At 71.0% G+C, this 54,718-nt stretch carries 55 protein-coding genes (1 of these 55 only partly in view); 32 read left to right on the top strand and 23 right to left on the bottom strand.

Annotated features, from left to right (window positions below):
- The 11 genes from ACFY9I_RS33835 to ACFY9I_RS33785 all read left to right on the top strand — a co-directional run.
- Positions 1 to 58, top strand: partial view of a DUF6284 family protein gene (locus ACFY9I_RS33835; RefSeq protein WP_391008554.1) — the final stretch only. The gene continues 212 nt to the left of window position 1, outside the view; the window shows 58 of its 270 coding nt (coding positions 213-270); its start codon lies beyond the left edge, outside the window; its stop codon occupies positions 56 to 58.
- Positions 55 to 507 (top strand): Pycsar system effector family protein, encoded by a 453-nt coding sequence (locus ACFY9I_RS33830; protein ID WP_391008552.1) that lies wholly within the window; start codon positions 55 to 57, stop codon positions 505 to 507. The genes ACFY9I_RS33835 and ACFY9I_RS33830 overlap by 4 nt, the downstream gene beginning before the upstream one ends.
- Positions 508 to 536: 29 nt before the next feature.
- A complete protein-coding gene (locus tag ACFY9I_RS33825) occupies positions 537 to 1,388 on the top strand; it encodes a protein spdB (protein WP_391008585.1) in 852 nt (283 codons plus the stop codon).
- Between the two features lie 55 nt (positions 1,389 to 1,443).
- Positions 1,444 to 1,761: a hypothetical protein gene (locus ACFY9I_RS33820; RefSeq protein ID WP_391008550.1), complete on the top strand. Its 318-nt coding sequence runs from the start codon at positions 1,444 to 1,446 to the stop codon at positions 1,759 to 1,761.
- A gap of 2 nt (positions 1,762 to 1,763) precedes the next feature.
- Entirely contained in the window at positions 1,764 to 2,066 is a 303-nt protein-coding gene (locus tag ACFY9I_RS33815; protein ID WP_391008549.1) for a hypothetical protein, read from the top strand.
- A gap of 86 nt (positions 2,067 to 2,152) precedes the next feature.
- Positions 2,153 to 4,285 (top strand): ATP-binding protein, encoded by a 2,133-nt coding sequence (locus ACFY9I_RS33810; RefSeq protein ID WP_391008547.1) that lies wholly within the window; start codon positions 2,153 to 2,155, stop codon positions 4,283 to 4,285.
- Between the two features lie 204 nt (positions 4,286 to 4,489).
- Positions 4,490 to 4,951, top strand: coding sequence for a hypothetical protein (locus ACFY9I_RS33805; RefSeq protein WP_391008545.1), 462 nt, complete (start codon positions 4,490 to 4,492; stop codon positions 4,949 to 4,951).
- A gap of 87 nt (positions 4,952 to 5,038) precedes the next feature.
- Positions 5,039 to 5,884 (top strand): bifunctional DNA primase/polymerase, encoded by an 846-nt coding sequence (locus ACFY9I_RS33800; protein WP_391008543.1) that lies wholly within the window; start codon positions 5,039 to 5,041, stop codon positions 5,882 to 5,884.
- 2 nt (positions 5,885 to 5,886) lie between these two features.
- Positions 5,887 to 7,359: an ATP-binding protein gene (locus ACFY9I_RS33795; RefSeq protein WP_391008583.1), complete on the top strand. Its 1,473-nt coding sequence runs from the start codon at positions 5,887 to 5,889 to the stop codon at positions 7,357 to 7,359.
- Between the two features lie 438 nt (positions 7,360 to 7,797).
- Positions 7,798 to 8,037 carry a helix-turn-helix domain-containing protein gene (locus ACFY9I_RS33790; protein ID WP_391008541.1) on the top strand — a complete coding sequence of 80 codons (240 nt, stop codon included), beginning with the start codon at positions 7,798 to 7,800 and terminating at the stop codon, positions 8,035 to 8,037.
- 93 nt (positions 8,038 to 8,130) lie between these two features.
- Entirely contained in the window at positions 8,131 to 9,399 is a 1,269-nt protein-coding gene (locus ACFY9I_RS33785) for a tyrosine-type recombinase/integrase (RefSeq protein ID WP_391008540.1), read from the top strand.
- A gap of 75 nt (positions 9,400 to 9,474) precedes the next feature.
- On the opposite strand, the gene ACFY9I_RS33780 is transcribed toward ACFY9I_RS33785, so the two are convergent.
- On the bottom strand, positions 9,475 to 10,836 hold the full coding sequence (locus tag ACFY9I_RS33780; RefSeq protein ID WP_391008538.1) for a glutamine synthetase beta-grasp domain-containing protein: 1,362 nt from the start codon (positions 10,834 to 10,836) through the stop codon (positions 9,475 to 9,477).
- Positions 10,837 to 11,188: 352 nt separating this feature from the next.
- Between ACFY9I_RS33780 and ACFY9I_RS33775 the strand changes: the two genes are divergently transcribed.
- Positions 11,189 to 12,406: a globin domain-containing protein gene (locus ACFY9I_RS33775; protein WP_391008536.1), complete on the top strand. Its 1,218-nt coding sequence runs from the start codon at positions 11,189 to 11,191 to the stop codon at positions 12,404 to 12,406.
- A 37-nt stretch (positions 12,407 to 12,443) separates the two neighbouring features.
- Here the strand turns inward: ACFY9I_RS33775 and ACFY9I_RS33770 are convergent, their stop codons facing one another.
- Positions 12,444 to 12,881 carry an Rrf2 family transcriptional regulator gene (locus ACFY9I_RS33770; protein ID WP_391008534.1) on the bottom strand — a complete coding sequence of 146 codons (438 nt, stop codon included), beginning with the start codon at positions 12,879 to 12,881 and terminating at the stop codon, positions 12,444 to 12,446.
- Positions 12,882 to 13,134: 253 nt separating this feature from the next.
- Between ACFY9I_RS33770 and ACFY9I_RS33765 the strand changes: the two genes are divergently transcribed.
- From ACFY9I_RS33765 to ACFY9I_RS33755, 3 genes are all read left to right on the top strand, one after another.
- Positions 13,135 to 13,797: a DUF3105 domain-containing protein gene (locus tag ACFY9I_RS33765; RefSeq protein ID WP_391008532.1), complete on the top strand. Its 663-nt coding sequence runs from the start codon at positions 13,135 to 13,137 to the stop codon at positions 13,795 to 13,797.
- Positions 13,798 to 13,845: 48 nt separating this feature from the next.
- Positions 13,846 to 14,466 (top strand): DUF305 domain-containing protein, encoded by a 621-nt coding sequence (locus ACFY9I_RS33760; protein ID WP_391008531.1) that lies wholly within the window; start codon positions 13,846 to 13,848, stop codon positions 14,464 to 14,466.
- A 90-nt stretch (positions 14,467 to 14,556) separates the two neighbouring features.
- Positions 14,557 to 16,311 carry an NAD+ synthase gene (locus ACFY9I_RS33755; RefSeq protein ID WP_391008529.1) on the top strand — a complete coding sequence of 585 codons (1,755 nt, stop codon included), beginning with the start codon at positions 14,557 to 14,559 and terminating at the stop codon, positions 16,309 to 16,311.
- A 443-nt stretch (positions 16,312 to 16,754) separates the two neighbouring features.
- Here the strand turns inward: ACFY9I_RS33755 and ACFY9I_RS33750 are convergent, their stop codons facing one another.
- The 4 genes from ACFY9I_RS33750 to ACFY9I_RS33735 form a co-directional block, all read right to left on the bottom strand.
- Entirely contained in the window at positions 16,755 to 17,015 is a 261-nt protein-coding gene (locus tag ACFY9I_RS33750) for a hypothetical protein (RefSeq protein WP_391008527.1), read from the bottom strand.
- A gap of 41 nt (positions 17,016 to 17,056) precedes the next feature.
- Positions 17,057 to 18,106, bottom strand: coding sequence for an endonuclease/exonuclease/phosphatase family protein (locus tag ACFY9I_RS33745; protein ID WP_391008525.1), 1,050 nt, complete (start codon positions 18,104 to 18,106; stop codon positions 17,057 to 17,059).
- Positions 18,107 to 18,292: 186 nt separating this feature from the next.
- Positions 18,293 to 18,928 carry a TetR/AcrR family transcriptional regulator C-terminal ligand-binding domain-containing protein gene (locus ACFY9I_RS33740; RefSeq protein ID WP_391008523.1) on the bottom strand — a complete coding sequence of 212 codons (636 nt, stop codon included), beginning with the start codon at positions 18,926 to 18,928 and terminating at the stop codon, positions 18,293 to 18,295.
- A gap of 59 nt (positions 18,929 to 18,987) precedes the next feature.
- On the bottom strand, positions 18,988 to 20,565 hold the full coding sequence (locus ACFY9I_RS33735; protein ID WP_391008522.1) for a DHA2 family efflux MFS transporter permease subunit: 1,578 nt from the start codon (positions 20,563 to 20,565) through the stop codon (positions 18,988 to 18,990).
- Between the two features lie 208 nt (positions 20,566 to 20,773).
- Here ACFY9I_RS33735 and panB point away from each other — a divergent pair, with 208 nt between their 5' ends.
- The 3 genes from panB to ACFY9I_RS33720 all read left to right on the top strand — a co-directional run bounded on the left by panB (position 20,774) and on the right by ACFY9I_RS33720 (position 23,906).
- Positions 20,774 to 21,661: a 3-methyl-2-oxobutanoate hydroxymethyltransferase gene (gene panB / locus ACFY9I_RS33730; RefSeq protein WP_391008520.1), complete on the top strand. Its 888-nt coding sequence runs from the start codon at positions 20,774 to 20,776 to the stop codon at positions 21,659 to 21,661.
- 404 nt (positions 21,662 to 22,065) lie between these two features.
- Positions 22,066 to 23,091, top strand: a complete 1,026-nt coding sequence (locus ACFY9I_RS33725) for an ATP-binding cassette domain-containing protein (protein ID WP_391008518.1) — start codon at positions 22,066 to 22,068, stop codon at positions 23,089 to 23,091.
- Complete coding sequence (locus ACFY9I_RS33720) at positions 23,088 to 23,906, top strand: ABC transporter permease (RefSeq protein ID WP_391008516.1); 819 nt, start codon at positions 23,088 to 23,090, stop codon at positions 23,904 to 23,906. Before ACFY9I_RS33725 ends, ACFY9I_RS33720 begins: the two co-directional genes overlap by 4 nt.
- Before the next feature lie 6 nt (positions 23,907 to 23,912).
- Here ACFY9I_RS33720 and ACFY9I_RS33715 read toward each other — a convergent pair whose 3' ends face one another.
- Positions 23,913 to 27,386, bottom strand: a complete 3,474-nt coding sequence (locus tag ACFY9I_RS33715; RefSeq protein ID WP_391008514.1) for a BTAD domain-containing putative transcriptional regulator — start codon at positions 27,384 to 27,386, stop codon at positions 23,913 to 23,915.
- 230 nt (positions 27,387 to 27,616) lie between these two features.
- Here ACFY9I_RS33715 and ACFY9I_RS33710 point away from each other — a divergent pair, with 230 nt between their 5' ends.
- Positions 27,617 to 28,417, top strand: a complete 801-nt coding sequence (locus ACFY9I_RS33710; protein ID WP_391008512.1) for a site-2 protease family protein — start codon at positions 27,617 to 27,619, stop codon at positions 28,415 to 28,417.
- Here the strand turns inward: ACFY9I_RS33710 and ACFY9I_RS33705 are convergent.
- The 3 genes from ACFY9I_RS33705 to ACFY9I_RS33695 form a co-directional block, all read right to left on the bottom strand.
- Positions 28,404 to 28,589 carry a hypothetical protein gene (locus ACFY9I_RS33705; protein ID WP_391008510.1) on the bottom strand — a complete coding sequence of 62 codons (186 nt, stop codon included), beginning with the start codon at positions 28,587 to 28,589 and terminating at the stop codon, positions 28,404 to 28,406. The genes ACFY9I_RS33710 and ACFY9I_RS33705 overlap by 14 nt on opposite strands.
- A 72-nt stretch (positions 28,590 to 28,661) precedes the next feature.
- Positions 28,662 to 29,411, bottom strand: a complete 750-nt coding sequence (npdG, locus tag ACFY9I_RS33700) for an NADPH-dependent F420 reductase (protein ID WP_391008508.1) — start codon at positions 29,409 to 29,411, stop codon at positions 28,662 to 28,664.
- 454 nt (positions 29,412 to 29,865) lie between these two features.
- Positions 29,866 to 30,096: a hypothetical protein gene (locus ACFY9I_RS33695; RefSeq protein WP_391008506.1), complete on the bottom strand. Its 231-nt coding sequence runs from the start codon at positions 30,094 to 30,096 to the stop codon at positions 29,866 to 29,868.
- An 88-nt stretch (positions 30,097 to 30,184) separates the two neighbouring features.
- Between ACFY9I_RS33695 and map the strand changes: the two genes are divergently transcribed.
- Both map and ACFY9I_RS33685 read left to right on the top strand, forming a co-directional pair.
- A complete protein-coding gene (map, locus tag ACFY9I_RS33690; protein ID WP_391008504.1) occupies positions 30,185 to 31,042 on the top strand; it encodes a type I methionyl aminopeptidase in 858 nt (285 codons plus the stop codon).
- A gap of 212 nt (positions 31,043 to 31,254) precedes the next feature.
- Positions 31,255 to 31,923 (top strand): biliverdin-producing heme oxygenase, encoded by a 669-nt coding sequence (locus tag ACFY9I_RS33685; protein ID WP_391008502.1) that lies wholly within the window; start codon positions 31,255 to 31,257, stop codon positions 31,921 to 31,923.
- 141 nt (positions 31,924 to 32,064) lie between these two features.
- Here ACFY9I_RS33685 and ACFY9I_RS33680 read toward each other — a convergent pair whose 3' ends face one another.
- The gene (locus ACFY9I_RS33680) at positions 32,065 to 32,709 is read right to left on the bottom strand and encodes a PhzF family phenazine biosynthesis protein (RefSeq protein ID WP_391008500.1); all 645 of its coding nucleotides are present in this window, start codon (positions 32,707 to 32,709) and stop codon (positions 32,065 to 32,067) included.
- 379 nt (positions 32,710 to 33,088) lie between these two features.
- Here ACFY9I_RS33680 and efeO point away from each other — a divergent pair, with 379 nt between their 5' ends.
- The 4 genes from efeO to ACFY9I_RS33660 are packed head-to-tail and all read left to right on the top strand — an operon-like array spanning position 33,089 to position 37,424.
- Positions 33,089 to 34,240, top strand: coding sequence for an iron uptake system protein EfeO (efeO, locus tag ACFY9I_RS33675; protein WP_391008498.1), 1,152 nt, complete (start codon positions 33,089 to 33,091; stop codon positions 34,238 to 34,240).
- A 2-nt stretch (positions 34,241 to 34,242) separates the two neighbouring features.
- Entirely contained in the window at positions 34,243 to 35,529 is a 1,287-nt protein-coding gene (gene efeB / locus ACFY9I_RS33670) for an iron uptake transporter deferrochelatase/peroxidase subunit (RefSeq protein WP_391008496.1), read from the top strand.
- Between the two features lie 4 nt (positions 35,530 to 35,533).
- Positions 35,534 to 36,409 (top strand): iron uptake transporter permease EfeU, encoded by an 876-nt coding sequence (gene efeU, locus ACFY9I_RS33665; RefSeq protein WP_391008495.1) that lies wholly within the window; start codon positions 35,534 to 35,536, stop codon positions 36,407 to 36,409.
- Complete coding sequence (locus tag ACFY9I_RS33660; RefSeq protein ID WP_391008493.1) at positions 36,366 to 37,424, top strand: hypothetical protein; 1,059 nt, start codon at positions 36,366 to 36,368, stop codon at positions 37,422 to 37,424. The genes efeU and ACFY9I_RS33660 overlap by 44 nt, the downstream gene beginning before the upstream one ends.
- An 18-nt stretch (positions 37,425 to 37,442) precedes the next feature.
- On the opposite strand, the gene ACFY9I_RS33655 is transcribed toward ACFY9I_RS33660, so the two are convergent.
- Together ACFY9I_RS33655 and ACFY9I_RS33650 are read right to left on the bottom strand one after the other, a co-directional pair.
- Positions 37,443 to 38,195 carry a bifunctional DNA primase/polymerase gene (locus ACFY9I_RS33655; RefSeq protein WP_391008491.1) on the bottom strand — a complete coding sequence of 251 codons (753 nt, stop codon included), beginning with the start codon at positions 38,193 to 38,195 and terminating at the stop codon, positions 37,443 to 37,445.
- 211 nt (positions 38,196 to 38,406) lie between these two features.
- Positions 38,407 to 39,042 (bottom strand): TetR/AcrR family transcriptional regulator C-terminal ligand-binding domain-containing protein, encoded by a 636-nt coding sequence (locus ACFY9I_RS33650; protein ID WP_391008489.1) that lies wholly within the window; start codon positions 39,040 to 39,042, stop codon positions 38,407 to 38,409.
- A gap of 107 nt (positions 39,043 to 39,149) precedes the next feature.
- On the opposite strand from ACFY9I_RS33650, the gene ACFY9I_RS33645 reads away from it, so the two are divergent.
- Positions 39,150 to 39,368, top strand: a complete 219-nt coding sequence (locus tag ACFY9I_RS33645; RefSeq protein ID WP_391008487.1) for a DUF6243 family protein — start codon at positions 39,150 to 39,152, stop codon at positions 39,366 to 39,368.
- Here ACFY9I_RS33645 and ACFY9I_RS33640 read toward each other — a convergent pair.
- The 7 genes from ACFY9I_RS33640 to ACFY9I_RS33610 form a co-directional block, all read right to left on the bottom strand.
- Entirely contained in the window at positions 39,331 to 40,035 is a 705-nt protein-coding gene (locus ACFY9I_RS33640) for a VOC family protein (RefSeq protein WP_391008485.1), read from the bottom strand. The two genes, ACFY9I_RS33645 and ACFY9I_RS33640, sit on opposite strands and share 38 nt — an antisense overlap.
- A complete protein-coding gene (locus ACFY9I_RS33635) occupies positions 40,032 to 40,505 on the bottom strand; it encodes a GNAT family N-acetyltransferase (RefSeq protein ID WP_391008483.1) in 474 nt (157 codons plus the stop codon). Before ACFY9I_RS33635 ends, ACFY9I_RS33640 begins: the two co-directional genes overlap by 4 nt.
- Positions 40,506 to 40,720: 215 nt before the next feature.
- Positions 40,721 to 41,722, bottom strand: a complete 1,002-nt coding sequence (locus ACFY9I_RS33630; protein WP_391008481.1) for a small ribosomal subunit Rsm22 family protein — start codon at positions 41,720 to 41,722, stop codon at positions 40,721 to 40,723.
- Between the two features lie 34 nt (positions 41,723 to 41,756).
- Complete coding sequence (locus tag ACFY9I_RS33625) at positions 41,757 to 42,155, bottom strand: DNA-binding protein (protein ID WP_391008480.1); 399 nt, start codon at positions 42,153 to 42,155, stop codon at positions 41,757 to 41,759.
- Entirely contained in the window at positions 42,152 to 42,433 is a 282-nt protein-coding gene (locus ACFY9I_RS33620; RefSeq protein ID WP_391008478.1) for a hypothetical protein, read from the bottom strand. Before ACFY9I_RS33620 ends, ACFY9I_RS33625 begins: the two co-directional genes overlap by 4 nt.
- A 43-nt stretch (positions 42,434 to 42,476) precedes the next feature.
- Positions 42,477 to 43,526, bottom strand: coding sequence for a serine hydrolase (locus tag ACFY9I_RS33615; protein ID WP_391008581.1), 1,050 nt, complete (start codon positions 43,524 to 43,526; stop codon positions 42,477 to 42,479).
- Between the two features lie 77 nt (positions 43,527 to 43,603).
- Positions 43,604 to 45,010: a Bcr/CflA family efflux MFS transporter gene (locus ACFY9I_RS33610; protein ID WP_391008476.1), complete on the bottom strand. Its 1,407-nt coding sequence runs from the start codon at positions 45,008 to 45,010 to the stop codon at positions 43,604 to 43,606.
- Positions 45,011 to 45,109: 99 nt separating this feature from the next.
- Between ACFY9I_RS33610 and ACFY9I_RS33605 the strand changes: the two genes are divergently transcribed.
- Entirely contained in the window at positions 45,110 to 46,147 is a 1,038-nt protein-coding gene (locus ACFY9I_RS33605) for a Gfo/Idh/MocA family oxidoreductase (protein ID WP_391008474.1), read from the top strand.
- On the opposite strand, the gene ACFY9I_RS33600 is transcribed toward ACFY9I_RS33605, so the two are convergent.
- Positions 46,134 to 47,795, bottom strand: a complete 1,662-nt coding sequence (locus ACFY9I_RS33600; RefSeq protein ID WP_391008473.1) for an alkaline phosphatase D family protein — start codon at positions 47,793 to 47,795, stop codon at positions 46,134 to 46,136. The genes ACFY9I_RS33605 and ACFY9I_RS33600 overlap by 14 nt on opposite strands.
- Positions 47,796 to 47,953: 158 nt before the next feature.
- Between ACFY9I_RS33600 and ACFY9I_RS33595 the strand changes: the two genes are divergently transcribed.
- Positions 47,954 to 48,790: an SDR family NAD(P)-dependent oxidoreductase gene (locus tag ACFY9I_RS33595; protein WP_391008471.1), complete on the top strand. Its 837-nt coding sequence runs from the start codon at positions 47,954 to 47,956 to the stop codon at positions 48,788 to 48,790.
- 369 nt (positions 48,791 to 49,159) lie between these two features.
- On the opposite strand, the gene ACFY9I_RS33590 is transcribed toward ACFY9I_RS33595, so the two are convergent.
- Positions 49,160 to 50,155, bottom strand: a complete 996-nt coding sequence (locus ACFY9I_RS33590) for an aldo/keto reductase (protein WP_391008469.1) — start codon at positions 50,153 to 50,155, stop codon at positions 49,160 to 49,162.
- 58 nt (positions 50,156 to 50,213) lie between these two features.
- Entirely contained in the window at positions 50,214 to 50,540 is a 327-nt protein-coding gene (locus tag ACFY9I_RS33585) for a nuclear transport factor 2 family protein (RefSeq protein ID WP_391008467.1), read from the bottom strand.
- Between the two features lie 160 nt (positions 50,541 to 50,700).
- Between ACFY9I_RS33585 and ACFY9I_RS33580 the strand changes: the two genes are divergently transcribed.
- From ACFY9I_RS33580 to ACFY9I_RS33565, 4 genes are all read left to right on the top strand, one after another.
- Positions 50,701 to 51,246 (top strand): DoxX family membrane protein, encoded by a 546-nt coding sequence (locus tag ACFY9I_RS33580; RefSeq protein WP_391008465.1) that lies wholly within the window; start codon positions 50,701 to 50,703, stop codon positions 51,244 to 51,246.
- Positions 51,247 to 51,300: 54 nt separating this feature from the next.
- Positions 51,301 to 51,681: a MazG-like family protein gene (locus ACFY9I_RS33575; protein WP_391008463.1), complete on the top strand. Its 381-nt coding sequence runs from the start codon at positions 51,301 to 51,303 to the stop codon at positions 51,679 to 51,681.
- Positions 51,674 to 52,207, top strand: a complete 534-nt coding sequence (locus ACFY9I_RS33570; RefSeq protein ID WP_391008461.1) for a hypothetical protein — start codon at positions 51,674 to 51,676, stop codon at positions 52,205 to 52,207. Before ACFY9I_RS33575 ends, ACFY9I_RS33570 begins: the two co-directional genes overlap by 8 nt.
- A 154-nt stretch (positions 52,208 to 52,361) precedes the next feature.
- A complete protein-coding gene (locus ACFY9I_RS33565; RefSeq protein WP_391008459.1) occupies positions 52,362 to 54,572 on the top strand; it encodes an MMPL family transporter in 2,211 nt (736 codons plus the stop codon).
- Positions 54,573 to 54,718: the final 146 nt, after the last annotated feature.

Genomic DNA, 54,718 nt, shown 5'->3' with positions numbered 1-54,718 from the left:
GCGGCGGACGCTGGCCAACCGCACCGCCGCTGACCGCACGGCGGGCGGTGCCGCGTGAGCGCCGCCGAGCGGAACCTGAGCGCCGCGCACGCCGAGGTGAAGGCGGAGATCGCGCGGACCGACACCAAGACCGGTCTGCTGCTGGCGTTCATCGGCGCGGTGCTGGCCGGTGCGTGGACGGTAGCCAAGGACACCCCGCTGAACCTGCCCGCGTACATCGTGGGCGGGGTCGGCATGGTGTTGCTGGTCGCGGCGGCGGGTCTGCTGCTGCGGTCGGTGCGCCCCAACATCAAGGGACGCCATGGCTTCCCGCTATGGGCGACGCTGACCGCCGAGGAGATCACGGCCACCCTCGCCGAGGACACCCTGAGTGCCGACGTCGCGGGTCTGTCCCGGCTGGCGGTCGCCAAGTTCACCGGTCTGCGCCGCGCGGTCGATCTGACATGCGCCGGCGGTGCCCTGCTCGTCCTGGCGGTCGTGATCGCTGTGGTGGGGGGTGCGGCATGAGCAGGGGTAAGGCCGCATGGTCCGCCGTAGTGAGCGCCCGGACCGTTCTGCCCGCTGTGGCGATGACGGCGGTGTCCATGGTCCTGACTCTGGCCGTGGTCGTGATGTGGCTGGGCACGGCGATGCCGTGGCAGGTCGCTGTGGTCGTCGGTCTGGGGATCGACGGGGGATGGCTGGCCACCCTCGCCTACGAACGCCGTCTCGCCGCACAGGGGGATCACAACTGGTGGGTGACCGGAGTCGGATGGGGGTTCGGCGCCGTGGCGACCGGGGTCCTGGTCGTCCACGCGTTGATGACCGAAGCGTCCCCGGGTGCGTGGCTGGCCGTTGCGTGGCTGCCGCTGGCGGCCAAGGCGTTGTGGCTGGTGCACAGTCTGTGGGAGCGGACCGCGCTCACCCCCGCCGCCCTGGAGGCGATCCAGGGAATCCAGCAAGAGGCCCGCGACGAAGCGGCCGTGGCCCGTGCCCGGCTGCGGGCGGAAGCGGCCACCGAGGAGACCCGGCTGACGGCCGTGACGCAGGCCGGTGCCCGCGTCGCACGCGTCCAGTCCAAGACCGCCGCCACCCTCGCCGAAGCCTGGTCGACGCTGGAGAAAGCACGGACCGGCGAGGACACGGGCAGGGCGCTGACCAGCGTGACGACCCGCGTCACACCCGACGTCACGCCCCGGTGGGAACTGCCCGTATGGGGCCCCACCGAGACCCTTCCCGCGCTGGAGACCGGTCCCGCGCTCACCGATGACGCGCTTGACGTGCTGGTCGACGAGATCCGTCACAGCCAGACGCCCCCGCTGTCCTACCGCGAGATGGCCGTCCGTTTCCGCGCAAACCACTCCGCCTCCGAGGTCCGTCTGCGGGCCGCATGGAAGCGGGTCGCCTGATGGCCGCCCGTGCCGCGTTCGTCGACCCGGACGGGTCGGAAGGGAGTCACTGACCATGGGCAACTCCGAGATACGCCGCCTTGACCGCGAGATCGAGCGGACCGCGAAGAAGCTGGAAGCGGTCCGCCGGGGTGAGTGGTGGCCGCTGACCAGCCGTGAACGCCTGTCCATGACCCGCGCCATGGCCAGCGGCGCGCGCAGCGTCCACAAGGGCCGCAGCACGACCGGCGCCGAGGACCGCATGGACTCCATCGGCTCCGCCGCCGAGACCCGGCTCAACGCCGAACTAATGGCACTGCACGGCGAGCGTCAGCGGCTGATCACCGAGGCCGCCCGCGCCAAGGCCGCCAAGAAGAAGTCGAGCTGGTGGTGAACATGACCCACGACCGTTGCCCGGCCGCGCACCCGGAAGACCCCACCCCCTGCGGCGGCCCGGTCGTGGTGAGCGTGCTGGACGCCGGGGGCGCAGGTGCCGACGGATGCGAGCACCACGGCGCCCGCCTGCTCGCCTCCCTCGACCGGGGCCGCGTCCACGGCCTCCCGCACGCCGCGCCGGGTACGGCCATCCGCGTGTTCAAGGCCGCCGACGGCATCCGCCCCTTCTGCTGGCTGGACGGCCCCCGCACCGAGCCGTCCCAGCTCAGCCACGCCGAGAACCGCACCCGCCACAGCCGCTGAGCCACCCCCGCCCCGCCCGGCCCGGTTGCCGGGCGGGGCGCCCTCGACCTCCCGCCCCTGCCGGGGCAGTCAGGAGCAGTTCCAGCATGTCCGAGAACGTCATCCACCTGCACAAAGACACCACCCCCGCCCCCAGCGCTGAGCCCGTGGCGGACGCGGCACCCACGGTGCTGACCGTCGTCCCGGACGCCCCGCCGACCCGGCCCGTGCCGTTGTGGGTGCGCTCCGGCCGCGCCGTGAAGCGGGTCGCCACCGACGAGCGCACCAAGAACACCGGGCGCGTGGTCGTCCGCCACGGCGCCTATGTCGTGGGCGGGGTGCGGATCGTGGCCCGCCGTACCTGGGACGGCCGTACCGGGTCCCGCTACGAGCGGATGATCCGCACGGCGGAAGCCGCGGGGAACCTGGAAGCGGCCGAGGAGTGGGAGGAGCGGTTGCAGCGCTTCCGCGCCGCCCGTCACCACCGCCGCATGGACCTGTTGCACTCCCCGGTTGAGGCCGCCAAGGGCGTGGCCGTCGGCGCGGGCATGGGCATCGGGGTTCTGGTCGGTCTCGGGGTCGTGATGGCCATCAGCAACGGCGACATCGGCGACGTGATCACCCCGCTGTCGGCCACCATCGACTTCATCGCCCTGCTCATCCGCATCGTTCAGATCGTGTGGGGCCCGCTCATCTCGATCGGCCCGTTCCTCGCCCTGCTCGCCCTCTGGGCCGTCGGCAGCAAGCAGCAAGCCGCCCCGAACTGGGCGCTTCCGGCGAACGTCCGCTCGGGCGAGGGTGAGCCGATCACCCCGTCCATCGTGGTCAAGGCCCTGCGCGACCTCGGGGTGCCCGCGCTGCGCAACGCCATCAAGGAGATGGGCGACGCCGGCGCTTCCATGCTCGGTCCGATCCGGATCGCCGGATGCGGCATCGAGGTCGACGTCACGTTGCCGTCGGGAGTGTCGACCATCGAAGTGCAGAACCGGCGCCGCAAGCTCGCCGAGAACCTCACCCGGCACGAACACGAAGTGTTCATCACCATCCCCACCGCCGCGCGCACGGTGCGGCTGTGGGTCGCCGACTCCGGCGCGCTGGACGAGCCGATCGGCCCGTCCCCGCTGGTCACCGACGACACCATGACCGCCGACTACACCAAGGGCAAGGCGCCGTGGGGGCAGGACCTGCGCGGCGACGCCGCCGCACTCAGCCTCTACCAGCGCCACCTGCTCATCACCGGTCTGTCCAACCAGGGCAAGACCGTGGCCCTGCGCTCTCTGGCGCTGTGGCTGTCGCTGGACAAGTCGGTGCAGTTCCTCATGGGCGACCTCAAGGGCGTAGGCGACTGGGCCATGTTCGACGGACTCGCCACCACCCTGATCCAGGGCCCCACCGATGAGCACGTGATCCAGGTGACCGAGATGGTCGAGGGCGCGGTGGAGGAGATGAACCACCGTATCCAGGCACCGCCCGGCACCACCTTCCCGCCGCTGATCGTGCTGGTCGACGAGGCACAGGTGGCGTTCATGTGCCCGGCCAAGGACGCCGACAAGCGCCCGTACGGCGGGTCAAAGGCCAACTCCCGGTACTTCATGGCCGTCCGCAAGATCCACAATCAAGGGCGGGCGGTGAACGTGCTGATGTGGCAGGGCACCCAGGACCCGACCAACGAGAACCTTCCCAAGCTGGTCCGCGAAGGTGCCCACACCCGTGCATCCCTCGCCCTGGGCACCGAGTCGCAGGCCCGCATGGCGCTCGGGGACAAGGCCGTCGACGGCGGCGCGGCGCCGAACCTGCTCCGCCCGGGTCTGGACAGGGGAACGCTGGTCGTCGCCTCCGACGGCATCACCATCCCGGCCGGACAGTCGTCCATCACCGTGCGCACGCACTACATCGACGACGACGACGCCGAAGCCATCACCGACCGGGCCAGGGCCCTGCGTGACGGCGTCACCACCCTGCACGCCATCGAGCGGGGCGAGGACCGCGACCCGCTCGCCGACATCGCGAACGTGGTCGGGGAGGCCTCCCGCGTCCTGACTCAGGACGTCCTCAAGCGGCTCGCCACGCTCAACACGGACGCCTATGGCGGCTGGTCGTTCATCGACCTCAAGCGCGTCCTGGACGGCACCGGGGCGGAGCCGTACAAGTCCGACGGCCGCATGGTCGTCGGCCGCGACCGCCTCACCCGCGCCCTCGCCAACCGCGACGAGACCGGTTCCGCTTCCACCGCCGAATGACAGGGAGCCGACCCCCGGCCGGTCAGGGAGGCAGGGAGAACTCCCTGGCCCCCTCCCTGACCCGCCTCCCTGCACCTGACCTGCACGAATGATCAGTCAGGGAGGCAGGGAGGCCCGCAGGTCAGCACCCCTGAAACCCCCTCCACACACCACCCCGCAGGGGGTGTCTCCGCCTCCCTGACCCACTGCCGGAAGGGATTCCGCATGTTCCCCGACAACGGCCACCACACGCCCACCGAACGGGCCGTGGAAGTCCACCACCCCACCCCCATCACCCCCGCCGTGACGCCGGCGCCGATGGTTCCCCTCCAGCCGGGCACCATCCCGGCCGTGGCGAGCATCGTCCTCCCGGACGGGCGGATCGTCACCGGCTACGCCATCGAGCCGACCAAGACCGAACCGGTCGCGGCCAAGCCGCCCGTCTCCCGCGCGGCCGTCAATGTCGCCCTCGGGGGCATCGGGTTCCTCGCCGTGTGCGGCGGACTGCTGATCCTCACCACGTTCATCACCGCCCTGACCGCGCTCATCACCCAGCTCATCACCCTCGCCGCCGTCATCTTCGGCGGCTGGATCGCCGTCCAGGTGTTCAGCGGAAGCGGCCACAGCGGCGGGACCACCGTCAACATCCGCAAAGCCGTCATCAAGCGCAACCGCTTCTACCAGTAGCTACGCCAAGGGCGGCCCCCGTCTCGCCAAAGCCAGGGCCGCCCTTGTCCAACCCGTCCTCAACAGACCTGTTGGAGGTCTCCCAGCATGACGCAACCGCCCCCCATCCGGCGAGCGCTCGCCCTCGCCGCGCACGGCGTGCCCGTGCTGCCCCTGCGGGCGGGAAAGGTGCCGTTCGGCAACTGCCCCACCTGTGCCGACAACGCGTGCGGTGGACGGCCGAACATGAAGACTCCCGGCCCCTGCGCCTGCCCGCGCCCGTGCCACGGCTGGGCCGCCGCCACCACCGACCCTCACGTCCTCAACTCCCAGTCATGGGCGTTCGCGTGGCGCCAGGCCGCCGCCGTCGCCTACCACCCCGGCGGCGCCGGGATGACCGTCGTCGACCTCGACAACCCGGCCGCCGTCGACTGGGCCCGCGCCGCCCTGCCCGCCACCCTCACCGTGGCCACCACGCGCGGCGAACACTGGATCTACCAGGGCGCCATGCGGTCCGTGAACGGCGTCCGTGACGGGGTCGACATCAAGTCCTCGATGTCCTACGCCCGTTGGCTCGGGCCCGGCACCGGCGCTATGGCCGCTCTCCCGGACGCTGTGCGCGCGCTGGCAGTCAAGGAACCGTCCACGGCTCGCAGGGCGCCACAGGCGCTCACAGTGCCCCTGAGGGGCGGGCAGGGCGAGTGCCCCCACCGCACGCCTGCCTATCTGGCCCGTGGCATCGCCATGGCCGAGCAGCGGATCACCGAGGCCCGCAGCGCGGTCCACGCCACCGTGTACCGCACGTTCCTCGCCGTGCTGTCCACCCATGGCCGGTGCGGCTGCCTCACCGACGCCCACGTGTCGCGGTTGTTCACCGCCGCTCAGACCAAGGGCGAATCGGCGAGGCACTGCACCGACGCGTGGACCAACGCCCGCACCACGTTGGGACTGTGACCATGTCCGACGACGAGAAGAACCCCGCCCGCGAGATCATCACCGACTACGCACAGGCACACTTCCGCTACTTCCGCACCGCCGACGGAACCGTCTACGCGCAGCGCAACGGCCACCCCGTAGCCCGGCCGATGCGCTCCCAGGGCACGACGGGCAGCCACCGCCAGGAACTAATCGTCGGCATGTACAGGGACGGGGTCGGCGTGTTCAACGGGACCGCGCTCAAAGAGGCGTTGGACCTGATCGAAGCGCTCGCGCTGACCGAGGACGTGCAGCCCGTGAACATCCGCGTGGCCCCCGGATTCGACGGGGCGACGTGGCTGGACCTGGGCCGCGCCGACGGGCAGTCCGTCCGTATCCACCCCACCGGCTGGGACATCCTCACCCCCGACCCCCGCGAAGTCTGCTGGCGCCGCACCCAGCTCACCGGCGAACTGCCCCTGCCCGTCAAGGACACCGACGGCAAGGGCATCGACCTGCTGATGCGGCTGTGCAACTTCGCCAACGCAGAAACCGAGTGCCTGGCCATCGCGTGGCTCATCGGCTGTCTCGGGCCGTCGGTGCCCGTTCCCGCACCGTTCCTCACCGGCCCGCAGGGCGCCGGCAAGTCCACCGGCGGGCGGATGCTCGTACGGATCATCGAGGGCATGAGCGGCGACCTGCGCCGAGCGCCGAAGGACGAGGAGAACCTGATCGCCGCTGTAGCGGCCGGATGGGTCACCGCCCTGGACAACCTCTCCCACATGACCCCCGACCTGTCCGACGCCATGTGCTGCATCGTCACCGGCGCCGAGAACGTCAAACGGGCCCTGTTCACCGACGGAGACGTGTTCCGCGTCGGCTACCGCCGCCCCCTACTCCTGACCGGTATCGACGTCGGCGTCATCCGCCCCGACCTCGCCGAACGGCTCCTGCCGCTGCGCCTGGAGCGGCCACGGGTGCGGCGTACCGAGGCGGAACTGTGGGCGGAGTACGCGGAGGTGTTGCCCGTCGTCCTCGGCTCGCTCCTGGACCTGACGGTCAAGGTCCGCGTGGTCGATGCGGAGACTCCCACCGACCTGCGGATGGCGGACTTCGCGCACCTGTGCGCGCAGCTCGACGCAGCCACCGGCCTCGGAGCGCTCAACGCCTACCGGGCCAGCCTGGACGACCTCAACGACGACGTCATCGAGGGCGACCTGTTGGCACAGACCGTCCTTCGGCATGCCGCAGACATCGAACCGGGCGCAGAGCAGCGGATGACCTCCACGGAGTGGCTGCACTGCCTCACCCGCCTCTACACAGGCGAGGACTTCCGCCCCCTGCCCAAAGGGTGGCCGACCACCGGAAAAGTCCTCTCCGACCGCCTCAAGCGCCTACGGCCCACCCTCGCCGCACGGGGCGTACTCATCGACTCCGGCCGCACCCGGGAGGGCCGCTACATCGAGATGACCCGCTCACCCGCACCGCCCCCGCACGAACAACAGGCGTTCTGACCGGCACCGCCCCGACCGCACAAGCAAGAAGAGCACCCGCCGCCGTGGCGTGCTCTTCTTGCTGTTCGGCGGCGGCGCCGCCCTGCCATGGACGCGCCGCGAAGCGGCTCCTTCTTCACGACCTGAGCCGCACCGCACCACCACAGACACCCCCTCTCTTTTTCCTAAGTAGGGGAACGCTGCGTCACAGCGTCACCGGGCGCCCGGAAAACAGCGGGTGACCTGCACATACAGCCCGTGACGCAGACGGATTCTGCTGCGTCACGCCGCGTCACCCGCGTCACGGTGACGCACAGCCTGCGTCACCGATGACGCACGCCCAACCCGCTGCGTCACCCCAAACCCGCAGGCCAGAAGCCCTGAATGACGCAGGTGACGCGGTGACGCAGAAATCCGCACCTCGGACAGACACGGCCATGCCCTCCCCCTGGAGTCCCTATGGCAAAGCCGACCGCCCCCAGCCCCCTCGCCACTCTCCGAGGCGGCCTCCCCGACCGGTACCTCACCCCCGACGACATCGCCGAAATCTTCGAGGTGCCCAAAGAGACCGTCTACCAATGGCGAAAGAAGCGCACCGGCCCGCCCGGATTCCGCATCGGCAAGCACGTCCGCTACGACCCCGCCGACGTGCACGCCTACGTCACCAACCGCAAGCACGCGGACCAGGCCGCCGCCTGACACAGCCACACAGCAACGCCGCATGACAGACACCAGGGAGGGGGCACACCGTGCCCCCTCCCTTCCTCATGCCCAGAAGGGACCACGCCCCAGATGGCAGGCCACATCCAAGACCGCTGGTTCAAGACCGAGACCAACACCGACGGCAAGACTGTCCGCGTCAAGAGCGACCGCCACGGAAGCGGCCTGCGCTACCGGGCCCGGTACATCGGCCCCGACGGAACCGAGAAGTCCAAGAGCTTCCCCGACGGACAGAAACGCCTCGCCGAGAAGTGGCTCACCAACATCGAGGCGGACATGTCGCGCGGCCAGTACGTCGACCCCGCCGCCAGTCGCGTGACGTTCCGGCAGTATGCGGAGAAGTGGCTGAGCACGCAGACCACCGCCATGACGACCCGGGAATCCGTCCAATCGTCCCTCAGGGGTCATGCAATCCCTTACCTCGGGCCGCGCCCGCTCGGTTCCTTCAAGCCGGAACACATCCGGGACTGGCTGAGCAACCTGGAGTCCGCGGTACCCGCGTCGTCGTACCGGCGCGTGATCTACAACAACGTATCGACGGTCCTTAACGCCGCCGTCGACGACGGTCACCTGTCGAAGAACCCGTGCCACGCGCAATCTGTTCGTCCCCCGGCACCCGGGACGGGCCGCATTGTGCCGTGGGACGCCGAGCGCGCCTTCGCCATACGTGCGGCCCTCCCCGAGCGCTTCCGCGCGACAGTCGACGTCGGGGGCGGATGCGGCCTGCGGCAAGGCGAGATCTTCGGCCTGTCTGTCGAAGCGATCGGGTTCGACACTGGATGGCTGCACATCGCCAATCAGGTGAAGGTGGCCAGAGGCCATCTCGTGTTTGCCCCGCCCAAGCGGGAAAAGGAGCGCGATGTTCCCCTGCCGGACCGCGTAGCGCAGATCCTCAAGCAGCACATGGAGGACTTCCCGCCGGTCGACGTCACCTTGCCTTGGCTGCGGCCGGACGGTCCGCCTGTCACGAAGCGGCTCGTGTTCACCCGCCTCGACGGGGCCGGTGCAGTCCGACGGACCGACTTCAATCTTCGGGCATGGAAGCCCGCGCTCGTCGCCGCTGGCGTCATCCCCGAGCCCAAGCCCGGCGAGCGTCACCAGGCCGCCCGCGAACATGGCATGCACGCCCTCAGGCACTTCTACGCGTCCGTTCTGCTGGACGCTGGCGAGAACGTCAAAGCACTCAGCGCCTACCTCGGACACAACGACCCGGGGTTCACGCTTCGCGTCTACACACACCTCATGCCGAGCAGCGACGCGCGGGCCCGCAAGGCCGTAGACAGCCTGTACGACGGCACCGTTCCGGGGCCGGACGGCCCACAGACGGCCCAGGGCCAGTGAGACACCGTGGGGCCGACGGTCCATGACCGTCGGCCCCACGTGCTGTCACAGCGAGAAACTTGTTCTGACCTGCCCTTACAGCACCGGCAGGTTCTTGCGCAGCTCGAAGGCGGTCACCTCGGAGCGGTACTCCTCCCACTCCTGGCGCTTGTTGCGCAGGAAGAAGTCGAAGACGTGCTCGCCGAGGGTCTCGGCGACGAGGTCGCTGCGTTCCATCAGAGTGAGGGCCTCGCCCAGGTTCTGGGGCAGGGGCTCGATGCCCATGGCGCGGCGTTCGGCGTCGGAGAGGGCCCAGACGTCGTCCTCGGCGCCCGGCGGGAGTTCGTAGCTCTCCTCGATGCCCTTGAGGCCGGCGGCCAGGAGCATGGCGTAGGCGAGGTAGGGGTTGGCGCCGGAGTCCAGGGAGCGGACCTCGACCCGTGCCGAGCCCGTCTTGCCGGGCTTGTACATCGGGACGCGGACCAGGGCGGAGCGGTTGTTGTGGCCCCAGCAGATGTACGAGGGGGCCTCGCCGCCGGCGCCGGCGGTGCGCTCGGAGCCGCCCCAGATGCGCTTGTAGGAGTTGACCCACTGGTTGGTGACGGCGGCGATCTCTGCCGCGTGCTTCAGGAGGCCCGCGATGAAGGAGCGGCCGACCTTGGAGAGCTGGTACTCGGCGCCCGACTCGTAGAACGCGTTCCGGTCGCCCTCGAACAGGGAGAGGTGGGTGTGCATGCCGGAGCCGGGGTGCTCGGAGAAGGGCTTGGGCATGAACGTCGCCTGGACGCCCTGTTCCAGCGCCACCTGCTTCATGACCAGGCGGAACGTCATGATGTTGTCCGCGGTGGAGAGCGCGTCGGCGTAGCGGAGGTCGATCTCCTGCTGGCCGGGGGCGCCTTCGTGGTGGGAGAACTCGACCGAGATGCCCATGGACTCCAGCATGGTGATCGCCTGGCGGCGGAAGTCCATGCCGACGTTCTGGGGGGTGTGGTCGAAGTAGCCGGAGTTGTCGGCCGGGGTCGGACGGGAGCCGTCCGTCGGCTTGTCCTTGAGCAGGAAGAACTCGATCTCGGGGTGGGTGTAGAAGGTGAAGCCCAGGTCGGAGGTCTTGGCCAGGGCGCGCTTGAGGACGTAGCGCGGGTCGGCGAAGGAGGGGGAGCCGTCCGGCATGAGGATGTCGCAGAACATCCGGGCGGTGCCGGGGGCCTCCGCCCGCCAGGGCAGGACCTGGAAGGTCGACGGGTCCGGCTTGGCGATCATGTCGGACTCGTACACCCGGGCGAAGCCCTCGATGGCCGAGCCGTCGAAGCCGATGCCCTCGTCAAACGCCTGTTCCAGCTCGGCGGGGGCCACGGCCACGGACTTCAGGAAGCCCAGCACGTCCGTGAACCACAGGCGTACGAAACGGATGTCGCGCTCCTCCAACGTACGGAGCACGAACTCCTGCTGCTTGTCCATCTTCCGCTTCCACCCATTCCTTGCTGGTCAGGCCGCCTGGCTCCCGAGCCACGGGAGGCGGTCGGGCACCTGAGCATCCCACCACAACACCATTTCGTGCGCGTTGCGCACCTTGATCGGCAGACCGACCTCCTGCTGAACGCCCGGCGCACGAGAGGTGTACCGCCCGCTGCGCCGCTCAACCGTTCTGCCGCCCATCTTGCCTGCTCGCTCGCGCATCCGTAACGGCCGACCTGCCTCGGCTCGGTCCCATCCCCCGATCCCTTCCCCGATCCCCCTTAATTTGCATCTCAGATGCAAGTTTTAATAGCGTGCCGCCCAGTCGCGGAGCAGTCGAACCCGAGGAGTCGCGATGCTGTCCGAGCAGTCCGCCGCCACCGTGCGCGCCACCCTTCCCGCCGTCGGGGCGGCCATCGGTGAGATCAGCGCACGGTTCTACGAGAGGCTGTTCGCGGCCAGTCCGGAGCTTCTGCGGGATCTCTTCAACCGCGGCAACCAGGCCTCCGGCACCCAGCGCCAGGCCCTCGCGGGTTCCATCGCCGCCTTCGCCGGCCATCTCGTCAAGCCACTCGGGGACCGTTCCGAGAGCCGATCCGAGGACCGGCCCGACGCCGTGCTGCGCCGGATCGCACACAAGCACGCGTCGCTGGGCATCACCCCCGAGCAGTACACGGTGGTCCACGAGCACCTCTTCGCCGCCATCGCCGAGGTGCTGGGCGAGGCCGTCACCCCCGAGGTCGGCGCCGCCTGGGACGAGGTGTACTGGCTGATGGCGAACGCGTTGATCGCCATCGAACGGGAGCTGTACGAGACCGGCGGCGCCGGGGGCGGCTGGCGCGAGTGGGAGGTCGTCGGGCGGGTGGCGGAGACGGCCGACGTCGTCGCGCTGGAGTTGCGTCCGGCGGACGGTTCGCCGGCCCCCGTCCACCGTGCGGGGCAGTACGTGTCCGTGCGGGTCGCACTCCCGGACGGGGCCCGGCAGATACGGCAGTACAGCCTGGCCGGGGCGCCCGGTGCGGACACCTGGCGGATCGGCGTCAAGCGCGTCCGGGGCGGGGCGGCACCCGACGGCGAGGTCTCGAACCACCTCCACGCTCACGTGCGCGTCGGCGACCGGCTGCCCGTGTCGTCCCCGTACGGCGATCTCGTCCTCGACCAGGACACGGGCGCGCCCCTGCTGCTCGCCTCGGCCGGGATCGGGGTGACCCCGATGGTCGCCATGCTGGAGCAGCTCGCCCTGTCGGGACACCCTGCCCCGGTGACCGTCGTGCACGCCGACCGCTCCCCCACCCGGCACGCGCTCCGCTCCGACCAGGAGGGGTACGCGGCGAAGCTGGCCGACGCCTCCGTGCACTTCTGGTACGAGGAGCCGGAGCCGGGGCACCCGGCCGACCGCACGGGCCTGGCCGATCTGTCGCGCCTGGACGTACCGGCGGGCACGCGCGCGTACCTGTGCGGGCCGCTGCCCTTCATGCGCGCGGTACGCGCACAGCTGCTCGCCAAGGGCGTCTCCCCGGCCGACATCCACTACGAGGTCTTCGGCCCGGACCTCTGGCTGGCCCGAAGCTAGGGGGGCGTTTCGCGAGGCCGCGCAGGATTCCGCCGCGTCAGGGCGCCTTGGAGATCCCCAGCAGCAGCGGGCCGGTCGGGGCGGTGACCATGTCGCCGACCGTCATGGGGTCCAGGGAGGTGTAGAAGGCCTCCTGGGCCCGGCGCAGGGCGCCGCGGAGGCGGCAGGCGGGGCTGAGGGGGCAGGGGGCGGCGCCGCCCTCGCAGTCGACGACGTCGCCGTCGCCCTCGAAGCTGCGGACGACATGGCCGACGGACGCCTCGCGGCCGGCGTCGGTGAGCGCGAGGCCGCCTCCCCGGCCGCGCCGGGCGGCGACCAGCCCCAGGTGCTGGAGCTCGGCCACGACCTTCGCGGCGTGCGTGTACGGCACTTCCATGTCCGCCGCGACGCCACGGGTCGTAGGGTTGGAATCGCCCGCCACGGCGAGCCGCATCAAGACGCGCAGGGCGAGGTCGGTGGAGCGCAACAGCCGCATGTTCCGCAGCGTAGGTAATGCGCATCCGGGGTTCAAATTATCCGTACGGGCCCCTCCGACCACTCCCTACGAGACCCGGTCGGAGGCCGTGTCCCGTAGGACACCAGGAGACCCGGCCGGAGGCCGTGCGGACTCTCGGGAGCAGGGTTCCCCGGCCAATCCTGGGTCCGCCTGCAAAATACTCGTCTTTTCACATTACGATCAGTCGAGCCGACCGCCCCAACCGACCCATCCCCCACTAAGGACGCACCCCATGGCTGCCAAGAGCAACAGCAGCGCCGAGCGCAAGGCGCGCATAGAGGCGATGCGCCGTGCCGAGCGCTCCCGCGAGCGTCGGAACCGGATCCTCACGATCGGCGCCAGCGTGCTGATAGTCGCCGGCCTCGGCGTCGGCGGGACGGTCCTGATCCGCTCGCAGTCCGACGACGGCAGCGGCAGCGTGGCCAGTGACTCCAAGTCGCCCGGCGAGTGGAAGACCGCGTCGGACGGCGTGAAGACCTGGAGCAGCAAGCTCACCCAGAACCACGTCACCAAGACCGTGAAGTACCCGATGGTGCCGCCGGTCGGCGGTGACCACAACCCGGTCTGGCAGAACTGCAACGGCGACGTCTACGACAAGGCCGTCAAGAACGAGAACGCGGTGCACTCCCTGGAGCACGGCGCGGTCTGGGTGACGTACAACGGCAAGGCCTCCGAGGCCGACGTCAAGGCCCTCGCGGAGAAGGTCAAGAAGACCCCGTACACGCTGATGAGCCCGGTCGAGGACCAGAAGGACCCGATCATGCTCAGCGCGTGGGGCCACCAGCGCACGGTGACCAGCGCGACCGACCCGAACGTCGACAAGTTCTTCGAGACCTACGTCCAGGGCAAGCAGACGCCCGAACCGGGTGCGGCCTGCACCAACGGCGTCTCCTGACGGCCGACCGTGACGACTGACGACGGCGGCCCTGGCACAGTGGGAAGCATGAAGCACATCGGTTGGATCGCCTCCGGGGCCGCGGCGGTGCTCGTCGCGGCCGGGGCGATCACGTACGCGGTCGCCGACGGCGACGAGTCAGGGCTGAAGGCCCCCGCCGCCGACTCCGCGGACGCGGGGTTCGCCCGGGACATGGCCGTCCACCACCAGCAGGCCGTCGAGATGTCGTACATCGTGCGTGACCGGACGGACGACGAGGAGGTCCGGCGGCTCGCGTACGACATCGCGCAGACGCAGGCCAACCAGCGCGGCATGATGATCGGCTGGCTCGATCTGTGGGGTCTGCCGAAGGTGTCCTCGGACAAGCCGATGGCCTGGATGGGCATGGGTGACATGGCCTCCGGCGAGGACGGTTCGCTGATGGCGGGCATGGCGACCAACGCCGAGATGGACAAGCTCGGCAAGCTCGACGGCAAGCAGGCCGAGATCTTCTTCCTGCAGTTGATGACCGACCACCACAAGGGCGGCATCCACATGGCGGAGGGCTGTGTCTCCAAGTGCACGGTCGGCGTCGAGAAGAAGCTCGCCGAGGGCATGGTCAACGGGCAGGAGTCCGAGATCTCGTTGATGACGGGCATGCTCAAGGAACGGGGCGCCGCGCCCCGGTAGCCGCAAACCCGGGGTGTTCCAAACGTGGGGTGTTCCAAACGTGGGGCGCCCCACACCCCATTGCGTCGCTTTGACGATTACACTGGGCGGGTGCCTCAACTTCGTCTCGCTTTGAATCAGATCGACTCGACGGTCGGCGATATCGCCGGGAACGCCGAGGCGGTCGTCCGCTGGACCCGGCACTCCGCCGAGCAGGGAGCCCATCTGGTGGCGTTCCCCGAGATGGTGCTGACCGGGTACCCCGTCGAGGACCTGGCGCTGCGCCAGTCCTTCGTGGAGGCCTCCCGCTCCGCGCTGAAGGCGCTCGCCGCGCGGCTCGCCGACGAGGGCTTCGGGGAACTGCCGGTCGTCCTCGGCTACCTCGACCGTTCCGAGTCCGCCTCGCCGAGATTCGGCCAGCCGGCGGGCGCGCCCCGCAACGCGGGCGCGGTGCTGTACCGGGGCGAGGTGGCGCTCACCTACGCCAAGCACCACCTCCCCAACTACGGCGTGTTCGACGAGTTCCGCTACTTCGTGCCCGGCGACACCATGCCCGTCGTACGGCTGCACGGCGTCGACATCGCCCTCGCCATCTGCGAGGACCTCTGGCAGGACGGCGGGCGCGTCCCGGCCGCCCGGTCCGCCGGCGCCGGGCTGCTGCTCTCCGTCAACGCCTCGCCGTACGAGCGCGACAAGGACGACACCCGGCTCGAACTGGTCCGCAAGCGCGCCCAGGAGGCCGGCTGCACGACCGCCTATCTGGCGATGATCGGCGGCCAGGACGAACTGGTCTTCGACGGCGACTCGATCGTCGTGGACCGGCACGGTGAAGTGGTCGCGCGGGCCCCGCAGTTCGCGGAGGGGTGTGTCGTCCTCGACCTCGACCTCCCGGCGGGCGCCGCCGAGCCGGTCACGGGCGTGGTGGACGACGGGCTGCGCATCGACCGGCTCGTCATCTCCGAGGAGCCGCTGCCCGCGTACGAGCCGGAGTTGACCGGGGGGTACGCGGAGCGCCTCGACGACGACGAGGAGGTCTACTCGGCGCTGGTGGTCGGCCTGCGGGCCTACGCGGCGAAGAACGGCTTCTCGTCGGTGCTGATCGGGCTGTCCGGCGGTATCGACTCGGCGCTGGTCGCGGCGATCGCGTGCGACGCGCTGGGCGCACAGAACGTGTACGGCGTGTCCATGCCGTCGAAGTACTCCTCGGACCACTCCAAGGGCGACGCGGCGGAGCTGGCGCGGCGCACGGGCCTGAACTTCCGTACGGTGTCGATCGCCCCGATGTTCGACGCCTACATGGCGTCGACGGAGCTGACGGGCCTGGCGGAGGAGAACCTGCAGTCGCGGCTGCGCGGCACACTGCTGATGGCGATCTCCAACCAGGAGGGCCACATCGTGCTGGCGCCGGGCAACAAGTCGGAGCTGGCGGTGGGGTACTCGACGCTGTACGGCGACTCGGTGGGCGCGTACGGCCCCATCAAGGACGTGTACAAGACGTCGGTCTTCCGGCTGGCCCGGTGGCGCAACCGGGCGGCTCAGGAGCGGGGCCAGACCCCGCCGATCCCCGAGAACTCCATCTCCAAGCCGCCGAGCGCGGAACTCCGCCCCGGCCAGGTCGACACGGACTCCCTGCCGGACTACCCGGTCCTGGACGCGATCCTGGAGCTGTACGTGGACCGCGACCAGGGCGCCGACGCGATCGTCGCGGCCGGGTTCGACCGGGAGCTGGTGACCAGGACGCTGCGGATGGTCGACACCGCCGAGTACAAGCGCCGCCAGTACCCGCCGGGCACGAAGATCTCGCCGAAGGGCTTCGGCAAGGACCGCCGGCTGCCGATCACGAATCGGTGGCGCGAGCAGGCGTAGCCGCCGGGGGTTTGCGCCCCCGCCGCCCCTGCCCGTCCCACCCCAGGGGCTGTGCCCCTTCGCCCCCCTCCGGCGCCTACCGGTGGAGGGGGCGGTCGGGTCTCGGCGAGTGCGGGCGGGATGTGGCTGATCGCGCAGTTCCCCGCGCCCCTGGGTGGGCGGCGGCTGGAGCACGGTGCAAGCGGGGCACTCGCACCTGCCGAGCAGTCCGCGGGCTCGCCGCCCCCGCTCGGCGCCCTCGGCGTGCCGTGCGCGCTCGCCGCCATGAGGACGCTGTTTCGCGAGGAGGCCTCGGAACCGCCTCGGCGGCACGCCGGAGCCGCGCCATCGCGGGGCCGGGCCGGTGTCCGGCCAGCACGTCGGCCCGGCCCGGGTCCGGCCAGCACGTCGGCCCGGCCCGCGTCCGGTCAGCACCTCAACCCGGCCCGTGTCCGGTCAGCGCCTCAACCCGGCCCGTGCCCGGTCGCTTCAGACGTGTGCCTGCTCCGCGTTTTCCGGTACCTGGGCCGCCACCACCCGGGCGCGAGGGCGATCGTCGCGGGGGGGGTGGTGGTGGGGCGGCGGGTGTCGACCGCGTAGGCCATGCCCGCGACGCCCAGGCCGATCACCGGGAGCCCGGCCCCCACGACCGCCGGGGCGGTCGTGCCGAGGCCGGCACTCAGGGCGAGGCCGCCGGTCCAGGCGGTGCCCGTGTTGGCTCTCAAGGGCCTGGCACGCCCCTGCGCACCCGCTCCGCCGGCTCCGGTCAGTTTCCGGACGTGTCGATCGTCACCCGCGCCGCCACCGGCAGGTGGTCGCTGCTCGTCTGCGGCAGGGTCCACGAGGCCGTCGGCTCCATGTCCCGGACCATGATCTGGTCGATGCGCGCCATCGGGAACGAGGCGGGCCAGCTGAAGCCGAAGCCGCTGCCCGCCGCGCCCTGGGTGGAACGCATCTGGGCGGTGACGGCGTTGAGGGCGCGGTCGTTCATGGTGCCGTTGAGGTCGCCGAGCAGGGCGACCTGCCGGATCGGCTCGTCGGCGATGGCCTCGCCCAGCGCGTCGGCGCTCTTGTCGCGCTGCCGGGCGGTGAAGCCGGCCTCCAACTTCACCCGCACCGAGGGCAGATGGGCGACGTACACGGCGACCGGGCCCTGCGGTGTCGCCACCGTCGAGCGCATCGCGCGCTCCCAGCCGAGCTTGATGTCGACGGGCTCGGTGTCGCTCATCCGGTACTTGCTCCACAGGCCGACCGTGCCGACGACCTCGTGGTACTTGTATGTCGCCGCCAGCGCCTTCTCGTACACCGGCACGGCGGACTCGGTCAGTTCCTCCAGGGCCACCACGTCCGCGCCGGAGGCGGCGACGTCGCGTGCCGTGCCGGCCGGGTCGGTGTTGTCCGCGTTGACGTTGTGGGTGACGACGGTGAAGTCGCCGCCGCCGCCGGACTTGCTGGTGACGAGTCCGCCGAAGAGGTTCAGCCAGACGACCGTGGGCAACAGGAGCGCGATCAGCGCGGTCGCCGACTTCCGGACCAGCGCGAGGACCAGCAGCAGCGGGATGGCGATGCCCAGCCAGGGCAGGAAGGTCTCGGTCAGACTGCCGAGGTTGCCGACGGCGTTCGGGACCTGGGCGTGCAGCACCATGATCAGCGCGACGAGAAGCGCGAGGACCGCGACAACGATGCCGCGCCGCCAGATCAGCGGATCTCCTCTCCAACCGCCGAAGAGGCGGCCGAGCAGGCGCCGGAACCGGGATCCTTCGCGGCCCTCGCCCGTGCCGCCGCCGCCCGTCTCCGTCATGTACGCCTGCGCCATACCGTCGCCTCACAACCTGCCGTGCACTTCGTCCCCCGCGCCTAAAGACCCTAGGGGATGATCGCCGTGGTTCCCGCCGCCCCGTTGCGGCCCTTCGGGCACGAGGACGAACAACCCGCTGTTCGGAGTTCCGAACCGGCGGACGGGTCAGGCGCTCTGTAACGAAACGCGCACATCGACTGTGACTCACCTCGCAGGAGGACGAAGCCCTTCGAGCATCGTGTCGACGATGCTCGTCGCGAGATCCTCGGGGAGTTCGGCGTCCGGGTGCAGGACGGTGCGGACGAGCATGGGGCCGAGGACGAGATCGCCGGCGAGGTCGATGTCCACGTCGGCTCGGAGTTCGCCGTTGGCCTGCCCCCGGCGCAGCACCTCGGTCAGGGTGCGGCGACGCGGGGCGACGACCTCGGCCTGGTAGGCGTCCCAGATCCTGGGGCTGCTCTTCATCTGCGCGATGACGTTGTGCAGGATCGCGGACGGCCGGTTGAGCAGTCCGCGTCGGCGCGCCCCCTCCAGGAAGACGACCAGGTCGTCGCGCATGGAGGTGCCGGGCAGCACCGGGTCCGGGGGCTCGGCGGCCCGCAGCACGTCGACGAAGAGTTCCTCCTTGCCGCTCCAGCGGCGGTAGATGGTCGCCTTGCCGACACCTGCGGTGCGGGCCACCCGTTCGATGGACAACTCCGCGAGCGGCACGCCCTCTTCGAGGAGCCGCATCACGCTCTCGGTGATGGACCGCTCGACGACCTCGCTCCGGGGCCGGCCCCGTACGGGGCTCCCGTCCGGGACCCGCCCGTCGTTGGCGTGGCTCTCGGCGAGGCTCAAGGTCTGACTCCGTCTCTCTGCGCCGCTCTGCGTGTCCTGGGGCAGGAGCGATTCTCCTCTCAGTGGTCCGCGGCCACCAACTCCGCTTCCTCCTCGCCCTTCCGGCCCCCCTGAGTCCGTCCCGGCAGGAACACCGCCATGGCCACCGCACCGGCCACCGCGATACCGGCTCCGCACAGGGCGGTCACATGCATGGCGTGCAGGAACGCGTCGTGGGCCGGGCCGACCAGGGTGTCACCCCGGTCGCCGAGACGGGCGGCGAAACCGAGGGTGGCCTCGATGGACTCGGCGGCGGCGTGCGGGGCACCGGCGGGCAGTTCGTCCTCGATGCCGCCGCGGTAGGCCGTGGAGAGCACCGAGCCGAGGACGGCGATCCCGAGGGCGCCGCCGACCTGTCGGAAGGTGTTGCTGAGCGCGGACGCGGAGCCGGCCTTCTCCCGGGGCAGCGCCTGCATGACGACGACGCTCAGCGGGGTCATGACGTGGGCCATGCCCGCTCCCATGAGGAAGAACATCACTTCGAGGATCCAGATCGGCGTGTCCGCGTCGAGCACGGCGAACGCGGCCAGCATCGCGGCGATCAGCGCCATGCCCGCCGTACACACCGCGCTGTTGCCGAAGCGCTCCACGACGAGGCGGGCGCGGGGCGCGAAGACGAGTTGCGCGACGGCCAACGGCAGCAGCAGCAGGCCGGTCTGGAGCGGGGTGTAGCCGCGCACGGTCTGGGTGTAGAAGACGGAGAAGAAGGTCACGCCCATCAGCGCGAAGAAGACCAGGCCTATGACGCCGATGGACGCCGAGAAGACCTTGTTGCGGAAGAACGAGATGTCGATCGACGGGTGGTCGCTGCGCTTCTCGAACACCACGAACGCGACGAGGACCGCGAGTCCGGCCCCGATCGTCCCGAGGACCGTGACATCGGCGAAGTCGGCGAGCTGGCCGCCCCGGATGATGCCGTAGACGAGGAGCACGAGGCCTACGACGGAGAGGAGTACGCCGACGGGGTCGATCCGGCCCGGATTCGGGTCGCGCGAGTCGGGGACCAGCCAGATCATCAGGCCCAGCGCCAGGGCGACGATCGGCACGTTGACCAGGAAGACCGAGCCCCACCAGAAGTGGTCCAGGAGGAGGCCGCCGGTGATCGGGCCGATGGCGATGGCGAGGCCGACGCCGCCCGCCCAGATACCGATGGCCTTCGGCTGCTCCTCGCGCTCGAAGACGTTCATCAGGACGGCGAGGGTGGCGGGCATCACGAAGGCGGCGCCGAAGCCCATCAGCGCGCGGAAGGCGATCAGCTCGGCCGGAGAGCCCGCCAAGGCGGCCAGCGCCGAGCCGAGGCCGAAGACGACGAGCCCGCCGAGCAGCACCTTCTTGCGGCCGAGGCGGTCGCCGAGCAGCCCCGCGGTGAACAGCAGTCCCGCGAAGACGAGCGTGTAGGCGTTGATCGCCCACTCCAGCTCGCCCTGGGTGGCGCCGAGACCGGTCGGAGGCGGGGTGGAGATCGTCTTGATGGCGACGTTGAGGATCGAGTTGTCGAGCACCACGATCAGCAGGCTCAGCATCAGCACACCGAGGATCCCCCAGCGGCGCCGGTGCACCGCCGCTGGAATCCGGGGGTCAGGGACTGCGGTAGTCATGCGGTCGAGGCTAACTCCATTTCGATACGAGACCGTCTCGTATCGAAATTCTTTTACCCAGATCTTACGTGCGCTCCCTTGTCGGAGTACCGCGCGCCGGAACGGTCACACGCACCTGCCCTAGCCGTCTCTGGCACGAGGTGCCACCATGGATGCGGTCCGGGGACGCCGTGAGGGCGCCTCGAGATGACATGAAGGAGCCGTTGCGATGACGCAGCTTTCCGCTGCCCAGAAGCAGCCTGGGCAGGGTGTACGGCCGGCCGGCGACGACGGTAGGGCGCTGTACGGCGGCAAGAGCACCCGGCGCATCACCGTCCGCGACATCACCGCCGCCAAGGAGCGCGGTGAGAAGTGGCCCATGCTCACCGCGTACGACGCGATGACCGCGTCCGTCTTCGACGAGGCCGGCATCCCGGTCATGCTCGTCGGCGACTCGGCGGGCAACTGCCACCTGGGGTACGAGTCGACCGTGCCCGTCACCCTCGACGAGATGACCATGCTCTCCGCCGCCGTCGTACGGGGCACCAGCCGCGCCCTGATCGTCGGCGACCTGCCCTTCGGCTCCTACCAGGAGGGCCCGGTGCAGGCGCTGCGCTCGGCCACCCGGCTGATCAAGGAGGCCGGGGTCGGCGCCGTGAAGCTCGAGGGCGGCGAGCGGTCGTACGAACAGATCCGGCTGCTGGTGGAGTCCGGCATCCCCGTCATGGCCCACATCGGCCTCACCCCGCAGTCCGTGAACGCGATGGGCTACCGCGTGCAGGGCCGGGGCGAGGAGGCCGCCCAGCAGTTGCTGCGCGACGCCAAGGCCGTCCAGGACGCGGGGGCCTTCGCGGTCGTCCTGGAACTGGTTCCGGCGGAGCTGGCCGCGGAGGTCACCCGGGTGCTCCACATCCCGACCGTCGGCATCGGGGCGGGCCCGGAGACCGACGCGCAGGTGCTGGTGTGGACCGACATGCTGGGGCTGACCGGGGGGCGGGTGCCGAAGTTCGTGAAGAAGTACGCCGATCTGCGGGCCGTCATGGGTGACGCGGCGAAGGCGTTCGCCGAGGACGTCGTCGGCGGGACGTTCCCCCAGGAGGAGCACTCCGTCCACTAGCCCGGAGAGTTCACTGAGCCATAGCGGTACCACTGCGGCCCGCCGATCTTCCCCCGTCGGCGGGCCGCGGCTTTGCCGTGGCCGGCGCGGGGAGGACTCGGGGGGTGCGTGTTTCGTCGGCGGGTGCGGGTGCGTGGGGGCCGTTCGCGCAGTTCCCCGCGCCCCTGAAAAAGCGGGGCTGCGCCCCTGCTTTTTCACCGGCCCGCAGGGCCGTGCTTTCAGGGGCGCGGGGAACTGCGCGAGAAGCCCCACGCACCCGCACCCGCACCCGCACCCGCACCCGCACCCGCCGATGAAACACGCACCCCCGAGTTCTGCCGCGCACTGGCGCCCCGCTACGCGTATCGGCGCCCTGTCGGCGGGCTGTCGGTGGTTTGTCGGCGGAGCCTGACACCGTCGTCCGCATGACACGAATCGACAAGGAAGCCAGCGGCGCGAAGGGCGCTGTCACCGTGCGGGGGCTGGTCAAGCACTACGGCGAGACCAGGGCGCTGGACGGTGTCGACCTCGATGTGCGTGAGGGCACGGTGATGGGCGTGCTCGGGCCGAACGGCGCGGGCAAGACCACGCTCGTACGGTGCCTGTCCACGCTGATCACCCCCGACTCGGGCCACGCGACCGTGGCCGGCTACGACGTCGTACGCCAGCCCCGCCAGCTGCGCCGGGTGATCGGCCTGACCGGCCAGTACGCCTCGGTGGACGAGAAGCTGTCCGGCTTCGAGAACCTGTACATGATCGGCCGGCTGCTCGACCTGCCCCGCAAGGAGGCGAAGAGCCGGGCGGGCGGTCTGCTGGAGCGGTTCTCGCTGACCGAGGCCGCCGGGCGCCCGGCGGCGACGTACTCCGGCGGTATGCGCCGGCGGCTCGACCTCGCCGCGTCCATGATCGGCAGCCCGGCCGTGCTGTACCTGGACGAGCCGACGACCGGCCTGGACCCGCACACCCGCAACGAGGTGTGGGCCGAGGTGAAGCGGATGGTCGGCGACGGCGTGACCGTGCTGCTGACCACCCAGTACATGGAGGAGGCCGAGCAGCTGGCCTCCCAGCTGACCGTGATCGACCGCGGGAAGGTCATCGCGGGCGGCCGGATCGAGGAGCTGAAGGCCCAGGTCGGCGGGCGGACGCTCCGCGTCCGCACGGCCGATCCGGTCCATCTGCGTCCGCTCGCCGACGACCTCGACGGCCTCGGTATCACGGGGCTCGCCACCACCACCGTGGACCCCGAGACCGGCACCCTGCTCGTGCCGATCCTCAGCGACGAGCAGCTCACCGCGATCGTCGGCGCGATCACCGCGCGCGACGTCACCCTCTCCTCGATCAGCACCGAACTGCCCAGCCTGGACGAGGTGTTCCTGTCGCTCACCGGCCACAAGGCCAGTGCGCCGCAGGACCCGGCCCCGTCCCCCGCCTACGAGAAGGCCGCCGTATGAGCACCGTGACCATGCCCCGCACCGGCGACTCCGACGGCCGGATCGGGCCGCGCGCCCACGCCCGGCACACCGGCGCGCTGTTGCGCCGCAATCTGCTGTGGATCCGCAACGACCCACAGTCGATCTTCGACGCGGTCCTCGTGCCGATCGTGTTCGCGCTGCTGTTCGTGTACGTCTTCGGCGGCTCCATCGGGCAGGCCCTGGGCGGCGGCCAGGAGCGCTATGTGCAGTACGTGATCCCGGGGCTGATGGCCATGCTGGGCCTGAACGTCGCCATGGGCGTCGGCACGGGCTTCAACGAGGACTTCCAGAAAGGCGTCATGGACCGCTTCCGGTCGCTGCCGATCGGCCGGTCCTCGGTGCTGCTCGCGAAGATCTCCGTCGAACTGCTGCGGATGCTGCTCGCCACGACCATCCTGCTGACCGTCGCCGTCCTCATCGGCTTCGACATCGTGAGCTGGCCGGGGCTGCTCGCCGCGGTGGGTCTGTCCGTCGTCTTCGGCTCGTCCCTGATGTGGATTTTCCTGGTGCTCGGCGTGACCCTGAAGAACGCGCAGTCCGTGCAGGCGATGGGCTTCCTGGTGCTGTTCCCGCTGCAGTTCGGCTCGTCGATCTTCGCGCCGACACAGTCCATGCCGGGCTGGCTGCAGGGTTTCACCGACTACAACCCGCTGTCCTCCCTCGCGGACGCGGCGCGCGGCCTGATGACGGGCGGGCCGGTCGCCCACGACGTGCTGCTCACGCTCGGCTGGTCCCTGGTGCTCACGGCGGTCATGGCACCGATCGCCATCCACAAATTCCGTACGAAGAGCTGACGCACGTCAGATCAGGGCGCCCGCTTCCTCCAGGGTGAGGCCCACGCCCTCGGCGTACGCGGCCTCGTACGCCTCGTCGCCGAGCCTGGCCCGGATCTCGGTCTCGGCGTGGGCGCGGCCCTCGACCTCCAGCGGGCTGGAGTGGTGGCCGGGCGGCAGCCGCGCGTCGGAGGCACCCAGGAGGCGGGCCGCGTCGCGGGCGCGGGCTCCGTCGTCCACGCCCGCGACGGCGACCGAGGCGGTCACGAGGTGGGCCGCGGGCAGTTGGGGGGTGATCGTCAGGGCCAGCGGGTCCATGGCCCGCTCGAACGCCTTCCGGACGCGTTCCCGCGCCTCGGCGTGGCGCCCGGCCATCGTCATCAGCCAGGCCTCCAGGCCGAGGACGAAGCCGGCGAAGAGTACGAAGTCGACGGCCTGGAACTCCTCGCGCAGTCGCGTGATGTGGTGCCACGCCTCGTCCAGGCGCCCGGTGCGGCCGAACCAGATGGCGAGGTAGAGGCGGGCCGCCGGCAGCGCCTCCTTGGGGGTGTCGTGCCGCGCCAGCACGTCGAGCAGCATCTTCTCGCCGACTTCGGCCTGGCCGCACTCCAGGAGCACATTGCCGAGCCGGACCCCGAGGACGCCCGAGTGGGCGTTCGTACCGACCCGTTCGGCGTAGGCGATGGCCCGCCGGTAGTCGGCCGCGGCAAGGTCGAACCGGCCCCTGTGCTCCAGGCTCATGGCGCGCGCCGCGAGCGCCTCGGCGGCACCCCAGGCGTCTCCGATCCGTTCGCAGAGCTCCAGCGCCTCGTCGGCGTCACGGGTGGCGTCGCCGCACCAGTCGCTGCGGTTGGCGAGGATGTTGGCCCGCATGTGCAGGGCCTGGGCCAGCTCCCAGGTGCAGCCCAGGTCGCGGGCGGTGGCGATGCAGGCGTCGAGCAGTTCCCGCAGGCGCTCCATGTCACCGGAGAGCAGGACGGCGTAGAACCACGTGGAGACCGGGAAGCGGCAGGTCTGCGGCTGGCCGGGGCGGTAGGTGTCCCGGATGACTTGGAGCTTCTCCTGGCCCTCGGGGGTCTCCCAGGCGGAGAGGTCCGTGTCCATGCAGGCGAGATGGATGAGGTGGACCGCGCGTCGGGCCTCGTCCCGCACCTCCGGGCGCATCGGCGGCGGGCTGCCGGTGAGGCTCTCGGGTACGTCGGGGACGGGGCGCGCCGGTGGGGTGAACGGGTTCGGGCCGAGCGCCATGACCTGGGTGGCCCAGTGCCGGGCCTCGGTCTTGAGATCTCGTATCTGCCAGTACCAGGCCAGCGACAGTGTCAGGCACAGCGCCTCCTGCTCGTCCCGTTCGGCGACCGCGTGCCGCAGGGCGGTGCGCAGGTTCTCGTACTCCAGCTCCAGCAGTTCGTTCGCCAGGCGCTGGCTGGAGACGCGGAGCAACGGGTCGGTGGTGCGGGCCAGTTCGCGGTAGTACGTGCGGTGGGCGCGCTCGGCGGCGGGGCGGGTGCCGGTCTCGGCGAGGCGGGCGCCGGCGTACTCGGCGACGGTCTCCAGGAGCCGGTAGCGCATCTCGCCGTTGGCCATGGGGGCCGCGACGACGAGGGACTTGTCGACGAGCGAGCCGAGCGCCTCCAGCGCGGCGGGGCCGCAGACGGCTTCGGCGGCGGCGAGGTCGCAGCCGCCGGCGAAGACCGACAGCCGGCACAGCACGTCCCGTTCGTCCTCGTCGAGGAGGTCCCAGGACCAGTCGACCACCGCGCGCAGCGTCTGCTGCCGGGGCAGGACGGTACGACTGCCGGAGGTGAGCAGCCGGAAGCGGTCGTCGAGGCGGTCGGCTATCTGGCGGGGCGTCAGCATCCGTAGCCGGGCCGCCGCCAGTTCGATCGCGAGCGGGAGGCCGTCGAGGCGGCGGCAAATCTCGGCCGCGGCCTCCGGGTCGTCGGCGACGGTGAAGCCAGGGCGGGCGGCGGCTCCCCGGTCGGCGAGCAGGCGCAGTGCGTGGGGTTCCGTCAGTGGTTCCACCGGGCGCACCAACTCGCCGGGTACGCCGAGGGGTTCGCGGCTGGTGGCGAGCACGGTCAGCGCCGGGCAGCGCTGGAGGAGTTGTTCGACGAGGTGGGCGGCGGCGTCGACGACGTGTTCGCAGTTGTCGAGGATCAGCAGCATGTGGCGTCTGGCGCAGTGTTCCGCGAGCCGGGCCAGCGGATCGGTCCGGCGGTCGGAGGCGACGCGCATCTCCTCGGCGCCGGCGCCGCGCAGGACGGTCTCGCGGGCGCCGAGTGCGGTGAGCACGGCCTCCGGGACGTCTCCGGGGTCCTCGACGGGGGCGAGTTCGGCGAGCCAGACGCCGTCCGGCATCGCCTCGGCGACCGCCTCGCCGGCCTCCTGCGACAGCCGGGTCTTCCCGGCACCGCCGGGGCCCAGGAGGGTGACCAGGCGGGTCGAGGTGAGGTCGCCCCGGATGGTGTCGATGTCGGTGTCCCTGCCGACGAAGGAGGTGAGACGGGCGCGGAGGTTGCCTGGGGGGCGGGTGGGTCCAGGCTGGGGTTGCGGCTGCGGCTGCGGCTGCTGTTGCTGTTGCGGCTGCGGCTGTGTCTGCGACCTGGGCTTTTCGCCCGCGCCGCCCCCACCCGTACCGTCCCCGTCGCGCCCGCGCGGCGGAGCCGCAGATGTCACGGCCTCGCGCCCCTTGCTCGGCTGGTCGCCGTCGCGCGGCGGAGCCGCCGACGTCACCGCCCCGGGCACCTGGCGGGGTGTGGGGACGAGTTGGGGGGCGGAGTTCAGCAACTCGATGTGCAGGCTGCGTAGTTCGGGGCCGGGGTCTGTGCCCAGGCGGTCTGCCAGGAGGGTGCGTATCTGGTCGTACGCGGCGAGGGCCTCTGCGGAGCGGCCCGTGGCGCGGAGCGCGCGGAGGCGGAGGAAGTGGAGGGGTTCGTCGAGGGGGTGGGTGTCGCAGAGCGCGGTGAGGTCGGGGAGGGCGGACTCGGGGCGGCCGAGGGCGAGCATGGCGGCGAGGCGGCCGCGCTGGGCGTCGAGGCGGCGGGTCTCCCAGCGGGCGGCCTCGGCGGTGCGGTCGGGAAGGTCGGCCAGCGGCGGCCCCTGCCAGAGCGCGAGCGCGTCGTCGAGGACGGCGGCCGCCTTGGCCGGGTCACCGTCGGCGAGCGCGCGGGCCCCTTCGTCCGCGAGGCGTTCGAAGCGGTGCAGATCGATGTCGTCCGGGGTGGCCGCGAGACGGTAGCCGCCGTACGCCGACTCCACGGCGTCGGCGCCGAGCGCCCGCCGTAACCGTCCGACCAGGGCCTGGAGCGCGGCGGGCGCGTCGGCGGGCGCCGCGTCCGCCCACACCTCGTCGACCAGCGCGGCCACGGGCACCTGGCGCCCCGGCCGCAGCGCGAGCACGGTCAGCAGGGCGCGCAGCCGGGCGCCCCCGACGGGGACGGGGGTGCCGTCGGACTGCAGTGCCTGGGTGGTGCCGAGGATGCGATAGCGCACGGGGTCCATTGTCTCCGTCGGGGGCGGGTTCGTGTGTCCGGTACATCGAGTCGGACGTTCCGCACGACCGTCGACCGTTCGTCCCCCACCTTCCTAGGAACCGGGAGGCGATCGCGAGACGTTTTCGGTATACGCCCGGTACCGTCGGGCAGTCCATCCGAGTGATCGACACGCGTCGAAGCGCCCCGAACAGGTGTTCGGCACGGTGTCGGTCGTCCGCCGAGAGCCCTAGGAGCCCCATGACCACCGCCGCGTCCCGCCGGAGCGACCGGAGGATCAGCCCCGTCTTCGTGGGGATCGTGGCCGTCATGGCGGTCACGGGATGGGCCACATGGACCGGGTTCGCCGAACAGCCCGGCCTGGCCGTCTTCCTCTTCGTGACCTCGGCGTGGATCGTCTCGCTGTGTCTGCACGAGTACGCCCACGCGCGCACCGCCCTGCACAGCGGCGACATCTCCATCGGCGCCAAGGGCTATCTGACCCTCAACCCGCTGAAGTACACGCACGCCCTGCTCAGCATCGTGCTGCCCGTCGTCTTCGTGATCATGGGCGGTATCGGTCTGCCCGGTGGCGCGGTCTTCATCGAGCGCGGTCGTATCCAGGGCCGCTGGAGGCACAGCCTGATCTCGGCGGCCGGCCCCCTGACGAACGTGCTCTTCGCGGCGGTCTGCACCGCGCCGTTCTGGCTGGGCGTCACGGACGGCGTCCCCCTGGCCTTCCTCTTCGCCCTCGCCTTCCTCGCGATGCTCCAGGTCACGGCGGCGATCCTGAACTTCCTGCCGGTGCCCGGCCTGGACGGCTACGGCGTGATCGAGCCCTGGCTGTCGTACAAGATCCGCCGCCAGGTGGAGCCGCTCGCGCCCTTCGGTCTGCTGCTCGTCTTCGCGGTGCTGTGGATCCCGGCGGTGAACGGGGTGTTCTGGGACGTGATCGACGCGTTCATGCGGGGCCTGGGGATCGAGGACCAGTTGTCCGACTGCGGCTACTGGCTCTACCGCTTCTGGCGCGAGGACAGTGACGTGTGCCTCACCGGGATGTGACGGCCCCGCGCTCCTGCTTGGCCTTCCGCGCGTAGTACCAGGTCATGTTGGACGACAGGCCCGCCATCAGCACCCACACCACGCCCAGCCAGCTACCCCGGGCGAAGGAGACCACGGCGGCGGTGACCGCGAGGAGACAGACGATGAGGGCGTAGACGGCGAGGCGGGGCATGGGGGTCGGCTCCTGGGAGGGCGGTCGGACGGGGTGCTACGGCATCCAGTGTCCCCCATGCCCCGGCGACCCCTATACGTCGGTCAGGCGGATGCCCGCGTGGGCCTTGTAGCGGCGGTTCACGGAGATCAGGTTGGCGACGAGGGCCTCGACCTGGTGGGCGTTGCGCAGCCGGCCGGCGAAGATGCCGCGCATGCCGGGGATACGGCCCGCCAGCGCCTGCACGATCTCGACGTCGGCGCGCGCCTCGCCGAGGACCATCACATCCGTGTCGATCTCCTCGATCTCGGGGTCTTCGAGGAGGACGGCCGAGAGGTGGTGGAAGGCGGCGGTGACCCGTGAGTCCGGCAGCAGGGCGGCGGCCTGTTCGGCGGCGCTGCCCTCCTCCGGCTTCAGCGCGTAGGCGCCCTTCTTGTCGAAGCCGAGCGGGTTGACGCAGTCGACGACGAGTTTGCCGGCCAGTTCCTCGCGCAGCGCTTCGAGGGTCTTGGCGTGCCCGTCCCACGGCACCGCGACGATCACGATGTCGCTGCGGCGGGCGGTCTCGGCATTGTCGGCGCCCTCGACGCCGTGTCCGAGTTCCTCGGCGACGCCCCGCGCGCGGTCGGCGGCCCGCGAGCCGATGATCACCTTCTGGCCGGCCTTGGCGAGCCGGTGGGCGAGACCCTTGCCCTGCGGTCCGGTCCCACCGAGCACGCCGACGACGAGCCCCGACACGTCCGGCAGGTCCCAGGGATCCTTGGCCGGGGCCTTCGCGGGGGCGGCGGAGGCCTGTTCGGCGGCCTGTCGGGTGGGCTGCTGTGCACTGTCGGTAGAGGTCATGGGCCGACTTTACGTGCGCCCCCCTCCGGCGTGGCGGCCAGGTGAGCGCGGTCACGGACACGCCCAGGTCGGCCGCCTCGCAAGACCGTCCGACCGCGTCCTCGTCGACGCGCACAGGCACGGGAACGGGAACGGGATGGGGAACGGGATCGGCGAGGCTCGCGCCGCCGTTGTCCGGAGTCGCCGTGGCGCATCAGGACCCGCCGGGACCAGCAGGACGCGGCCGGTGTCGAGCAGGACGGGGGCCGGGTTCCCGTGGCAGGGCGTCGTCGATCGCGGGCGACGCCCTGCGACGGATCTCGTGTCCGGTTGTCCGATTGCCCGGTTGTCCGCTTGTCCGGCCTCCGTCCATCGACCGCTTCACCGTGATCCCGATGCTCCCGAAGCCCTCCCGCCCACCGGCCCGCTGCTGGGAAGGACCGGGAAGGACCGGGGAGGACTGGGGAGGACGGAGTCAGGCGTCGTCCGAGCGCCCGGTGGGGGCGTCGTGCCAGCGTGGGTCGTTCTCCCATTCCGTGTTGCGTTCGCGGGCCGTCTCCATCGCGTGGGTGGCTTCCTCGCGGGAGGCGTACGGGCCCATGCGGTCCTTGCCGGGGCAGTCGGGGCCCTCCTCGACCTTCTTGTGTTCGAGGCAGTAGAACCATTCGCCGGGCTTGCCGACAGTGCGCCGTTTGAACAGGGGCATGACGTGAGTTCCTTTCACCAGTCACCACCGATAGCGACCGATCCGCCACCCACATGGTCCCCCACCACCGCTGGTTAAACTCGCTGCCATGTCTGGCCAGTCGCTGCTCGCACCGGGGAAGCTCTCCCCCACCCGTACCGTCCCCGGAAACATCCGCCGACCCGAGTACGTGGGCAAGCCCGCCCCGACTCCGTACACCGGGCCGGAGGTGCAGACGCCCGAGACGATCGAGGCGATGCGGATCGCCGGCCGGATCGCGGCGCGGGCGATGGCGGAGGCGGCGAAGCACATCGCGCCCGGAGTCACCACGGACGAACTGGACCGGGTCGCGCACGAGTACATGTGCGACCACGGCGCCTACCCGTCGACGCTCGGCTACCGGGGCTTCCCCAAGTCGCTGTGCACCTCGGTCAACGAGGTCATCTGCCACGGCATCCCGGACTCGACCGTGCTGCGCGACGGCGACATCGTCAACCTGGACGTGACGGCGTACATCGGCGGTGTCCACGGCGACAACAACGCCACCTACCTCGTGGGGGACGTCGACGAGGAGTCGAAGCTGCTCGTCGAGCGCACCCACGAGTCCCTCGCCCGCGCCATCAAGGCCGTCAAGCCGGGGCGGCAGATCAACATCATCGGGCGGGTCATCGAGTCGTACGCCAAGCGGTTCGGGTACGGGGTCGTGCGCGACTTCACGGGGCACGGGATCAACTCGTCGTTCCACTCCGGCCTGATCGTCCCGCACTACGACTCCCCGCACGCCACGACCGTGATCCGGACCGGGATGACGTTCACGATCGAGCCGATGCTCACGCTCGGGTCGTACGACTACGACATGTGGGACGACGGCTGGACGGTCGTGACCAAGGACCGCAGGCGCACCGCCCAGTTCGAGCACACGCTGGTGGTGACGGAGACCGGCGCGGAGATCCTCACGCTGCCCTAGATCCGCCGCCTCGCCGCAGCCTCGCTGCAGCCCGCCGCCGGCTTCCGCCGTGCGGCGGGTTTTTTCCTGCACGGATTCCAGGTGGGGCCGGTGGGGATTCGGGGTACGGTTTTTACCGACAGGGAGTCGGGATCCTGTTGACTTAGGTAAGCCTCACCAAGAAGACTGGCAGCAGGTTCTCGTCCCTTCCCGCATCGGCACCGGAGGCCTTCATGAACGCGTCGGTCGCATCGGACACGGCGTTCTCCACGCTGATCCGCACGGCTTCGCACGAGCAGCACACAGAGGCGGAGAGCACGACGTTCATGGGCGACATGCTGAGCGGAAAGCTCGGCGTCGAGGCGTACACGCGGTACACCGAGCAGCTCTGGTTCGTGTACGAGGCGCTGGAGAGCGCGGCGACCGCGCTGGCCGACGACCCGGTCGCCGGGCCGTTCATCCAGCCCGAGCTGATGCGGCTGGGCGCGCTGGAGCGGGACCTGGAGCATCTGCGCGGCCCCGGCTGGCGCTCGACGCTCACGGCGCTGCCGGCGACCGAGGAGTACGCGGCGCGGGTGGCCGAGTGCGCGCGTACGTGGCCCGGCGGTTATGTGGCCCACCACTACACGCGGTATCTCGGTGACCTCTCCGGTGGACAGATCATCCGGGACCGCGCCGAGAAGACGTGGGGCTTCGCCAGGAAGGGCGACGGGGTTCGGTTCTATGTGTTCGAGGAGATCGCCAACCCGGCCGCGTTCAAGCGGGGTTACCGGGGACTACTGGACCGGGTGCGGGCCGATGACCTGGAGAAGCAGCGGATCGTGAGTGAGTGCAAGCGGGCGTTCGCGCTCAACACCGCGGTCTTTCTTGCCCTGGGGCATGAGTTTCCGTTGACCGCGTGAGCGCTGCGCTCGCTCGGGCGGGGGATCAGTGCGGGTTCGTGGGGGCTGGTCGCGCCCGCGCGGCGGAGCCGCAGGCGTCACGGCCCCGCGCCCCGCAAAAGTTCCCTTGTGGGCGCCGCAAAAGTTCCCTTGTGGGCGCCCTCAGCGCTCCAGGAAGACTCTGCCGCCGACCTCCACCCAGCCGTGCGGCTGTGGTGCCGTCAGGAGTTGGGAGCCGGTGCCCTGGGTGATGTTGAGGGCTCGCCCCAGTTGGGCGGTGAGCTGGAGAGCGGCGGCGCCGGTGGCCTCGTCCTCCTCGATGCCGTCGCCCCGGCCGGGGAAGGCGCGGGCACGGACGCGGCCGGCTGCCTCGTCCTCCCAGGCCCAGGCGTAGACCCACTCGCCCGGCGGCGGGACGCGCAGGTCGTCGACCTCGGCGGCCGAGGCGTACTGGCGGAAGGTGCGGGGCGGGGCCCACTCCGGCAGGGCCTCGATCCAGCTGAACTCCCCGTCGAGGCGGGCCCCGACCAGCCCGGCCGGGGTGACCAGTTCGGGCACGTCGAGCAGCCAGGCCGTACCGACGCAGGGGTGGCCCGCGAAGGGCAGGCGCCGCGAGGGGGTGTAGATGTCGATGACACCGCGCTCGGGGTCGTCCACGAACACGGTCTCGCTGAAGCCGAGTTTGGCGGCGAACTCCTGGCGTTCGGAGCGGTCGGGCATCACGGAGCCCTCACGGACGACACCCAGTTCGTTGCCGTATCCGCCACGGGGTCCGCAGAACACCCGCAGCACATCGAAGTCGGTCACTCACGCATTGAAACACCTACCGGGCCCCCGGGGCTTCCCAGGTCACGGCGGCGCCGTCGTCGGGCTCCCCTCCTCCTCGCCGTTCCGGGGCACCGGTTCCATCGGAGGTGTACCGGCAGCCGGTCGAGGTGCTCCCGTATCCACGGACCGGCGATGTCCAGATCACACCGAAAACGGGGCTCTTGACCGCGAAATAGGGATCTTGACCGGCTCTTGACCTGACCATGAGGGCTGTTTTGAGCCACCGTGATCGAGCCGTGCTCGTGCCGCCCAGTGGAGAGGGCTTCACTGGGAGCACAGCTTTGGTGAGGTAAGCCTCAGATAACCAAGAGGTCGCCTCACCTTCTCTGTGTCCCCCTTGTCCTCCCTTGGAGCCGAAATGCGCCCCCTCAGACTCTCCGTCGTCACCGCCGCCACGACCGTCGCGGCCCTGGCCGCCGTCACCGGCTGCACAGAGAAGAGCGGTGCGGGCGCGGACGGGTCCGTCGCGGTGACCGCGACCGACACCACGTGCGAGGTGTCGAAGAAGGAGTTCCCGGCGGGCCACGTCGAGCTGGACATCGAGAACAAGGGCTCCAAGGTCACCGAGGTCTACCTCCTCTTCCCGGACGACCGGGTGGTCACCGAGCGCGAGAACATCGGGCCCGGCACCCAGCAGAAGGTCACGGCCGAGGTGAAGGAGGGCCGGTACCGGATCGCCTGCAAGCCCGGCATGAAGGGCGACGGCATCCGGCAGGACGTCACCGCCACCGGCAGCGGCAAGGTCGCGAAGCACGATTCCCGGCTGGACGAGGCCGTCGCCTCCTACCGCAAGTACGCGCAGACGCAGGCCGACGAGACGATCCCGCTGGTGAAGGTGTTCGCCCAGGCCGTCAAGGACGGCGACATCGAGGCCGCGAAGAAGGCCTACGCGCCCTCCCGCATCGGGTGGGAGCGCACCGAGCCGGTCGCCGAGTCCTTCGGTGACATCGACCCGTTGGTCGATGTGCGTGAGGACGGCCTGGAGGAGGGCCAGGACCCGGAGAAGGACTGGACCGGCTGGCACCGCCTGGAGCGCTCGCTGTGGAAGGACGGCAAGCTCACCGGCCGCGACTCCGAACTGGCCGACCAGCTGGTCACCGACCTGGAGGACTGGCGGGGGCGGGTCGGCAAGGCCGAGATCACCCCGACCTCCATGGCCAACGGCGCCAAGGAGCTCCTCGACGAGGTCGCCACCGGCAAGGTCACCGGTGAGGAGGAGCGTTACTCGCACACCGACCTCGTCGACTTCAAGGCGAACGTCGAGGGCGCCGAGGAGTCGTACGAGCTGTTGAAGTCCGTCGCCGCCGAGAACGACCCGGAGCTGACGAAGGAACTGGACAGGCAGTTCGCGGCGCTGAACACGCTTCTCGACAAGTACCGGGCTGACAGCACGGGGTACGACTTCGTCTCCTACGACAAGGTCGGCAAGGCGGAGCGCAAGGAGCTGTCGGACGCGGTGAACGCGCTCGCCGAGCCGCTGTCGCGGCTCGCGGCGGCGGTGGTGAAGTGACGATGAGCACCGAGAACTCCGCCGAGACCGAAGAGGCCGTCGACTCCCCCGCCCCGTCGAGGCGTTCACTCATAGGCTGGGGCGGTGCCGGGCTCGCGCTCGGTGCCGCCGCGGCCGGGGGTGCCGTCGCCGTGGCCCGTACGAGCGAGCAGGCCGCCCCCTCGGCGGCCGGCGGACCCGTCGCCTTCCACGGCGTCCACCAGGCCGGGATCGCCACACCCGTGCAGGACCGGCTGCACTTCGCCTCGTTCGACGTGGAGACGGACGACCGTGCCGCGTTCGTGAAGATGCTCAAGGACTGGACGGCCGCCGCGCGCCGGATGACGGCCGGGAGGGCGGTCGGTGAGGGCGCGTACGGCGGTCTGGCGGAGGCCCCGCCGGACGACACCGGGGAGGCGCTGGGGCTCAGGCCGTCCCGGCTGACGCTGACGATCGGCTTCGGGCCGTCGCTGTTCGACCGGTTCCATCTGGCCGGGCGGCGGCCCGAGGCGCTGGTGGACCTGCCGCAGTTCGCGGGCGACAACCTGGACAGGGCCCGCAGCGGCGGAGATCTGTGCGTCCAGGCCTGCGCGGACGATCCGCAGGTCGCGGTGCACGCCATCCGCAACCTCGCCCGCATCGGCTTCGGCAAGGTCTCCGTGCGCTGGTCCCAGCTCGGCTTCGGCAAGACCTCCTCGACGACTCCCGAGGCCCAGACGCCGCGCAACCTCATGGGGTTCAAGGACGGCACCCGCAACATCGCGGGTACGGAGACGGACCGGCTGAGGAAGTTCGTGTGGGTGGGTGAGAAGGACGTCGACGCCAACTCGGCCTGGATGACGGGCGGCTCGTACCTCGTCGCCCGGCGCATCCGGATGCACATCGAGCCCTGGGACAGGACCTCGCTGCAGGAGCAGGAGGACGTCTTCGGCCGGGACAAGGGCGAGGGCGCGCCGGTGGGCAGGGCGAAGGAGCGGGACGAGCCGTTCCTGAAGGCTATGAAGCCGGACGCGCACGTACGGCTCGCGCACCCCGACTCCAATCACGGGGCGACCATCCTTCGCCGTGGCTACTCCTTCACCGACGGCACCGACGGTCTCGGCCGTCTGGACGCGGGCCTGTTCTTCCTCGCGTACCAGCGTGATGTGCGGACGGGGTTCATCCCGATCCAGCGCAATCTCGCCACGGACGCGCTCAACGAGTACATCCAGCACGTGGGTTCGGCGGTCTTCGCGGTGCCGCCCGGCGTCCGGGACGCGGACGACTGGTGGGGCCGGGCGCTGTTCTCCGCATCGACGACCGAGGGCTGAGGCCGTGTTCGCGAACTATCTGATCGGTCTGCGGGAGGGCCTGGAGGCCAGTCTCGTCGTCTGCATCCTCATCGCCTATCTGGTGAAGACCGACCGCCGGGACGCCCTGAGGCCCATCTGGATCGGTATCGGCGTCGCCGTCGGACTCGCCCTGGGCTTCGGCTGCGTCCTCGAATTCGGCTCCCAGGAGCTGACGTTCCGGGCACAGGAGGCGCTCGGCGGCTCCCTGTCGATCATCGCGGTGGGCCTGGTGACGTGGATGGTCTTCTGGATGCGGCGCACGGCCCGCCATCTGAGGTCCGAGCTGCACGGCAAGCTGGACGCGGCCCTCCAGACGGGTACGGGCGCGCTGGTGGCGACCGCGTTCCTGGCGGTCAGCCGGGAGGGCCTGGAGACCTCGCTGTTCGTGTGGACATCGGTACGGATGTCGAGCGACGGCACCGAGGGCCCGCTGGTCGGCGTCCTGCTGGGCCTGGCGACGGCGGTCGTGCTGGGCTGGCTGTTCTACCGGGGCGCGCTGCGCATCAACCTGGCCAGGTTCTTCACCTGGACCGGCGGCATGCTCGTCGTGGTCGCGGCCGGTGTCCTGGCGTACGGCTTCCACGACCTCCAGGAGGCCGACTTCCTGCCCGGTCTGACGGACAAGGCGTTCGACATCACCGGGACGATCCCGCCGGACAGCTGGTACGGCACCCTGCTGAAGGGCGTCCTCAACTTCCAGCCCGACCCGACCGTCCTCCAAGTCACGGTCTGGCTCCTGTACCTGATCCCGACGCTCGCCCTGTTCCTCGCCCCGGTAGGGTTCGCCTCCGGGAAGGGGAAGGTGAAGATTCCTGATGAGCAGGGTTCGCGCGATTCGGAGCCCACGAAGGCTTCTTGAGGTTCGTCCGGTTCGTACCCGCGGGAGGTTCCTCGGACTGCGTGCGTACGGCCGTGGCGCGCTGGTGACCACGGCGGTGACCGCGCTGTCGTTGACGGCGAGCGGATGCGTGGTCGTGCGCGGCGACCTGGAGATCCTCCCCACGGCGACACAGGCGGAGGCGGCGCGGGCGCTGAAGGACTTCACCACCGCCTACAACGAGGCGGACAAGGCGTACGACCAGTCCCTGGACGCCTCCCGGGTCACCGGCGCGCTCGCCGACATCGACGGTGGCAAGCTCCGCTCGGGCGCGAAGATCAACCCGAGCGGCAACCCCGACCATGTCGCGCTGAAACTGGACGACGTCAGGTACACCATCCCGGAGAAGGCCGCCTGGCCACGCTGGTTCGTGGCGGACGCCACCGCCAACAAGGGCAATGCGTCGGACCGTTGGCTGTTCGTCTTCACCCGGGACGGGCTGACCGATCTGTGGGAGGTGTCCTTCCTCACGATCGTGTCCGCCAAGGACATGCCGGAGTTCAAGAAGGACGAGCAGGGCCACGCCCAGGTGGTCACGCCGGAGGACCCCGAACTCTCCGTCAAGCCCGCCGAGTTGCCCGACAAATACGTGACGTACCTGAAGGAGGACAGCGCCCTCTTCGCGGACGGCCCCTACACCTCCGAGGAGCGTGCCAAGCGTCAGCGGAACGCGGAGAAGCCGGGTCTGGCGCGGCAGTACATGGACGAGGCCCTGACCAACGGCGACTACGCGCCGGTCGGTCTGCGCACCACCGACGGCGGGGCGCTGGTCTTCTTCACCACCCGGCACTACCAGAAGCAGACAGCCGCGCCGGGAGTGGACATACCCGTCAATGACCCGGCCGTCCGTGCGCTGATGACGGGCGAGCCCAGGCAGTCGCTGACCCTGGAGTTCGTGAACAACCAGGCGGTGCTCGACCCCGCGAAGACGGAGTCCGACCAGCAGGTGAGGTTGCTGAGCCAGGTGGGTGGGCTCACGGGGGCGAAGGGCGAGTGACCGCCGGCCCCCTCGGGGTCAGCCCCGGGAGGGCCAGGCCGTGTCAGTGTGGTGCGGCTCCTCGCCCACATGGCGTGAGCAGGCGTCGGTGAGGATCTCCAGCAGGCTCAGCGGGTCCGGCAAGGGGTGCTCGATGCTGCGTACCCAGTGGACGGCGAGGTCGCCGGGGAGCCGGGCCGGCGGTACGAGGACGTAGGACCCCCGGCAGTGCCAGCGCAGTCCGGGGTGCTCGTCCATGGTCTCGGGGTGGCAGTCCAACTCGCAGGGCCACCACTCGTCCTCGTCCTCCGGCGTGCCGCGGGTGAGGGTGAAGAAGAGCAGGCGCCCGTCGTCGGACTCGGACTCGGACTCCGCGACGGGCCCGACCTCGATACCGGCAGCGAGCAGCCGCTCCAGGGCCTCCTGGCCGGCGGCGAGCGGTACGTCGAGTACGTCGTGGACGATGCCGGTCGCGGTGATGAAGTTGGCCTGCGGCTGGTGCCGGGCCCACCGCTCGATCTGGGCGCGGTCGGTGGTGGACTGCGTCTGCCAGGCGAACGACACGGGGTGCCGGGCGGGGGTGGGACAGCCGACGCGGTCGCAGGAACAGCGGTAGCCCGACGGATGGGCGGCGGGCGCGAGCGGGAGTCCGGCAGCGGCGGCGGCGAGCAGCAGTTCCTCACGGCCGGCCTCGTCGGCGGCCGTGTCGAGCGGGCGGCTGGTACGACGGGCGCGTAGCCACTCGGAGATCCTGCCCTGCCGACCGTTCCGGCCGCCGAACGTCGCGCTCATCTATCGCCTCGCCTCGCTGTGGTGCGGACAGCTTGTTCCATCGTCCCACCATCCTGCGCCCCGCGTGGCCGGAGCCCCCATCCGGGGTGGGCGGGGCGATGCCGGAGTGCGGACAGGGATGGTGGTCTATTCCATGATTTGACAGGATTTACGGACCGCTCGCCGACACCACCTGGTCGGTTTGGTCACACCCGGGCGGCGAGTTGACCGCTCAACGGGGGGCGAGGCCGTACAGGGCGTAGTCGACGAGGGCGTCCGTGTACTCGTACGAGATGGGACCCGTGTACTGGAGCCATCGCTGAGCGAGCGGTGAGACGAACAGTTCGAGGGCGATGCGCGGGTCGATGTCGGGGCGTACGGCGCCTTGTTCCTGGGCGGCGCGCAGGCGCTTGACGTACAACTGGAGCTGCGGTTCGAGGAGTTTGGCGACGAACTCGGCACCGAGCTGCGGGTTGACCACGCCCTCGGCGGCCAGGGCGCGTGAGGGGATCTCGAACTTGGGGTCGAGCAGTTCGTCCACCGTGGCCCGCAGGACCGCCTTGAGGTCGGCGCCGAGGTCACCGGTGTCCGGGATCTCGTATTCGGCCCGCTCACCGATGACCTCGGGCCGGGCCGCGGCCTCCGCCGCCTGTGCGCTCAGGTCGATGAACGCCTCCAGCAGGACGTCCGCCTTCGACGACCACCACCGGTAGATCGTCTGCTTGCCGACACCGGCGCGGGCCGCGATGCCCTCGATGGTCGTCTTCTGGTACCCGACCTCGCCGACGAGGGCGAGGGCGGCGTCGTAGATGGCGCGACGCGACTTCTCGCTGCGCCGGGCGGAATCAGGAGCGGTCTTCTTGGCCATGTCTCGAATTTATCAGGTTGACAAGACGGTGCGTCTCGCCTCATGGTGGTGGACATGAGCGAGACGAACCGTCTCGTTACGTTGATTGCCTCAGGGAGGAGCACCTCATGACTCGAGGTGGAGCAGGAAACATGCTGGGAGTGGGCGGTGCCCGCCGGAACCTCGGCCGCGAGGCCCTGCGCGGCGGCGGACCGAACGGCCGCATCGGCGGCGGTGTCGACGCCCAGGCCCAGAAGCGCGAACTGGTGCGCAAGCTGCGGGAGAAACGACAGCAGGAGCGCGGTCGTCCTACCCACGGTCCCGCAGCGACCGGACCTGAAACGTAAGGCCCTCCGAGCTGCTCAACCGCAGTACCGGACGGTCTCCCGTTTCGAGCCACACGACCTGACCACGGCCATGGAGGCGTGCGACGACGCCTTCCACGTCGTCCACGCCGACCGTGACTTCCCACTGCGGGTCGGTGCCGACCGCGAACTCCGCGTGGGCGAAGGCCGTGCCGGTGACCTCGCGGTAGAAGTCGCGGGCCCGGCCCGGCTCCCCGCAGGACAGGACCATCCGGTGCGGGGTGCCGGTGGTGTCCGGTGGGTAGGCCCACCCGCCGAAGCGGTACGGCTGCCAGAGGGAGACGGCGGCACCCACCGGGTCGACCAGCGTCACCATCCGCCCCTGGTCGCCCGCGTCGAAGGGCGGGACGACGACCCGCGCCCCCTCGCCCACCGCCCCGTCGGTGCGGCGGTCGACGTCGTCGACGGCCAGGTAACAGGCGATGTGGGCGGGGGTCCCCGGCGGGTAGACCGGCTGCGCGAGGTCGCTCACGCCGCCGATCCGGTGGCCCTTAGGTGCGGTGATCTTCGTGGCCCTGCGCCAGTCCTCCTTGTCCACCGCGAAACGCCAGCCCAGGGTGTCGGCGAAGAAGGCCGCGGTGCCGGGCAGGTCGCGGGTCTTGACGTCCATCCAGCAGAACTCGTTCAGGGACCCGAGGCGTGGGGTCATCCGGCCGGCTCCAGCACGCCCACCGTCTGGCCGCCGCTGGTCTCTCCGGTCGTGCGGAAGCCGAGGCCGAGGTAGAAGGCCTCCGGGCCGTCGGGGCCGGGGTGCCAGGTGACGAAGAGGCGGGTGCCGCCCCGGCGGCGGATCTCGGTGGCCACGGCCTCGACGGCGAAACGGCCGTAGCCCCGGCCCTGTTCGGCGGCGTCGATGTTGAGGCGCCAGAGGCCTGAGCGGATGTCCGTACCGCTGCCGTCGCCCTTCCAGTCGATGTCCAGGAAGGCCATCAGGAAGCCGACGGCCCGGTCGCCGTCCCGGATGAGGCGGGGCCAGGCGACTGCGGGGTGGACGTACGCCTCCGCGAGCGACCGCACGACCGGTTCCACCAGGTGCTCCTGGTCGGGGCGGACACGGATACCGAGCGCGGCGTCGAGGTTGGCGGGGGTGATCTCTTCGAGGTGCGGAGTGATGGGCATGATCAATGAGATAGCCGGAAGTCGTGCGGGGGCCGCAAGTGATTTACGGCTGGGCACCGACGAGTCGGGGCCATCAGGGGCGGACCGTCAGCGCGGGCGGACCGTCGGCAGAGGCTGAGCGCCGACGCAGGCGGCTGTCAGCGCGTGCCTTCGTCTCCGCGTGACGGCGACGCGGGCGACTGTCGGCAGAGGCTGAGCGCCGACGCGGGCGGCTGTCAGCGCGTGCCTTCGTCTCCGCGTGGCGGCCACGCGTCGCCCCACTCGGCGTCGCGGGCCGCCTTGTAGAGGAGGCCGTGGCGCTTGGTGACGGTGGTGCGGCTGAGGCCGGGGTCGGTCTCGCACAGGTCGAGGAGGACCTGGCCCTTGCGGATCTGCGGCTTGCGTACGACGCGGGAGGGGGCCGGGGCCGGGGGGAAGCGGGTGGCGGCGACGTAGCTGAACTTCTCGTCCTCGTACGGCAGGGAGCCGCCCTTGACCTGGCGGTGCAGGGAGGAACGGCTGACGCGGGCGGAGAAGTGGCACCAGTCCTCGCCGGGGACGATGGGGCAGGTCGCGCTGTGCGGACAGGGCGCGGCGATGTGGAAGCCGGCGGCGACGAGGCGGTCGCGGGCCTCGATGACGCGGGTGTAGCCGCCGGGGGTGCCCGGCTCGATGATCACGACGGCCTCGGCGGCGGTCGCGGCCGCCTCTACGACGGCGGCACGGTCGGCGTCGGTCAGCTCGCCCAGGACGTACGAGACGGTGACGAGATCGGTGCTCTCCATGGTGAGCGCCGATCCGATACGAGAGCGCCGCCACTCGACGGCCCTCAGCTCCGGGTTCGCCCCGGCGATCTCCCGCCCCAGCGCCAGCGCCGGCTCCGCCCAGTCGAGCACCGTCACCGGCCGCCCGCCCTGCCAGGTCGCGCTCACCGCCCACGTCGCCGCGCCCGTGCCCCCGCCGACGTCGACATGGCTCGCGGGCACCCACCCGGGGACCGCCGCCGCGAACGCCTCCAGCGCCGAGCACACCGCCTCGAACGTCGCCGGCATCCGGTACGCCGCGTACGCCACCACGTCCGACCGGTCCCGCAGCACCGGCGCGTCCGTCGGCGTCCGCCCCCGGTAGTTCGCGATCAGCCGCTCCACCGCCTGCGCGGCCGACTTGGGCGGCAGCCCGTCGAGAAGGGTGGACAGGGCGGTGCGGAGGGTGTCGGCGGGGGGAAGGGGGACGTTCACGTGGTGATTCTATGGGTGGCTCGGGATGCCGGAATCAGACCTTCTCCGCCACCAGGCGCGGATGGTCGACGAGGAGCATGTCGATGTCCTCCACGTCGGAGGTCAGGATGGTCACCCGGCCCGTTTGCTGCACCGCGGTCGCGCACACCACGGCGTCGATGGCGTACTTGTGGCCGTGCAGTCCCGCGCCTCGCAGCAGGGCCGCCGCGGACTGCGCGACGAGCTGCGAGACCGGCTCCACCCGGAGCCTCGACAGCGTCCACCTCAGTGCGGCGTCATTGATCCGGGGATGGATGACCTCGACCAGCACTGCGGCGGAGGTGAGCACAGGCAGGTCCGCCTCACGGACCGCCGTCAGCCACTCATGCACCTCGCGGTCCCGTTGCACGGCTTTCGCCAGTCCCTCGCTGTCGAGTACCAACGCGCCGCTCACGCGGCCTCGCCCGCACGGGCCGCGCCGCCCGTGAGCCGGGCCCTCTTGGCAGCCACGGCCTCCGAGTCGGCGGGGCCGTGCACCTTGTCGAAGTCAACGATCAGTTCATCCAGGTTGTCACGCTCTATCTGCCGCTGTGCCGCCCGCTCCAGATAGGCGGACACGCCCCGCTTGCCGACCCGCTCACGAATCGCCTGAAGGGTTCCGGCGGTGAGAGTGACGGAGACACCGCTGGTGGGACCTTCACCGGGAAGGAAGTCCACACTGTCGTCAGCCATGAACCCGTATGGCATCAGAAATGCCATACCCACCGTGTCGCCTTCATGCCCCCCGCACCGCCCGAGCCACCCGCGTCCCCGCCGCCGCCCTCGCCGGGTTGATCGGGTCGCGGCGGCGGGGATGGACCGCGTTCGTCAGCAGGATCAGGAAGGTGTCCGTCGCCCGGTCCAGGACCAGCGAGGTGCCCGTGAAACCGGTGTGGCCGGCCGCGCCCCGGCCCGCCAACCCGCCCATGAACCAGGGCTGGTCGAGCGCGAACCCGAGACCCGGCGGCGTCAGCATCAGCTCCACGAAGTCGGGGCCGAGGATGCGGGCGGGACCGTAGGAGCCGCCGGCCAGGAGGGTGCGGCAGAAGACCGCCAGGTCCCGGGCGGTCGAGAAGAGGCCCGCGTGCCCGGCGACACCGCCGAGGGACCAGGCGTTCTCGTCGTGGACCTCGCCCCGCAGCATGCCCCGGTCCGCCTTCGCCCAGGGGCGACGCTGATCCTCCGTCGCAGCCGCGGCCGGGCAGGGGCCGAAGCCGGTGGCCGTCATGCCGAGGGGATAGGTGATGCCGTCGCGGACGAGGGCGTCGAGGCCCCGCCCGGTCAGGCGTTCCAGGACGTGCTGGAGGAGCAGGAGGTTCAGGTCGGAGTAGGCGTAGGCCGTGCCGGGTGGGACCGTCGGCGCCTCGGCGCGCAGCATCTCCAGGCGGGCGGCGGACGGGCAGGCGTACAGCGGGAGTTCGGGCCGCAGACCGGAGGTGTGGGTGAGGAGGTGACGGACGGTGAGGCCGTGTTCCGCGGCGCCCGTGAAGTCGGGCAGGTACGCCGCCACCTTCGCGTCGATGCCGAGGGTGCCGCGTTCCAGTTGCTGGACGGCGGCCACGGCGGTGAAGAGCTTGGTGAGGGAGGCAAGGTCGAACGGGGTGTGCGGGGTGGCGGGGACGCGGGAGCCCGGGGGGAGTTCCACTGCCGTGTCGGTGCGTTCGTCGTAGGCCTCGTAGCGGACCGCCCAGCCGGCGGCCTCCTCGACGGCGACGACGGGGCCGCGCCCGACGAGGACGACGGCGGCGGGGGCCCGGGGCCGGTCCCCTTCCGTCAGCGCGCGCACCTCGTCCACGAGATGGCGCAGTTCCTCGGGGTCGAGTCCGGCCCGTTCCGGGGTGTCCGTGCGCAGTCTCGGCGCGCTCAGCTCTCCTGCCCCTTTCTCTCGGCTCCGCTCGGGACGGGGGTGTCCCCGTCCTCCGTCGTCGTACCCGACGCCGTACGCCTGTTCCAAGGACGGCACAGTGCCATGAAGCAGATCGCGGCGACCAGTGCCGCGGCCAGTTGGACGACGGCCATGGGCACGGCGGTGTCCTCGCCCGCGACGCCGACCAGGGGGGACGCCACCGCGCCGATCAGGAAGGACGAGGTACCCAGCAGGGCCGACGCCGAACCCGCCGCGTGGCGCACCCGCATCAGGGCGAGGGCCTGGGTGTTGGGGAGGGTGATGCCCATCGCGGACATCAGGACGAACAGGGCCGCCGACACGGGGACCAGACCGGCCGCGCCGAAGGCGCCCAGGGACATCAGCAGCAGCGCGGTCGCGGAGACGGCGACGATCGTGAGGCCCACCGCGAACACCTTGTCCAGGCTCACCCGGCCGACCAGGACCTTGCCGTTGATCTGGCCGACGAGGACCAGGCCGACGGAGTTGACGCCGAAGAGCAGGCTGAACGTCTGCGGGGAGGCGCCGTGGATCTCCTGGATCACGAACGGGGAGGCGCTGATGTAGGCGAAGAGGGCGGCGAACGCGAAGCCGCCGGCGAGCGTGTAGCCCATGAAGACCCGGTCGGTGAGCAGGCCGCGCATGGCGTGCAGGGTCTCGCCGACGCCGCCTCCGTGGCGCTCGGCCGGGGTGAGCGTCTCGGGGAGCTTCGCCCAGACGACGGCCAGCAGCGCGATGCCGATGGCGGTGAGGACGACGAAGACGCCCCGCCAGTCCGTGACCCGCAGGACCTGGCCGCCGATGAGCGGCGCGACGACGGGGGCCACCCCGGAGACCAGCATGAGCGTGGAGAAGAAGCGGGCCATCGCGTTGCCGTCGTACAGGTCGCGGACGACGGCACGGGCGATCACGATTCCGGCCGAGCCGGCGAGGCCCTGCGCCAGGCGGAACGCGATGAGCGTCTCGACGGTGGGCGCGAACGCGCAGAGCGCGGTGGCGACGATGTAGACGGCGAGACCGAGGAGCAGGGGGCGCCTGCGGCCCCAGCGGTCGCTCATCGGGCCGATCAGCAGCTGGCCGAGGGCCATGCCGGCGAGACAGGCGGTCAGGGTGAGCTGGACGGTGGCGGCGGGGGCGTGGAGGGAGCGGGTGACCTCCGGCAGCGCCGGGAGGTACATGTCCATCGCGAGGGGCGGGGTGGCGGTGAGCCCGCCGAGGACGAGGATGACGAGGAGGCCGGTGCGGCGGAGGGCGGTGGGGTTCGCCTTCGGTTGGTCCGGCTGCTGCGACGGCCGGGGTTCCGCCGCCGCGTCGGCCTTCGCGTACTCCGGCGCCACCGGGTGCGACTCGGCCCGCGCCGAGCCCGGTATGTGCCCCTCGGGCATATGCCCCTCCCTCTTCGTTCGGTCCGCCACCTATGCTCTCAGCTCGTACGACGTGGGCGGGGCCACTGTTCCGCCCCGGGGCCGAGAACAGGGGTGGCGATGTCGAACGACGGGCGTGTGCGGTGGGGGATCCTGGCGACGGGAGGGATCGCCGCGGCCTTCACGGCGGACCTCGTCGACCTGCCGGACGCCGAGGTCGTGGCGGTGGCCTCGCGCAGCGAGGACTCGGCGAAGGCCTTCGCCGAGCGGTTCGGGATACCGAGGGCGTACGGCGACTGGCGCGCGCTCGCCGAGGACGCGGACGTGGATGTGGTGTACGTCGCCACTCCGCACTCGGCGCACCGGGCCGCCGCCGGGATGTGCCTGGAGGCGGGGCGGGGTGTGCTGTGCGAGAAGTCGTTCACGCTGAACGTGCGGGAGGCCGAGGAACTGGTCGCGCTTGCGCGGGAGCGTGGGCGGTTCCTGATGGAGGCCATGTGGATGTACTGCAATCCGCTGGTGCGGCGGCTCGCCGAGATGGTGCGGGACGGCGCGATCGGTGAAGTGCGGACCGTGCAGGCGGACTTCGGGCTCGCCGGACCCTTCCCGCCCTCGCACCGGCTGCGGGATCCGGCGCAGGGCGGGGGCGCGCTGCTCGACCTCGGGGTGTACCCGGTGTCGTTCGCGCACCTGCTGCTCGGGGAGCCTTCGGACGTGACCGGCAGAGCGGTGCTCTCGGAGGAGGGCGTCGATCTCCAGACCGGAGCACTGCTCACCTGGGAGAGCGGTGCCATCGCTTCGGTGCACTGCTCCATCGTCGGCGGCACCGGCACGTCCGCCTCGGTGACCGGCTCCGAGGGCCGTATCGACATCCCGTCGGGCTTCTTCTTCCCCGACCGTTTCGTGCTGCACCGCGACGGGCGTGACCCTCAGACCTTCGCCGCGGACCCGGCCGACGGCCCTCGCAACAGCCTCCGCCACGAGGCCGGCGAGGTCATGCGCGCCCTCCGCGCCGGCGAGACCGAGTCGCCCCTCGTCCCCCTCGACGGCACCCTCGCCGTGATGCGCACGCTGGACGCGCTGCGCGAGCGCATCGGGGTGCGCTACCCCGGCGAGGGCGACCGCCAGGGCGGCGAACCGGTGGTCACACCGGTGTGAGCCCCGGCCTCCCCGCCTCCGTCACGAAGGACGCCACCGTCGAGATACCGGCCCCTGTGGTCGTCACGTACGGGAGGGCCTTGAAGTCGGCTCGGGCGGACTTCCGGCCGAGGGTGACGGTCGTGTAGCCGCGGCGGCCGTTGTAGAAGCGCAGGTGGGGGTTGGCGGTCATATAGGTGTCCCAGTTCGCGGGCTTGTCGGAGCCGTTGCCGCCGCTGCTGACGGAGGTGGCGACGATCTCGGTGCCGACGGTCGGCGAGGAGCGGTCGTCGAAGTCCCGTTTGATGTCGAAGGCGTAGCCGACGTGGACGTCTCCCGTGAGGACCATGAGGTTCTCGATTCCGGCCGCGTCGGCGCCCGCGAGGATCCGTTCGCGTGAGGCCCGGTAGCCGTCCCAGGCGTCCATGGCCACCTTGTAGTTCTCGCCGACGGCGTTGCGGCGCTGGGAGAAGGTGACCTGCTGGGGGACGACGTTCCAGGTCGCGTCGGACCCGGCCCAGCCGTCGAGCAGCCAGCGTTCCTGTGCGGCGCCCGTGATCGAGCGGGCCGGGTCGGCGGACTCGGGGCCGGGGATCTGCCAGCCGTCGCCCTGTGCCTGGTTGTCGCGGTACTGGCGGGTGTCGAGTATGTCGAACTGGGCGAGGCGGCCCCAGGTGAAGCGGCGGTAGAGGCGCATGTCGGGGCCGTCGGGCCGCTGCCGGCGGCGCAGCGGCTGGTTCTCCCAGTAGGCGCGGTAGGCGGCGGCGCGGCGCAGCAGGAACTCCTCGGGCGGGCTGTCGTGTTCGTCGTTGTCGCCCGCGTAGTTGTTCTCGGTCTCGTGGTCGTCCCAGGTGACGACGAAGGGGTGCGCGGCGTGCGCGGCCCGCAGGTCGGGGTCGGTCTTGTAGAGGGCGTACCGCAGTCGGTAGTCCTCGAGGGTGACGGTCTCGTGGTTGAAGAGGTCGGGCAGGACACGGTCGGTGTAGTTGCGGGCGCCGCCGACGGAGTTGACGGCGTACTCGTAGAGGTAGTCCCCGAGGTGGACGACGATGTCGACGTCCTCGTGCGCGAGGTGCCGGTAGGCGGTGTAGTAGCCCTGGTCGTAGCGCTGGCAGGAGACGGCCGCGAAGGTGAGGGCGGTGGAGGTGGTCAGGTGGCCGCGCCCGGGGGCGGTGCGGGTGCGGCCGGTCTCGCTGATCCAGGTGCCGGTGCGGAAGCGGTAGTGGTAGACGCGGCCGGGGGCGAGGTGGCCGACCTCGACGTGGACGGTGTGGTGGAACTCGGGGTGGGCGGTGGCGGTGCCACGTCTGACGATCCGTCGGAACCTCTCGTCGTGGGCCAGTTCCCAGTGGACGGTGACGCGTTGGGCGGGGAGGCCGCCGTCGGGCTGGTACGGCTCGGGCGCGAGCCGGGTCCACAGGAGCACGGAGGCGGGCAGCGGGTCGCCGGAGGCCACGCCGAGCGTGAAGGGGTTCTCGGTGATCTTCCGCGCGTCGAGCGGTGCGGCGGCCGCCGCACCGGCCGCCGGCAGGTTGGTGGCCAGGGCGAGCGCGGCGGCGGCTCCGGTGACGGTGAGGAAGCGGCGGCGGTCGAAGTGCCGCGCGGCGGCGCGGAGTTCTGGCGTGTGGGACGAGCGGGGCTGCGTCGACTTCTGGGCTGCGGGTGTCATTTGGCCCTCCCCTGACGGTTGTTGTGCTTGGCATTGGAGAGGCCAGGGTCGACGATCTTCTGTCGCGTACACAACATCCAGACGTCGGACGGATGAGTTCCGGATGGCGGACCCTCGGTACTCGGTCGGGCGCGCCGCCTCCCCTACGCTGCGAGCTCATGGACACCGAACGAACCAAGATCGCGATCGTGACCGGCGCGGGCTCCGGCATCGGCCGTGCCGTGGCCGTGGAACTGCTGCGCACCGGCTGGTCGGTGGCGCTGGCGGGCCGGCGCGAGGAGAAGCTCACCGAGACGGCGGCCGAGGCCGGCGCCGGCACCGCACCCGGGGCCGAGGCCGGCACCGGCGCCGGTACCACGCCCGGGGCCGAGGCCGCGACCGCGACCGGCGCCCCGCGGGCGCTGTGCGTCCGTACCGACGTCTCACGCCCCGGCGAGGTGGACGCGCTGTTCGCCGCCGTACGGGAGCGGTTCGGGCGGCTGGACCTGCTGTTCAACAACGCGGGCACGTTCGGTCCGGGCGGGGTGCCGGTGGAGGAACTGGACTACGCGGCCTGGCGGCACGTGGTGGACACCAACCTCAACGGGGCGTTCCTCTGCGCGCAGGCGGCGTACCGGCAGATGAAGGACCAGGACCCCCGGGGCGGCCGGATCATCAACAACGGTTCCATCTCCGCGCACACCCCCCGCCCGCACTCCGTCGCCTACACCGCGACCAAGCACGCCCTGACCGGCCTCACCAAGTCACTCTCCCTGGACGGCCGCCCGTACGGCATCGCGGTCGGCCAGATCGACATCGGCAACGCGGCGACGGACATGACCGAGGGCATGGCGAAGGGCGTGCTCCAGGCGAACGGTGAGTCGGTGCCGGAGCCGGTGATGGACGTGGCCGATGTCGCCCGGACCGTACGGCACATGGCGGAGCTGCCGCTGGAGGCGAACGTGCAGTTCGCGACGGTGATGGCGACGACGATGCCGTACGTGGGGCGGGGCTGAACGACCGGCTCGCGCTCGCACCGTCAGGTGTGAGCCACACGCACCCATAACTCAACCTGCACAAACGGAGGCTTCCACTCCGGGCTGTTCGAGCACGTGGCAGGCATATGCTCGGGACGCGCCTCCACGAGAGCTTCACACTTGGGGGCGATGGCTTCCGTGGCCAACCCGAGGGGGGTGGTGGCAGCCGTGCCGCGATCCGGAAGGGGGCGGACCTCGCGTGGGACCGCGAGGGAAGCACCGGAGCACGGGACGGCTGCCCGCCGTCTTCTCGTTTCCGAGCGGGCCGGTGGCCCAGGGCCCAGGAACCAGGGATCAGGAACCAGGGATCAGGGCCCAGGAACCAGGAACCAGAGTCCTAAGGGTTTTTCATCGCCCCAGGATCCCGTCGATCTCCGCCATCTGCTCCGCCGTGAGCGGCCCCTTCGTGAGGGCGCCCGCGTTCTCCTCGGCCTGGGCGACCGAGCGGAAGCCGGGGATCGGTACGGTCCGGGGGCTGCGGGCCCAGATCCAGGCGAGGGCGCCCTGGGCGAGCGTACGGCCCTCACTGGTGAGGATCTCGCGCAGCGCCTCCACCCGGCCCAGCCACTCCGGGTCGGCGCCGGCGTCGGCGGTGAAGCCCGGCAGCCAGGCGGGCGGGGTGCTGCGGATGTCCCCGGTTTCCAGGGCGCGCCCGGGAGTGTGCTTACCGGTGAGCAGACCCATGGCGAGGGGGCTGCGGTTGACGCTCGCGAGGTTCGACTCCTCGCACAGGGACAGGAGTTCGGGCGCGTCCTGAAGGATGTTCAGGCGGTGCTGTACCGCCGTGCAGTGCGGCCCCTCGGCGAACACGGCGGCGCGGTCCGGGTCGTCGGTGCTCCACGCGTACGCCCGGATCAGGCCCTCCCGTACGAACTCCTCGCAGGTGTCGCGCAGTTCGGCGGCGCGCTCGGCGTCGGCGTCGGAGATGTGGAGCTGGTAGAGGTCGACGTGGTCGGTGCCCAGGCGGTCGAGGGAGGCGGTGAGGGCGCGGCGGGCGTGGGCCGAGGTGTCGTCCTGGCCGGTGCGGGTGCGGGTGGACTCGTCGAAGAGGTTGCCCCACTTGGTGGCCACGACGACGTCCGCGCGGCGCTTGCCGAGGGCCCGGCCGAGCACGCGTTCGCTGTGCCCGGCGCCGTAGGTGTCGGCCGTGTCGAAGAAGGTGACGCCGAGGTCGAGGGCGCGGTGGACCGCCCGTACGGACTCCTCGTCGTCCACCTTGCCCCAGCCGAGCGGCTGCCCGTCGGTGTCCTGCCATTCGCCGCCGATCGCCCAGCAGCCGAAGCCGAGGGCACTGACCTGGATGTCGCTGCGGCCGAGCGGCCTCGTGTACGTGGTCGTCTCCATGACCACGGACGTTAGGAGTTGGAGCGCACACGAACGCAAGCCCCCTGACCGGAAGGGGTTACGCCTGGCCCGTCTCGAACCGGCTGATCCGGCCGTCTTCCGACACCGTGAAGCGCCAGGCGGTGCGCATCTCACCCCAGGTGTCGTTGCGGTAGTCGGCGACGAGGAAGCGACCACCGTCCGACTCTCGACGGACCTCGATGTGGCCGTGGGAGGAGAAGATCTCCCGGTCGGTCCAGTCGGCGAGGTCACGGTCGGAGCCGTCGTCCGACATGGTCGCGTCCTCCGTGAGGAGCGAGAAGAACGCGTCCTGGTCATGGGCGTTCACCGCGGCGACGAAGGCCCGGACGGCCGGGTCCCTGAGTTTGGCGGGTGCGATCGTCATGACGGCCAGCCTCACACCGTTCGCGGCGGCGCGCCATCGCAGGATGCCCGGCGGAGTGGGCGTCACCCGAACGGCGGCTCCCACTCCGATGGGCACGTGTGAGCGGTGCGACGGTGGATACGCGGGAGGGAACATTCGCACGGGCTGTTCGGGAGTGGTCATGACCTCATTCGACCGACGTGATCTGGGGCTGCTGCTCCTCCGGCTGGGCGCGGGCGGTGTGCTCGCCGCGCACGGGACGCAGAAGCTGTTCGGCTGGTTCGGCGGGCACGGTATCGAGGGGACCGGCGCGTTCATGGAGTCCGTCGGGTACGCGCCGGGCAAGGCGAGCGCGACCGCGTCGGGGCTGGCCGAGACAGGTGGCGGCGCGCTGCTGGCCCTCGGCCTCGCGACACCCGCCGCCGGTGCCGCCGCCGCGGGTGCCATGGCGGGCGCCGCGGCGATCCACACGCCCAACGGCTTCTTCAACACCGAGGGCGGCTACGAGTACGCGGCGACCCTGGGGCTGGCGGCGGCGGGCCTGGCCATCGCCGGTCCCGGCCGCTTCTCCCTCGACCACGCGTTCGGCCATGTCGTCGACCGGGGCTGGATGGTCCCGACGGCGCTCGCCGGCACGGCGGCTGTCACCGCGGTGGTCGTGGGTCTGCGCACCAAGAGGGTGCGCAAGGAGAAGGAGGGCGAACAGGACGCGTTGTTCGAGGAGTGACCGCCCTTTCGCGGACCGGCCGTCACTGTCGTAGGGGCGTGACAAGCTGCGCCCATGAGCGAGCAGACCGACGCCCCCGACTCCCCCGACGCCCCCCACTCCCTCGACTCCCCCGACGGGCTCTGGCGGTCCATCACCCTCCTCCACGCCTGGCTGGAGGCGGACCAACCGTACGGCGGCCGGGAAGGCCTGCTGTTGCGGATGCTGAAGCTCCAGGAGGAGGTCGGCGAGGTCGCCCAGGCGGTCATCGGGGCGACCGGCCAGAACCCCCGCAAGGGCACGACCCACACCTGGGACGACGTCCGGTCGGAACTGTGCGACGTCGTCGTCACGGCCCTGGTCGCCCTGCGCACCCTCACCCCGGACGCCCGGGAGGTCTTCGCGGACCATCTGGCCGCGGTCACCGAACGCTCGCTGGGGTCCCGCCGTGGCTGACAGCGCGTTCTGGATCGCCGCGCTCACCGCCGGCACGGCCGTGCTCGCCAGCTGGGTGACGAGCCGGGGGACCGCGCGGGCGGCGCGGATACAGGCGGACACGACGGCGAGCGCCCAGCGGGTGGAGCGGCTGCGGGAGACACGGCGGACGGCGTACGCGGCGTTCATCGAGCAGGCGCAGCGGGTGAACGACGTGCATTGGAAGGTGTCCGACGTGGTGCGGGGCGCCGAGGGCGGGCTCGGTCCCGAGCAGGTCGAGGAGTTGCGGCGGTTGCGTGAGCGGCAGCGGGACGAGTACGCGGCGCTGCGGAACCTCACCTGGGTCGTCTCGCTGGAGGGACCCGACGAGGTCGCCGATCTCGCCAACACCGTCAGGCGCTCGACGAGCCCCTTCCACAAGGCGATCGAGGCCATGATCGACGGCGACACCGGCGCCGTCGGCCGCTTCGACGCCTGTTATACGCCGTTCTGGGACGCGCTGAGGGCCTTCATCAAGTCCTCCCGCGACACCCTGCACGCCATGTAGGGGCCCCCGGTCATACCCCGGGGTGACCCGGCGGCCCCGGCGTACTGCGTTCTGAGTAGCCGGGATTGTCGGCAGCCGCACGACGACGGGAGGGGGCCCCGGCCGGGAGTCTTGGGCAGGCATCCGAGACTTCTGACGTGGAGACCTGCGACCCATGGCAACCTTCCTTCATCGACTGGGCCGGCTGGCCTTCCGCAAACGCTGGTACGTGACCCTTCTGTGGGTGGCGGTCCTGGGCGTCGTCGGTCTCGGCGCCCTCAAGGCCCCGGGAGCCTCCGACGAGGAGTTCGCCATGCCGGGCATCGAGTCCCAGAAGGCGTTCGACCTCTTGGAGGAGCGCTTCCCCGGTGTCACGGCCGACGGTGCCACCGCCCGGGTCGTGTTCGTCGCGCCGAGCGGTGAGAAGGTCACCGCCACCGAGAACAAGAAGGTGATCGAGGAGACCGTGGCCGAACTGGCCGACGGCTCGCAGGTCGCGAGCGCCGTCGACCCGTTCCAGGCGCGGGCGGTCAGCCGGGACGGCTCGACGGCGTATGCGACCGTCACCTACAAGGTCGCCGCGAACGACCTCACCGACGCCGGCAGGACCCATCTGGAGAACGCGCTCCACCAGGCGCGTGACGCCGGACTGACCGTCGAGGCCGGCGGCGACGCGGTCGCCGAGCGGGGCGGTGCGGGCGGTATGGCGGAGGTGATCGGTGTCGCCATCGCCGCCGTCGTCCTGCTGGTCACCTTCGGCTCGCTGGCGGCGGCCGGGCTGCCGCTGCTGACGGCGCTCGTCGGCGTGGGCCTGAGCATGGCCACGATCCTCGCCCTGTCCGACGCCCTCGGGCTGTCCACCACGACCGGCACTCTCGCGATGATGCTGGGCCTCGCGGTCGGCATCGACTACGCCCTGTTCGTCGTCTCCCGTTACCGCGAGGAGCGCGCCAGGGGCCGTACGCCCGAGGAGGCGACCGCCCTTGCCACGGGCACGGCCGGGTCGGCGGTGGTGTTCGCCGGGCTCACCGTCGTCATCGCGCTGGCCGGGTTGTCGGTGGTCGGCATCCCGATGCTGACGAAGATGGGGCTGGCCGCCGCGGGCGCGGTCGTCGTCGCCGTGGTGATCGCGCTGACCCTGGTCCCGGCCCTGCTCGGCCTCTGGCCGAATGCCGTGCTCTCCCGGAAGGCCCGCAGGAGCGGCCGTGTCGTGGAAAGCGTCCAGGACAACGGCGGCACCCGCTGGTCGAGGTTCGTACTGCGCCGTCCGGTGCCCGTGCTGCTCCTGGGAGTCGTCGGTCTGGGCGCCCTCGCGGTACCGATGACCGACCTGCAACTGGGCATGCCCGGCGACGAGGCCAAGTCGACCTCCACCACCGAGCGCCGGGCCTACGACGCGCTCGCCGAGGGCTTCGGGCCCGGCTTCAACGGCCCGCTGACGATCGTGGTGGACGCCAAGGGCACGGACGACGCCAAGGGCGCCGCCGAGACGATCGCGAAGGAGATAGGCGCCAACGAGGGGATCGTTTCCGTCTCCCCCGCCCGCTTCAACGAGGCCGGTGACACCGCCGTCTTCTCGGCCGTGCCCGCCACCGCGCCGACCGACGAGAAGACCAAGGACCTGGTCACCGTCATCCGCGACGAGCGTCCCGGCATCGAGTCCGAGACGGGGGCCACCTTCGAGGTCACCGGCACCACCGCGCTGAACATCGACATCTCCGACAAGGTGCAGTCCGCGCTGGTCCCCTATCTGCTGGTCGTGGTCGGCCTCGCCGTCATCCTGCTGCTGGTCGTCTTCCGCTCCCTGCTCGTCCCGCTCAAGGCGGCCGCCGGCTTCCTGCTGTCGGTGCTCGCCTCGCTCGGTGTGGTCGTCCTGGTCTTCCAGCAGGGCCACGGCGCGGAGTTCCTGGGCGTGGAGCAGACCGGCCCGATCATGAGCCTGATGCCGATCTTCCTGGTGGGCATCGTCTTCGGCCTGGCCATGGACTACGAGGTGTTCCTGGTCTCCCGGATGCGGGAGGCGTACGTCCACGGCGACCGGGCCGACGAGGCGATCACCAGTGGCTTCCGGCACAGCGCCCGGGTGGTCGTGGCCGCCGCCCTGATCATGATGGCGGTGTTCGCCGGGTTCGTCGGTGAGAGCGACTCCATGATCAAGATGATCGGGTTCGGGCTGGCCTCGGCCGTCATGTTCGACGCCTTCGTCGTACGGATGGCGATCGTGCCCGCCGTGCTCGCCCTGCTGGGCGACAAGGCGTGGTGGCTGCCGAAGTGGCTGGACCGGATGCTGCCCCACGTCGATGTGGAGGGCGAGGCCCTCACCCGCGGGCCCGGGGCGGAGCCCGCCCCGGCCGAGACCGCCGAGCCGGCGGTGGCCCGCACCTGAACCGACCGCCCCACCCCCACCGGGGCCGGGCGGGGGGGGGGCCCCCCCCCGCCCCCCCCCGGGGGGCCCCCCCCCCCCGCCCCCCCCGTCGGGATAAAACCACCCCGCGTCCCCCAGGGGTACCCCACCCACAACCACGGGAGGGG

This window comes from Streptomyces sp. NPDC012510, from assembly GCF_042955065.1.
GTDB lineage: Bacteria > Actinomycetota > Actinomycetes > Streptomycetales > Streptomycetaceae > Streptomyces.
Note: the sequence above shows the minus strand (reverse complement) of the source record. Positions and strands in the feature narration are given on the sequence as shown.

What these genes read in the sequence shown, in the direction of transcription:
- npdG (WP_391008508.1), bottom strand. Translation starts at nt 29,411, where the DNA reads ATGACCTCTACCGACAGTGCACAGCAGCCCACCCGACAGGCCGCCGAA.
- ACFY9I_RS33705 (WP_391008510.1), bottom strand. Translation starts at nt 28,589, where the DNA reads ATGCCCCGCCTCGCCGTCTACGCCCTCATCGTCTGTCTCCTCGCGGTC.
- ACFY9I_RS33580 (WP_391008465.1), top strand. Translation starts at nt 50,701, where the DNA reads ATGACCTCATTCGACCGACGTGATCTGGGGCTGCTGCTCCTCCGGCTG.
- ACFY9I_RS33770 (WP_391008534.1), bottom strand. Translation starts at nt 12,881, where the DNA reads ATGCGGCTGTTGCGCTCCACCGACCTCGCCCTGCGCGTCTTGATGCGG.
- ACFY9I_RS33775 (WP_391008536.1), top strand. Translation starts at nt 11,189, where the DNA reads ATGCTGTCCGAGCAGTCCGCCGCCACCGTGCGCGCCACCCTTCCCGCC.
- ACFY9I_RS33585 (WP_391008467.1), bottom strand. Translation starts at nt 50,540, where the DNA reads ATGACGATCGCACCCGCCAAACTCAGGGACCCGGCCGTCCGGGCCTTC.
- ACFY9I_RS33660 (WP_391008493.1), top strand. Translation starts at nt 36,366, where the DNA reads ATGAGCAGGGTTCGCGCGATTCGGAGCCCACGAAGGCTTCTTGAGGTT.
- ACFY9I_RS33720 (WP_391008516.1), top strand. Translation starts at nt 23,088, where the DNA reads ATGAGCACCGTGACCATGCCCCGCACCGGCGACTCCGACGGCCGGATC.
- panB (WP_391008520.1), top strand. Translation starts at nt 20,774, where the DNA reads ATGACGCAGCTTTCCGCTGCCCAGAAGCAGCCTGGGCAGGGTGTACGG.
- ACFY9I_RS33765 (WP_391008532.1), top strand. Translation starts at nt 13,135, where the DNA reads ATGGCTGCCAAGAGCAACAGCAGCGCCGAGCGCAAGGCGCGCATAGAG.
- ACFY9I_RS33715 (WP_391008514.1), bottom strand. Translation starts at nt 27,386, where the DNA reads ATGGACCCCGTGCGCTATCGCATCCTCGGCACCACCCAGGCACTGCAG.
- efeB (WP_391008496.1), top strand. Translation starts at nt 34,243, where the DNA reads ATGAGCACCGAGAACTCCGCCGAGACCGAAGAGGCCGTCGACTCCCCC.
- ACFY9I_RS33820 (WP_391008550.1), top strand. Translation starts at nt 1,444, where the DNA reads ATGGGCAACTCCGAGATACGCCGCCTTGACCGCGAGATCGAGCGGACC.
- map (WP_391008504.1), top strand. Translation starts at nt 30,185, where the DNA reads ATGTCTGGCCAGTCGCTGCTCGCACCGGGGAAGCTCTCCCCCACCCGT.
- ACFY9I_RS33620 (WP_391008478.1), bottom strand. Translation starts at nt 42,433, where the DNA reads ATGGCTGACGACAGTGTGGACTTCCTTCCCGGTGAAGGTCCCACCAGC.
- ACFY9I_RS33685 (WP_391008502.1), top strand. Translation starts at nt 31,255, where the DNA reads ATGAACGCGTCGGTCGCATCGGACACGGCGTTCTCCACGCTGATCCGC.
- ACFY9I_RS33805 (WP_391008545.1), top strand. Translation starts at nt 4,490, where the DNA reads ATGTTCCCCGACAACGGCCACCACACGCCCACCGAACGGGCCGTGGAA.
- ACFY9I_RS33610 (WP_391008476.1), bottom strand. Translation starts at nt 45,010, where the DNA reads ATGCCCGAGGGGCACATACCGGGCTCGGCGCGGGCCGAGTCGCACCCG.
- ACFY9I_RS33790 (WP_391008541.1), top strand. Translation starts at nt 7,798, where the DNA reads ATGGCAAAGCCGACCGCCCCCAGCCCCCTCGCCACTCTCCGAGGCGGC.
- ACFY9I_RS33590 (WP_391008469.1), bottom strand. Translation starts at nt 50,155, where the DNA reads ATGGAGACGACCACGTACACGAGGCCGCTCGGCCGCAGCGACATCCAG.
- ACFY9I_RS33695 (WP_391008506.1), bottom strand. Translation starts at nt 30,096, where the DNA reads ATGCCCCTGTTCAAACGGCGCACTGTCGGCAAGCCCGGCGAATGGTTC.
- ACFY9I_RS33565 (WP_391008459.1), top strand. Translation starts at nt 52,362, where the DNA reads ATGGCAACCTTCCTTCATCGACTGGGCCGGCTGGCCTTCCGCAAACGC.
- ACFY9I_RS33785 (WP_391008540.1), top strand. Translation starts at nt 8,131, where the DNA reads ATGGCAGGCCACATCCAAGACCGCTGGTTCAAGACCGAGACCAACACC.
- ACFY9I_RS33640 (WP_391008485.1), bottom strand. Translation starts at nt 40,035, where the DNA reads ATGACCCCACGCCTCGGGTCCCTGAACGAGTTCTGCTGGATGGACGTC.
- ACFY9I_RS33800 (WP_391008543.1), top strand. Translation starts at nt 5,039, where the DNA reads ATGACGCAACCGCCCCCCATCCGGCGAGCGCTCGCCCTCGCCGCGCAC.
- ACFY9I_RS33725 (WP_391008518.1), top strand. Translation starts at nt 22,066, where the DNA reads ATGACACGAATCGACAAGGAAGCCAGCGGCGCGAAGGGCGCTGTCACC.
- ACFY9I_RS33650 (WP_391008489.1), bottom strand. Translation starts at nt 39,042, where the DNA reads ATGGCCAAGAAGACCGCTCCTGATTCCGCCCGGCGCAGCGAGAAGTCG.
- ACFY9I_RS33760 (WP_391008531.1), top strand. Translation starts at nt 13,846, where the DNA reads ATGAAGCACATCGGTTGGATCGCCTCCGGGGCCGCGGCGGTGCTCGTC.
- ACFY9I_RS33780 (WP_391008538.1), bottom strand. Translation starts at nt 10,836, where the DNA reads ATGGACAAGCAGCAGGAGTTCGTGCTCCGTACGTTGGAGGAGCGCGAC.
- ACFY9I_RS33810 (WP_391008547.1), top strand. Translation starts at nt 2,153, where the DNA reads ATGTCCGAGAACGTCATCCACCTGCACAAAGACACCACCCCCGCCCCC.
- ACFY9I_RS33635 (WP_391008483.1), bottom strand. Translation starts at nt 40,505, where the DNA reads ATGCCCATCACTCCGCACCTCGAAGAGATCACCCCCGCCAACCTCGAC.
- ACFY9I_RS33645 (WP_391008487.1), top strand. Translation starts at nt 39,150, where the DNA reads ATGACTCGAGGTGGAGCAGGAAACATGCTGGGAGTGGGCGGTGCCCGC.
- ACFY9I_RS33795 (WP_391008583.1), top strand. Translation starts at nt 5,887, where the DNA reads ATGTCCGACGACGAGAAGAACCCCGCCCGCGAGATCATCACCGACTAC.
- ACFY9I_RS33655 (WP_391008491.1), bottom strand. Translation starts at nt 38,195, where the DNA reads ATGAGCGCGACGTTCGGCGGCCGGAACGGTCGGCAGGGCAGGATCTCC.
- ACFY9I_RS33710 (WP_391008512.1), top strand. Translation starts at nt 27,617, where the DNA reads ATGACCACCGCCGCGTCCCGCCGGAGCGACCGGAGGATCAGCCCCGTC.
- ACFY9I_RS33815 (WP_391008549.1), top strand. Translation starts at nt 1,764, where the DNA reads ATGACCCACGACCGTTGCCCGGCCGCGCACCCGGAAGACCCCACCCCC.
- ACFY9I_RS33600 (WP_391008473.1), bottom strand. Translation starts at nt 47,795, where the DNA reads ATGACACCCGCAGCCCAGAAGTCGACGCAGCCCCGCTCGTCCCACACG.
- ACFY9I_RS33595 (WP_391008471.1), top strand. Translation starts at nt 47,954, where the DNA reads ATGGACACCGAACGAACCAAGATCGCGATCGTGACCGGCGCGGGCTCC.
- ACFY9I_RS33605 (WP_391008474.1), top strand. Translation starts at nt 45,110, where the DNA reads ATGTCGAACGACGGGCGTGTGCGGTGGGGGATCCTGGCGACGGGAGGG.
- ACFY9I_RS33575 (WP_391008463.1), top strand. Translation starts at nt 51,301, where the DNA reads ATGAGCGAGCAGACCGACGCCCCCGACTCCCCCGACGCCCCCCACTCC.
- ACFY9I_RS33735 (WP_391008522.1), bottom strand. Translation starts at nt 20,565, where the DNA reads ATGACTACCGCAGTCCCTGACCCCCGGATTCCAGCGGCGGTGCACCGG.
- ACFY9I_RS33745 (WP_391008525.1), bottom strand. Translation starts at nt 18,106, where the DNA reads ATGGCGCAGGCGTACATGACGGAGACGGGCGGCGGCGGCACGGGCGAG.
- efeO (WP_391008498.1), top strand. Translation starts at nt 33,089, where the DNA reads ATGCGCCCCCTCAGACTCTCCGTCGTCACCGCCGCCACGACCGTCGCG.